Origin of the sequence: Promicromonospora sp. NPDC023805 (assembly GCF_040639635.1) — a bacterium.
Classification (GTDB): Bacteria; Actinomycetota; Actinomycetes; order Actinomycetales; family Cellulomonadaceae; genus Promicromonospora.
Genome location: NZ_JBFAAH010000013.1, coordinates 57,672 through 115,342 on the forward strand (window position 1 = coordinate 57,672; position 57,671 = coordinate 115,342).

General features: G+C 72.1%; 46 protein-coding genes (2 of these 46 cut by a window edge). 26 read left to right on the forward strand and 20 right to left on the reverse strand.

Annotated elements, in window-relative coordinates; all coding sequences use genetic code 11:
* Nucleotides 1-306, forward strand: the end of a protein-coding gene (locus AB0F70_RS14360; RefSeq protein WP_357449050.1) for an ABC transporter permease. Its footprint begins 693 nt before the window's first position; 306 of the gene's 999 nt are visible here — the last part of the coding sequence; its start codon lies beyond the left edge, outside the window; its stop codon occupies nt 304-306.
* A complete protein-coding gene (locus AB0F70_RS14365; RefSeq protein WP_357449052.1) occupies nt 299-1,213 on the forward strand; it encodes an ABC transporter ATP-binding protein in 915 nt (304 codons plus the stop codon). Before AB0F70_RS14360 ends, AB0F70_RS14365 begins: the two co-directional genes overlap by 8 nt.
* A 98-nt stretch (nt 1,214-1,311) precedes the next feature.
* Here AB0F70_RS14365 and AB0F70_RS14370 read toward each other — a convergent pair whose 3' ends face one another.
* From AB0F70_RS14370 to AB0F70_RS14380, 3 genes are all read right to left on the reverse strand, one after another.
* A complete protein-coding gene (locus AB0F70_RS14370) occupies nt 1,312-2,292 on the reverse strand; it encodes a sulfotransferase family 2 domain-containing protein (protein ID WP_357449054.1) in 981 nt (326 codons plus the stop codon).
* A 109-nt stretch (nt 2,293-2,401) separates the two neighbouring features.
* Entirely contained in the window at nt 2,402-3,658 is a 1,257-nt protein-coding gene (cysC, locus tag AB0F70_RS14375; RefSeq protein ID WP_357449056.1) for an adenylyl-sulfate kinase, read from the reverse strand.
* Nucleotides 3,655-4,671, reverse strand: coding sequence for a sulfite exporter TauE/SafE family protein (locus tag AB0F70_RS14380; protein ID WP_357449058.1), 1,017 nt, complete (start codon nt 4,669-4,671; stop codon nt 3,655-3,657). The genes cysC and AB0F70_RS14380 overlap by 4 nt, the downstream gene beginning before the upstream one ends.
* Before the next feature lie 250 nt (nt 4,672-4,921).
* On the opposite strand from AB0F70_RS14380, the gene AB0F70_RS14385 reads away from it, so the two are divergent.
* From AB0F70_RS14385 to AB0F70_RS14405, 5 genes are all read left to right on the forward strand, one after another.
* On the forward strand, nt 4,922-5,797 hold the full coding sequence (locus tag AB0F70_RS14385) for a 3'(2'),5'-bisphosphate nucleotidase CysQ (RefSeq protein ID WP_357449060.1): 876 nt from the start codon (nt 4,922-4,924) through the stop codon (nt 5,795-5,797).
* Nucleotides 5,798-5,800: 3 nt separating this feature from the next.
* On the forward strand, nt 5,801-6,703 hold the full coding sequence (cysD, locus tag AB0F70_RS14390) for a sulfate adenylyltransferase subunit CysD (RefSeq protein WP_357449062.1): 903 nt from the start codon (nt 5,801-5,803) through the stop codon (nt 6,701-6,703).
* Nucleotides 6,703-8,022, forward strand: coding sequence for a sulfate adenylyltransferase subunit CysN (cysN, locus tag AB0F70_RS14395; protein WP_357449064.1), 1,320 nt, complete (start codon nt 6,703-6,705; stop codon nt 8,020-8,022). The genes cysD and cysN overlap by 1 nt, the downstream gene beginning before the upstream one ends.
* A 128-nt stretch (nt 8,023-8,150) precedes the next feature.
* Complete coding sequence (locus tag AB0F70_RS14400) at nt 8,151-10,238, forward strand: acyltransferase family protein (protein ID WP_357449066.1); 2,088 nt, start codon at nt 8,151-8,153, stop codon at nt 10,236-10,238.
* A gap of 70 nt (nt 10,239-10,308) precedes the next feature.
* Entirely contained in the window at nt 10,309-12,369 is a 2,061-nt protein-coding gene (locus tag AB0F70_RS14405; protein ID WP_357449068.1) for an acyltransferase family protein, read from the forward strand.
* A 93-nt stretch (nt 12,370-12,462) separates the two neighbouring features.
* Here AB0F70_RS14405 and AB0F70_RS14410 read toward each other — a convergent pair whose 3' ends face one another.
* Complete coding sequence (locus AB0F70_RS14410) at nt 12,463-15,048, reverse strand: glycosyltransferase (protein ID WP_357449070.1); 2,586 nt, start codon at nt 15,046-15,048, stop codon at nt 12,463-12,465.
* A 237-nt stretch (nt 15,049-15,285) separates the two neighbouring features.
* On the opposite strand from AB0F70_RS14410, the gene AB0F70_RS14415 reads away from it, so the two are divergent.
* On the forward strand, nt 15,286-17,424 hold the full coding sequence (locus AB0F70_RS14415; RefSeq protein WP_357449072.1) for an acyltransferase family protein: 2,139 nt from the start codon (nt 15,286-15,288) through the stop codon (nt 17,422-17,424).
* Nucleotides 17,425-17,470: 46 nt separating this feature from the next.
* Here AB0F70_RS14415 and AB0F70_RS14420 read toward each other — a convergent pair whose 3' ends face one another.
* Nucleotides 17,471-18,976 (reverse strand): S8 family serine peptidase, encoded by a 1,506-nt coding sequence (locus AB0F70_RS14420; protein ID WP_357449074.1) that lies wholly within the window; start codon nt 18,974-18,976, stop codon nt 17,471-17,473.
* Between the two features lie 279 nt (nt 18,977-19,255).
* Between AB0F70_RS14420 and AB0F70_RS14425 the strand changes: the two genes are divergently transcribed.
* From AB0F70_RS14425 to AB0F70_RS14440, 4 genes are all read left to right on the forward strand, one after another.
* Nucleotides 19,256-21,499, forward strand: a complete 2,244-nt coding sequence (locus AB0F70_RS14425) for an acyltransferase family protein (protein WP_357449076.1) — start codon at nt 19,256-19,258, stop codon at nt 21,497-21,499.
* Between the two features lie 238 nt (nt 21,500-21,737).
* Nucleotides 21,738-23,894 (forward strand): acyltransferase family protein, encoded by a 2,157-nt coding sequence (locus AB0F70_RS14430; RefSeq protein ID WP_357449078.1) that lies wholly within the window; start codon nt 21,738-21,740, stop codon nt 23,892-23,894.
* Nucleotides 23,895-23,977: 83 nt separating this feature from the next.
* Nucleotides 23,978-24,619 carry an FMN-binding negative transcriptional regulator gene (locus AB0F70_RS14435; protein WP_357449080.1) on the forward strand — a complete coding sequence of 214 codons (642 nt, stop codon included), beginning with the start codon at nt 23,978-23,980 and terminating at the stop codon, nt 24,617-24,619.
* A complete protein-coding gene (locus AB0F70_RS14440) occupies nt 24,616-26,130 on the forward strand; it encodes an amidohydrolase family protein (RefSeq protein WP_357449082.1) in 1,515 nt (504 codons plus the stop codon). Before AB0F70_RS14435 ends, AB0F70_RS14440 begins: the two co-directional genes overlap by 4 nt.
* 87 nt (nt 26,131-26,217) lie before the next feature.
* Here AB0F70_RS14440 and AB0F70_RS14445 read toward each other — a convergent pair whose 3' ends face one another.
* The 3 genes from AB0F70_RS14445 to AB0F70_RS14455 are packed head-to-tail and all read right to left on the reverse strand — an operon-like array spanning nt 26,218 to nt 28,782.
* The gene (locus AB0F70_RS14445; RefSeq protein ID WP_357449084.1) at nt 26,218-26,571 is read right to left on the reverse strand and encodes a DUF202 domain-containing protein; all 354 of its coding nucleotides are present in this window, start codon (nt 26,569-26,571) and stop codon (nt 26,218-26,220) included.
* The gene (locus tag AB0F70_RS14450) at nt 26,568-26,927 is read right to left on the reverse strand and encodes a DUF202 domain-containing protein (protein ID WP_357449086.1); all 360 of its coding nucleotides are present in this window, start codon (nt 26,925-26,927) and stop codon (nt 26,568-26,570) included. The genes AB0F70_RS14445 and AB0F70_RS14450 overlap by 4 nt, the downstream gene beginning before the upstream one ends.
* Before the next feature lie 28 nt (nt 26,928-26,955).
* Nucleotides 26,956-28,782 (reverse strand): gamma-glutamyltransferase, encoded by a 1,827-nt coding sequence (locus tag AB0F70_RS14455; protein WP_357449212.1) that lies wholly within the window; start codon nt 28,780-28,782, stop codon nt 26,956-26,958.
* A gap of 231 nt (nt 28,783-29,013) precedes the next feature.
* On the opposite strand from AB0F70_RS14455, the gene AB0F70_RS14460 reads away from it, so the two are divergent.
* Nucleotides 29,014-30,345 (forward strand): Nramp family divalent metal transporter, encoded by a 1,332-nt coding sequence (locus AB0F70_RS14460; RefSeq protein ID WP_357449088.1) that lies wholly within the window; start codon nt 29,014-29,016, stop codon nt 30,343-30,345.
* A gap of 101 nt (nt 30,346-30,446) precedes the next feature.
* Here AB0F70_RS14460 and AB0F70_RS14465 read toward each other — a convergent pair whose 3' ends face one another.
* Nucleotides 30,447-31,625, reverse strand: coding sequence for a glycosyltransferase (locus AB0F70_RS14465; protein WP_357449090.1), 1,179 nt, complete (start codon nt 31,623-31,625; stop codon nt 30,447-30,449).
* 353 nt (nt 31,626-31,978) lie between these two features.
* Between AB0F70_RS14465 and AB0F70_RS14470 the strand changes: the two genes are divergently transcribed.
* Together AB0F70_RS14470 and AB0F70_RS14475 are read left to right on the forward strand one after the other, a co-directional pair.
* Nucleotides 31,979-32,962 carry an alpha/beta hydrolase gene (locus tag AB0F70_RS14470; RefSeq protein ID WP_357449092.1) on the forward strand — a complete coding sequence of 328 codons (984 nt, stop codon included), beginning with the start codon at nt 31,979-31,981 and terminating at the stop codon, nt 32,960-32,962.
* A gap of 87 nt (nt 32,963-33,049) precedes the next feature.
* Nucleotides 33,050-34,222, forward strand: coding sequence for an acyltransferase (locus AB0F70_RS14475; RefSeq protein WP_357449094.1), 1,173 nt, complete (start codon nt 33,050-33,052; stop codon nt 34,220-34,222).
* 60 nt (nt 34,223-34,282) lie between these two features.
* Here AB0F70_RS14475 and AB0F70_RS14480 read toward each other — a convergent pair whose 3' ends face one another.
* Complete coding sequence (locus tag AB0F70_RS14480) at nt 34,283-35,110, reverse strand: RDD family protein (protein ID WP_357449096.1); 828 nt, start codon at nt 35,108-35,110, stop codon at nt 34,283-34,285.
* Nucleotides 35,111-35,198: 88 nt separating this feature from the next.
* Here AB0F70_RS14480 and AB0F70_RS14485 point away from each other — a divergent pair, with 88 nt between their 5' ends.
* The 6 genes from AB0F70_RS14485 to AB0F70_RS14510 all read left to right on the forward strand — a co-directional run bounded on the left by AB0F70_RS14485 (nt 35,199) and on the right by AB0F70_RS14510 (nt 41,917).
* The gene (locus AB0F70_RS14485; RefSeq protein ID WP_357449214.1) at nt 35,199-36,188 is read left to right on the forward strand and encodes a stage II sporulation protein M; all 990 of its coding nucleotides are present in this window, start codon (nt 35,199-35,201) and stop codon (nt 36,186-36,188) included.
* Nucleotides 36,189-36,319: 131 nt separating this feature from the next.
* Complete coding sequence (locus tag AB0F70_RS14490) at nt 36,320-37,552, forward strand: hypothetical protein (protein ID WP_357449098.1); 1,233 nt, start codon at nt 36,320-36,322, stop codon at nt 37,550-37,552.
* 1 nt (nt 37,553) lies between these two features.
* Nucleotides 37,554-38,177 carry a DUF4129 domain-containing protein gene (locus AB0F70_RS14495; protein ID WP_357449100.1) on the forward strand — a complete coding sequence of 208 codons (624 nt, stop codon included), beginning with the start codon at nt 37,554-37,556 and terminating at the stop codon, nt 38,175-38,177.
* Nucleotides 38,174-39,460 carry a DUF4350 domain-containing protein gene (locus AB0F70_RS14500; RefSeq protein ID WP_357449102.1) on the forward strand — a complete coding sequence of 429 codons (1,287 nt, stop codon included), beginning with the start codon at nt 38,174-38,176 and terminating at the stop codon, nt 39,458-39,460. The genes AB0F70_RS14495 and AB0F70_RS14500 overlap by 4 nt, the downstream gene beginning before the upstream one ends.
* A 152-nt stretch (nt 39,461-39,612) precedes the next feature.
* The gene (locus tag AB0F70_RS14505) at nt 39,613-40,554 is read left to right on the forward strand and encodes a MoxR family ATPase (RefSeq protein ID WP_357449216.1); all 942 of its coding nucleotides are present in this window, start codon (nt 39,613-39,615) and stop codon (nt 40,552-40,554) included.
* A 10-nt stretch (nt 40,555-40,564) separates the two neighbouring features.
* Nucleotides 40,565-41,917, forward strand: coding sequence for a DUF58 domain-containing protein (locus AB0F70_RS14510; RefSeq protein WP_357449104.1), 1,353 nt, complete (start codon nt 40,565-40,567; stop codon nt 41,915-41,917).
* 19 nt (nt 41,918-41,936) lie between these two features.
* On the opposite strand, the gene AB0F70_RS14515 is transcribed toward AB0F70_RS14510, so the two are convergent.
* From AB0F70_RS14515 to AB0F70_RS14530, 4 genes are all read right to left on the reverse strand, one after another.
* Nucleotides 41,937-43,163: a glycosyltransferase gene (locus tag AB0F70_RS14515; RefSeq protein WP_357449106.1), complete on the reverse strand. Its 1,227-nt coding sequence runs from the start codon at nt 43,161-43,163 to the stop codon at nt 41,937-41,939.
* Nucleotides 43,160-44,086: a hypothetical protein gene (locus AB0F70_RS14520; RefSeq protein WP_357449108.1), complete on the reverse strand. Its 927-nt coding sequence runs from the start codon at nt 44,084-44,086 to the stop codon at nt 43,160-43,162. The genes AB0F70_RS14515 and AB0F70_RS14520 overlap by 4 nt, the downstream gene beginning before the upstream one ends.
* 217 nt (nt 44,087-44,303) lie before the next feature.
* The gene (locus tag AB0F70_RS14525) at nt 44,304-44,990 is read right to left on the reverse strand and encodes a response regulator transcription factor (protein WP_357449110.1); all 687 of its coding nucleotides are present in this window, start codon (nt 44,988-44,990) and stop codon (nt 44,304-44,306) included.
* Complete coding sequence (locus tag AB0F70_RS14530; RefSeq protein WP_357449112.1) at nt 44,987-46,378, reverse strand: sensor domain-containing protein; 1,392 nt, start codon at nt 46,376-46,378, stop codon at nt 44,987-44,989. The genes AB0F70_RS14525 and AB0F70_RS14530 overlap by 4 nt, the downstream gene beginning before the upstream one ends.
* 195 nt (nt 46,379-46,573) lie before the next feature.
* Here AB0F70_RS14530 and mtrA point away from each other — a divergent pair, with 195 nt between their 5' ends.
* Genes mtrA through AB0F70_RS14545 form a run of 3 tightly spaced genes read left to right on the forward strand, consistent with a single transcriptional unit; the run spans nt 46,574 to nt 50,762 of the window.
* On the forward strand, nt 46,574-47,254 hold the full coding sequence (gene mtrA / locus AB0F70_RS14535; protein ID WP_116676714.1) for an MtrAB system response regulator MtrA: 681 nt from the start codon (nt 46,574-46,576) through the stop codon (nt 47,252-47,254).
* The gene (gene mtrB, locus AB0F70_RS14540) at nt 47,254-49,029 is read left to right on the forward strand and encodes an MtrAB system histidine kinase MtrB (protein ID WP_357449115.1); all 1,776 of its coding nucleotides are present in this window, start codon (nt 47,254-47,256) and stop codon (nt 49,027-49,029) included. The genes mtrA and mtrB overlap by 1 nt, the downstream gene beginning before the upstream one ends.
* The gene (locus AB0F70_RS14545; protein ID WP_357449117.1) at nt 49,029-50,762 is read left to right on the forward strand and encodes an LpqB family beta-propeller domain-containing protein; all 1,734 of its coding nucleotides are present in this window, start codon (nt 49,029-49,031) and stop codon (nt 50,760-50,762) included. The genes mtrB and AB0F70_RS14545 overlap by 1 nt, the downstream gene beginning before the upstream one ends.
* A 72-nt stretch (nt 50,763-50,834) precedes the next feature.
* Here AB0F70_RS14545 and raiA read toward each other — a convergent pair whose 3' ends face one another.
* Both raiA and AB0F70_RS14555 read right to left on the reverse strand, forming a co-directional pair.
* Nucleotides 50,835-51,509, reverse strand: coding sequence for a ribosome-associated translation inhibitor RaiA (gene raiA, locus AB0F70_RS14550; protein WP_357449119.1), 675 nt, complete (start codon nt 51,507-51,509; stop codon nt 50,835-50,837).
* Nucleotides 51,510-51,742: 233 nt separating this feature from the next.
* A complete protein-coding gene (locus AB0F70_RS14555) occupies nt 51,743-52,522 on the reverse strand; it encodes a ComF family protein (RefSeq protein ID WP_357449121.1) in 780 nt (259 codons plus the stop codon).
* A 168-nt stretch (nt 52,523-52,690) separates the two neighbouring features.
* On the opposite strand from AB0F70_RS14555, the gene AB0F70_RS14560 reads away from it, so the two are divergent.
* Nucleotides 52,691-53,953, forward strand: a complete 1,263-nt coding sequence (locus tag AB0F70_RS14560; protein ID WP_357449123.1) for a crosslink repair DNA glycosylase YcaQ family protein — start codon at nt 52,691-52,693, stop codon at nt 53,951-53,953.
* Nucleotides 53,954-53,978: 25 nt separating this feature from the next.
* Nucleotides 53,979-55,721 (forward strand): cation:proton antiporter family protein, encoded by a 1,743-nt coding sequence (locus AB0F70_RS14565; protein WP_357449125.1) that lies wholly within the window; start codon nt 53,979-53,981, stop codon nt 55,719-55,721.
* A gap of 28 nt (nt 55,722-55,749) precedes the next feature.
* Here AB0F70_RS14565 and mnhG read toward each other — a convergent pair whose 3' ends face one another.
* The 4 genes in view from mnhG to AB0F70_RS14585 are tightly spaced (each overlapping or abutting the next) and all read right to left on the reverse strand, a layout consistent with a single transcriptional unit that may run on beyond the window.
* A complete protein-coding gene (gene mnhG / locus AB0F70_RS14570; protein ID WP_357449127.1) occupies nt 55,750-56,097 on the reverse strand; it encodes a monovalent cation/H(+) antiporter subunit G in 348 nt (115 codons plus the stop codon).
* Nucleotides 56,094-56,453: an MrpF/PhaF family protein gene (locus tag AB0F70_RS14575; protein ID WP_357449129.1), complete on the reverse strand. Its 360-nt coding sequence runs from the start codon at nt 56,451-56,453 to the stop codon at nt 56,094-56,096. Before AB0F70_RS14575 ends, mnhG begins: the two co-directional genes overlap by 4 nt.
* Nucleotides 56,450-57,079 (reverse strand): Na+/H+ antiporter subunit E, encoded by a 630-nt coding sequence (locus tag AB0F70_RS14580; protein ID WP_357449131.1) that lies wholly within the window; start codon nt 57,077-57,079, stop codon nt 56,450-56,452. Before AB0F70_RS14580 ends, AB0F70_RS14575 begins: the two co-directional genes overlap by 4 nt.
* Nucleotides 57,076-57,671, reverse strand: the end of a protein-coding gene (locus AB0F70_RS14585; RefSeq protein WP_357449133.1) for a Na+/H+ antiporter subunit D. It continues 1,072 nt past the right edge of the window; 596 of the gene's 1,668 nt are visible here — the last part of the coding sequence; its start codon lies beyond the right edge, outside the window; it ends in the stop codon at nt 57,076-57,078. Before AB0F70_RS14585 ends, AB0F70_RS14580 begins: the two co-directional genes overlap by 4 nt.

Genomic DNA, 57,671 nt, shown 5'->3' on the forward strand with positions numbered 1-57,671 from the left:
CTCGACAACATCGTCAGCTTCGTCATGCGGCTGCTGATGTTCGGGTCGGGCGTGATCTTCCCGGTGAGCCACTACGTGGACAACCTGAATTTCGGCCCGGTGGGCACGGAGATCGTCGGGGACGTCCTGACCTACCAGCCCGTGGCCGTATACCTGTACCTGATGCGCTCGGTGGTGACCAACGAGTCGACGATGCCGCCCGACAACGGGCTCATGTGGGCCGTCGGCGGCGCCTGGGCAGTGCTGTTCTTCGTGGTCGGGTTCATCGTCTTCTGGCGCGGAGAGGAGAAGTACGGACGTGACTGAGGCAGACGCACACCTGGATTTCGACCTGGAGCTCGAGCCGGAGGACCTGGACGGCGAGGCGCCCACGACCAAGATCGGTGACCCGTGCCTGGTCGTCGACGACCTGCACGTGGCCTACCGCGTGTTCGGCGGGCGCGGCGTGGCCTCGTCCTCCACTGGCGGGACGGTCGTGGAGGTGGAGCGGAAGAAGCCGAGCCTGCTGCGCCGGCTGATCCGGTCCGGCCGCAACCACGTGGGTGCGGTGAGCGAGGTGCACGCGGTGCGCGGCATCTCCTTCAGCGTCAACCACGGCGAGTCGATAGGCATCGTGGGGATCAACGGTTCCGGCAAGAGCACGCTGCTGCGCGCCGTCGCCGGGCTGATGCCGCCCAAGTCGGGCCACGTCTACGTGTCGGGCGAGCCGTCCCTGCTCGGCGTCAACGCGGCGCTGATGCCGGACCTGACCGGCGAGCGCAACATCATGATCGGTGGCCTCGCCCTCGGCCTGACGCCCAAGCAGGTCGACGAGCGGTTCGACGAGATCGTCGAGTTCGCGGACATCGGCGACTTCGTCTACATGCCGATGCGGACGTACTCCTCCGGCATGGGGGCGCGCCTGCGGTTCGCCATCTCGTCGTCGGCCTCGCCCGACATCCTCATGATCGACGAGGCGCTGGCTACCGGTGACGCCACGTTCAAGGCGAAGTCCAAGGCCCGCATCGAGAAGGTCCGCGAGAACGCCGGCACGGTGTTCCTCGTGAGCCACTCGATCTCGACGATCGAGGCCCTGTGCACCCGCACGCTGTGGGTGCACCAGGGACAGCTCGTCATGGACGGGCCGACGCACGAGGTGGCCGAGGCGTACAAGGACTTCGTGCGCGCGCTGCGCCCGCCGCCCAAGCGCCGGCCGGCCGCCAAGCCCGCCTGACGTCCGGCGTCACAGACGAGTGGCCTGGTCCGTCCCCCGGGGGACGGACCAGGCCACTCGTCTGTCCGGACGTCCCGGGCCGGACGCCCGACGGGGAGTCAGCGTCGGAGCAGCTTGCTCAGCAGGCTGACCTTGGGCATCGCGACCTCGATGACCTGGACGTTGTCGCCCACGGGACCGGGGTTGGTGTTCGGCGCGACCAGGACCACGGTGGGCGGGCCGCCGGCCAGCTTGGGCAGCAGCGTGGACGCCGACGGCCCGCGGGACACGAACCCGGCGGCAGGGCCGAACGGCAGGTACCAGGCACCCGCCTCGTTGACGGCGGCGGCGCGGTGGCTGTTGTGGCCGGTGGTGTCGAGCACGACGGCGCCCTCGGGCACGGCGGTGACGTCCAGCGAGTCGCTCGAGGCGTCGGACATCGGCAGCGGCTTGGGCTCGATCTCCGTCGAGTACCCGAGGACCCCGAAGTCCTGGGCGTACTTCGCGGCCACCGCCTCCTGGGCCTTGGGGGTGTAGTACGACTGCCACGACTTGTCGCGCTCGCTGGCGCGCCGCGCGGCCAGGGGCGCGAGCGCGAGCTGCGGGGCACGAGCCTCGGCGATCGCGCGCAGCGCCTTCCAGTCGTGGACGATGCTCTCGAACCGGAGGATCAGGTCCGGCAGGAACGTGCCGTCGGCGTCGATGAGCCGGTCGACCTGCGTGGCGACGTGCGGGTCCGTCCGCTCGTCGCCGAGCTTCGCGGCGACGAGCGCGCACGACTCGAAGTCCTGGCCCTTCTTGAAGCCGAGCCGGCCGAGGCTGCCGTACCAGCCCTTGCCCACGATCTTGTCCGCGTAGAAGGACACGAACCGGTCGTACGGGTTCCGAGCCAGAGCAAAGGTGAGGTAGTCGGCGTACTTGCCGCGCAGGTCCTCCGGGCCGGCCTCGACATAGGGCACAGCCTCACTGTGTGGGTTGTGCCAGCCCCGGTCCCCGACATACGAGGTGAGCAGGGCGGCCTTGACCGCGGTGTTCGCGACCTTGGCCGTTGCGACATAGGCGATCCGGGCGTCGTCCCAGACTGTGATCTTCCATTCCACGCACTGCACTGTAGCCGGTCGGTTTTCGCCATTCCCGGCCGGATCGGGCGGGAATTCACCCTGCTCCGGCCGCTGACCGGCCCGGTCGTGGGCCCGGTCGTGCGGCCCGTCAGCGGTGCGGCAGCGCGGCCATCGCGGCACGGAGCGTGGCGACGGCGTCGGCCACGGAGACCACCGAGGCGTCGATGACGAGGTCGGCGTCGACGGGCTCCTCGTAGGGTGACGAGATGCCCGTGAACTCGGGGATCTCGCCCGCGCGGGCCTTGGCGTACAGGCCCTTGCGGTCGCGTGCCTCGCACACCTCGAGCGGCGTGCTGATATGCACGAGCACGAACTGCGCGCCCGCCTCCTCGGCCAGTGCCCGCACCCTTGCCCGGCCGGCGGCGAACGGTGCGATGGGCGCGGCGACGGCGATGCCGCCGTGCTTGGCCACGAGGGCCGCCACGTAGCCGATGCGTTCGACGTTGGTCTCGCGCGACTCACGGTCGAAGCCGAGGCCCTTCGACAGGTGGTGCCGCACCTCGTCGCCGTCGAGCAGCGTGGTCACCAGGCCGTCGTCGTTCAGCTCGGCGGCCAGGGCGCGCGCCACCGTCGACTTGCCGGAACCGGACAGGCCGGTGAAGAACAGGACGGCGCCCCGGGCGTTGGCACCGCTCGCGGCCCGGTCCACCTCTACCGCCGACGTCGGCGGGTACAGGGCCCGGACCGCTTCCTCCCGCACCCGGGGCAGCGCGGCGACACGCTCCGCCGTGGCCACCGAACGGTGGGCGGCGAGCGTCTCGGCGCGTGCGGCGCCATAGGCGGTGGCCACCTCTTCGAGGGTCGTCCCGGCGGGCCCGGACCACGGCACGACGACGGTGGTGACCTGTGCCTCGACCTGCTCGGACAGGAGGTCGGCGAGGCCGAGCGCCGCTCGCACCAGCCCGGGCGCGCCCACGGCGCCGGGCTCCGGCGTGCGGCGGGCGACGGGTACTAGGACCAGCACGGCGCGGGGCCGGCCGGCGGACACGAGCGCCACGGCGGCGTCGAGCTCGTCGCGGGTGGGCACCTCGGTGACGACCAGCCCGAGGCTGCCGGTGCCGGCCTCGAGGGCCGCCCGTACGTCGCGTGCCGGACGGCGGACCGCCGCGTCCCACTGCGGGCCGATCGCCGTGGCTACCGGCTTGAGCGGCTCTAGCACGTCGGGCTCGCCCGGTCGCGTGGTGAGGCGGGCCAGCGGGGTGTTCTCGGCGTCGGTCAGGACCGCATCGGCCGGGACGCCCGGCAGCGCGGCGGCGAGTACCGGCACGGGGATCGCGCCTCCGAGGGCCAGCTCGAGGTGGTCCAGCTCGTCGTCGGACAGGACACGGGCGGCGGGGTCGGTCATCTGCGGGGGCTCGTCTCTGCTGAGTCTTCTGCTGGGTCGTCTGCGGGGCTGCCTGCTGGATCGTCCACTGGATCGTCCGCCGGGCCCTCGGCAGGGGTCGAGTCTGCTACGGACTCGGCCTGCACCGCACCGAAGCGCCGCTTGACCCAGAACCACACGAGGTTGCCGAGGACCAGCGCGGCCCCCGCTGCGCCCAGCACCACCGGGAGGCTGGCGCCGAGCAGCTTGAGCCCCGACGCGAGCAGCAGGATCGCCAGCGCGCGGCGGATGATGCCGCCCGGCGCGCGCGAGGACACGTGGGCGCCGAACCATGCGCCGGGGATGGCGCCGATGAGCAGGGACGTCGTCAGGCCGAGCGAGAAGTCGCCGTAGAGGAGGTGGCCGAGCGACGCCGCTGCGACGAGCGGCACCGCCTGGACCAGGTCGGTGCCGACCAGCTGGGACGCCTTGAGCGCCGGGTAGAGCAGCAGGAGCACGACGATGACTATCGAGCCGGCGCCGACCGACGTCATGCCGACCAGGAGCCCGGCCACGGCGCCGAGGATCGCTGTCGGGACGGGCCGCACCACGAGCTCGCGCGGCGCGGACGGCCGGGTGGGACCCTCGCCGAGCGCCGACCTGGTCCGGACCATCTGCAGCACCGCACGGACCACGAGGCCGCAGGACGCGATGAGCAGGGCTATCCCGAGCACCATCTTGAGCGCGGTGTCCAGGGAGTCGCCGAACGGCAGCGACTGGATCAGGAGGGCGCCCGAGAACGCCGCAGGCACCGAGCCCACGCACAGCCACAGGACGAGCTTGAGGTTCACCGTCCCGCGGCGCATGTGCACTATCGCGCCCGCCGGCTTCATGAAGAGGCTGGCGACCACGTCGCTCGACACCGCAACCAGGGGGTCGACGCGGAACACGAAGATGAGCATCGGCGTCATGAGCGCGCCGCCGCCCATCCCGGTCAGGCCCACGACAAAACCGACCGCGAGGCCGCCCAGGATCAGGGGGATGTCGATGGTCATCGAGGCTGCTCCGCTGGCCGGTCCGCAGGCCATGCCAGGAGTCCTCTTATTCCGACCAGAACCATCGGGATGGTAGGCATTAACGCTCCCTGAGGTGGTTAGAGGTGGGACAGGGTGCGCTGGCACTGGATCGCATGCCGGAATGGTAGCCTCGGCGCGTCCGCCGGACCTTCACCCACGGCACCTTGGCCCTTGTCGAGGGCCGCGCAGGACGGCCGGATCCCGGAGAAGACGTCCACCCTGGAGACCGATGAACGCCCCGTTCCCAACGCTCCCTCAGGCGTCGCTCGATGACGACGCCCTTGCCAACGCACTCGCCTCGGGAGCGGCGGAGGTGCTCCTCGCGCTCCGCGCCGAGGTCGACGCCGCCGGTGGCTCCTTCGTGGCCAAGGAGTTCAAGGATGCGGGTGACGCCGCGGCCCAGGCATGGCTCGCGGCCGCGCTGACCGCCGCCCGCCCCGCCGACGCAGTCCTCTCGGAGGAGGCCAAGGACGATGCGTCTCGCACCCGTGCAGATCGTGTGTGGATCATCGACCCGCTCGACGGCACCAGGGAGTTCGCCGAACGGCACGCCGACGGGCCCCGAGCCGGGCAGTGGCGCGACGACTTCGCCGTCCACATCGCGCTCTGGGAGCGCGGGGCGGGCCTGACCGTCGGAGCGGTGGCCCTGCCCGCGCGCGAGCAGGTCCTGGCCACCGCGGACGCCGTCGGGCCGGAGGACGACGGCAGGGTTGTCCTGACCGGCGGCCGCCCCTTGCGGATCGCCGCGAGCCGCAGTCGCCCGCCCGCTTTTGTGGCCGCCCTGGCCGAGCGCGACGACGTCGAGCTCGTACCGATGGGCTCGGCGGGCGTCAAGATGATGGCCGTCGCCGACGGTACAGTTGACGCTTATGTCCACGGGGGCGGGCAGTACGAGTGGGACTCCGCGGCGCCCGTGGCCGTGGCACGGTCGCGAGGGCTCGTCTGCACCCGTCTCGACGGATCCGAGCTCGAGTACAACCGGGAGAGCCCGTGGCTCCCTGACCTGTTCGTATGCCCCCCGGCCCTGGCTCAGCACCTGCGTGAGCTGCTCGACACCGTCGGTGTCGCGTCCGTGGTCGGGGCAGATAGCAAGGAAGGTGCTTGAGGAGTGAAGAGTCACGTCCTGAGCCAGCTGCGCAGCCTGGAAGCCGAGAGCATCCACATCATGCGCGAGGTGGTAGCCGAGATGGAACGGCCGTGTCTGCTGTTCTCCGGCGGCAAGGACTCCATCGTCATGCTGCACCTGGCCGTCAAGGCATTCGCGCCGGCGCGCGTCCCGTTCCCGATCATGCACGTCGACACCGGGCTGAACTTCCAGACCGTGCTCGACTGCCGCGACCGGTGGGTGGACCGTACCGGTGTGCAGCTCGTCATCGCCTCCGTCCAGGAGGGGATCGACCGCGGGCTCGTGCAGGAGGAGCCCAACGGCTCCCGCAACCGGATCCAGACGCCGGTACTGCTGGAGGCCGCGGAGAAGCACGGTTTCGACGCCCTGTTCGGCGGCGGCCGGCGTGACGAGGAGAAGGCTCGCGCCAAGGAGCGCGTCTTCTCCTTCCGCGACGACTTCGGCCAGTGGGACCCGAAGAACCAGCGCCCCGAGATCTGGAACCTGTACAACGGCCGCGTCCACCAGGGCGAGTCGATCCGGGTGTTCCCGCTGTCCAACTGGACCGAGCTGGACATCTGGGCGTACATCGAGGCCGAGAACATGGACCTGCCCGACCTCTACCTCGCCAAGGAGCGCGAGGTCGTCGAGCGGAGCGGCATGCTCTACGAGGTCAACGACTTCACCCCGCTCAAGGACGGCGAGACCCCTCGGGTCCTGTCCACGCGCTACCGCACCGTCGGTGACGCGAACCTCACGGCGTGCGTCGAGTCCACCGCGACCACGCTGCGCGACGTCGTCGAGGAGGTCGCGGCGGTGCGTCTCACCGAGCGCGGCGCCACGCGCGGCGACGACAAGGTCAGCGAAGCCGCGATGGAAGACCGCAAGAAGGAAGGCTACTTCTGATGACGACGACTCTCCCTGAGGCCGGTTCGGCTCCCGAGGCGCACGAGGTCGTCAGCGGCGACCTCCTGCGGTTCGCGACGGCCGGCTCGGTGGACGACGGCAAGTCCACGCTGATCGGCCGGCTGCTGTTCGACAGCAAGTCGATCTTCGCCGACCAGCTCGAGTCGGTGGAGCAGGTCAGCAAGGACCGCGGCAACGACTACGCGGACCTGTCTCTCCTGACGGACGGCCTGCGTGCCGAGCGTGAGCAGGGCATCACCATCGACGTCGCGTACCGCTACTTCGCGACGCCCAAGCGCAAGTTCATCATCGCGGACACGCCTGGCCACACCCAGTACACGCGGAACATGGTCACCGGCGCCTCCACGGCGGACGTGGCGCTCATCCTGATCGACGCGCGCAAGGGCGTCGTCGAGCAGTCGCGCAGGCACACGTTCCTCGCCACGCTGCTTGGCGTGCCGCACGTGGTCGTCTGCGTGAACAAGATGGACCTCGTCGACTACGACGAGCAGGTCTTCGAGCGGATCCGTGCGGAGTTCACCGAGTTCGCCTCGCGGCTGCGTGTGCCCGACCTGACCTTCATCCCGGTGTCCGCCCTCGCGGGCGACAACGTGGTGACGCGGTCCGAGAACATGCAGTGGTTCGACGGCTCGCCCCTGCTCAGCCACCTCGAGCGGCTCCACGTCGCGTCCGACCGCAACCTGGTCGACGTGCGGTTCCCGGTCCAGTACGTCATCCGGCCGCAGCAGAACGACGCGCGCGACTACCGCGGCTACGCGGGCACCGTCGCGTCCGGCGTCATGAAGCCCGGCGACCGGGTGCTGGCGCTGCCGGCCGGCCTGGAGACGACGATCGAGTCCATCGACACGGCCGACGGCCCGGTCGCCGAGGCGTACCCGCCGATGTCGGTGACCGTGCGCCTGACGGACGAGATCGACATCTCGCGCGGCGACATGATCTGCCGCCCGAACAACGTCCCGACGGTCTCGCAGGACATCGACGCCCAGATCTGCTGGATGGACGAGGCCGCGTCGCTGGTGCAGGGCAAGAAGTACGCGATCAAGCACACGACGCGGTGGGCGCGGGCGATGGTCAAGAAGATCAACTACCGCGTCGACGTGAACACGCTGCACCGCGACGAGGAAGCGACGGAGATCAAGCTGAACGAGATGGCGCGGATCACGCTGCGCGTGACCAAGCCGCTCTTCGTCGACCCGTACCAGCAGAACCGGCAGACCGGTGCCTTCATCCTGGTGGACGAAGCCACCAACAAGACGGTCGCCGCGGGCATGATCGGCGGGCCGACGCGCTCGTACTGACGAGCGGCAGTACGGGGGATTTCGGACAGGCGCGATGCCGGTACGATCAGCGCGCGGAACCAGAAGGCCGCTGATCCGACATCGCGCCCTGTCCCGTCCTTCCCCTTGCTGACTCTTCCCGAGGAACGATGATCGACACCCGTACTCTGCCTCCTCCCGAGCAGGTCAAGGCGGCCGCTCCGGCCGGTCCGGTTCATCTCTCGGAGATCCACGGCCTGCGCGGTATGGCCCTCGTGCTCGTGGTCCTGTTCCACCTGTTCGGCAACGGCAGGGTGTCGGGCGGCGTGGACGTGTTCCTCGTGGTCTCGGGCTTCCTCGTGACGGGTTCGCTCGTACGCCGTGCCGAACGCGGCAAGCTGCGGCTGGGCGCGCAGTACGCACGGAGCGCCTGGCGGATCATGCCGTCGGCGCTCGTGGTGCTCGCGACGGTCGCCGTCGCCACCTGGTACCTGCTGCCGAAGTCCCGCTGGCTCGACATCTGGGAGCAGGTGCTGGCCTCCGGGCTGTACGTCGAGAACTGGAACCTGATCACCAACCAGCTCGCGTACGGAGCGGCAGGCCCGGCGGCGAGCCCGCTGCAGCACTTCTGGTCGCTCTCGGTACAGGGCCAGTTCCTTCTCGCCTGGCCGATCGTCGTGCTGCTGCTCGGCGGCCTCGCCTACCTCGTGGGCCGCGCGACGCGGACCCCGTCGCTGGTCCGGATCACGATCCTCGTGGTGGCCCTCGCGATGACCGGGGCGTCGTTCGCCTACGCCGTCCACCTGGTCGCGATCGACCAGCAGGTCGCCTACTTCCACTCGCTCTCCCGTGTCTGGGAGCTCGGCGTCGGTGCCGTGCTCGCCCTGGTCGCGCCGGTGCTGCGCCTGCCGCGAGTCGTGCAGGCCCTCGCGGGATGGGGCGGCCTCGCGCTCGTCGTCTCCTCGGGGTTCCTGTTCGACGGCGCCACCCTGTACCCGGGCGTGTGGACCTGGTGGCCCGTCGCCGGTGCGGCACTGGTGATCCTCGGCGCCGGGACGACGTCGGCCCTCGGCCCGCGCCGCACGCTCGAGTGGGGTCCGCTGCGCTTCCTCGCGGACATCTCCTACGAGCTGTACCTCTGGCACTGGCCGATCCTCATCTTCTTCCTGGCGGTCTGGGAGCCGGTGGCGTTCGGCGTCCGCGAAGCAGCGATGGTCCTCGCCGCCTCGCTCCTCCTCGCCTGGGTCACACGCATGATCGTCGCCCGGCCCACCGCGCGCCTCGTCCCGTCGGGCCTGTCGCGCTGGCGGGCGTTCGGGGCCATCGTGACGGCCGTCGCGGTGACGGCGGCCGTGCTGGTCCCGACGTCGAGGGCCATCGACTCCATGGAGCGCGAGCAGGCGGAGCAGCTGCGCGCCTCGTCCGAGCTGTCCCCCGAGCACCCGGGGGCCGCCGTCCTGACCGGTGGTTCGCGGGCGGGCGACGCCGTCCCCGACGTGCCGTTCCGCCCGACCACCGACGTCGCGGCGCTGGACCGCGGCAAGGGGTTCGACGACGGCTGCTTCCAGGAGATCGGGCCGCTGGACCTCGATGCGATCACCTGCACCATCCACGAGCCGGCCGACCCGACCCAGACCGTCCTGATCGTCGGCGGCTCGCACGAGGTGCAGTGGGAGCCGGCGCTCAAGGTCATGGCCGAGGTCTACGACTGGAAGCTCGTGCAGATCGGCAAGGCCGCGTGCCGGCTCACCCTGGAGGACGGCAGCGCCGAGTGCCAGGCCTGGAGCCGCGACGCGCTCGACGCGGCGCTCGCGGTGCAGGCGGACATGGCGCTGGTCGTGACGACGGACGTCCGGTTCGGCAAGCCGGAGCGTGTGTTGCCGGGACAGGTCGACATGTGGCAGCGTCTGTCGGACGCCGGTACGACGGTGGTCGGTGTCCGCGACAACCCGCGGTTCCCCCACGACCCGGTCACGTGCGTCGAGGAGGAAGGGCCCGACAGTGCGTCGTGCCCGGCGCCTCGGGCCGAGATGTACAACCCCGCCTCGCCCGTGCAGGGCTACCCCGGTATCCCGTCGTCGATGGTCCAGCTCGACCTGACCGACGCGATCTGCGGCCCGGTGGTGTGCGAACCGGTGGTCGGCAACGTCCTGGTGTACATGGACGACGACCACGTGAATGCCAGCTATGTCAGGACGATGGTCCCCGTGATCGAGAAGATGCTGCGTGCGCAGGCCGCCTGGCTCTTCCGAGGATGAGGACACGGCCTACCAGACCGGACGGGTAGGATCGACGCCGTCTCGCGATCGACAGGGGAGGACCCTCAGAGTGGCTCGGACCGACGAACGCCGGGGATACATGCGCGCCGATATCCAGGCCCTGAGGACCGTGGCCGTGCTCTCGGTCGTCCTCTTCCACCTCTGGCCGACCCGGCTCAGCGGCGGTTATGTGGGAGTCGACGTCTTCTTCGTGATCTCCGGCTTCCTCATCACCGCGCACATGCTCCGTGACGCGGAGCTCGGGCGGTTCAGCGTCACGAGGTTCTGGGCGAAGCGGATAGTGCGGCTGCTCCCGGCCTCGCTGCTGGTGCTCGCCCTGACCGGGGTCGCCGTCTGGTTCCTCGCGCCCCTGCAGTACTGGGACCAGTGGTTCCGGGAGATCGCGGCCTCTACCGTGTACGTGCAGAACTGGGTGCTCGCGTCGGACGCCGTCGACTACATGGCCGCCGAGAACGTCGCGTCCCCCGTGCAGCACTACTGGTCGCTGTCCACCGAGGAGCAGTTCTACATCGTCTGGCCGCTGCTGATCGCTGGCGCGATCCTGCTCGGCAAGGCAGTGCGGACCTCGTGGCAGCGCCTGGCGGGTATCACCCTCGGCCTCGTCGTCGTCGCGTCGTTCGTCGCCAGCGTCGTGTGGACCGCCGGCGACCAGGCCTACGCGTACTTCATCACGCCGACGCGGGCATGGGAGTTCGGCGCGGGAGCGCTGCTCGTCTTCGCCCCGGCACTTACCCGCTTCCGGACGGCTCTGACCTGGGTCGGCCTCGGCCTGATCCTCGTGGCGGTCCTGACCTTCGAGGCAGCGACCCCGTTCCCCGGCTACTGGGCGGCCATCCCGGTGGTCGGTACGGCGCTGGTCATCTGGGCGCAGGCGCAGGACCGCTTCACCGTGGGCATCGCCAAGCTGCGGCCCGTCCAGTTCGTCGGCGACGTCTCGTACGCGATCTACCTATGGCACTGGCCGCTCATCGTGCTCCTGCCGTTCGTGACGGGCGCGGACCTGCGGACGCTGGACAAGATCGCGATCCTCGCCGTGTCGGTGCTGCTCGCCTGGGGCACGCGTGTCTGGGTCGAGCGGCCGATGATCGAGCGCGGCCGCCTGTTCCGGCCGCGCGTGTCGTTCGTGACCGCGGCGGCCGCGAGCGTGCTCATCGTGGTGCTCGCGATGTCCGGCGGTACGACGGCGGAGCGGCGGATCGAGGCCCAGCTGTCCGCGGCGGTGGACGCGCTGAGCACCGACGCCGAGTGCTTCGGCGCGGCGGCACAGGCACCGGGCGCCTCCTGCGAGGACTCCGAGCTGGAGGGGACCGCGGTGCCGGAGCCGGCAGCGGCCGCCCAGGACACCCCAGGGCCGTACACCGGGCCGGACAAGTGCCCCATCACCATCCGCGGCAGCGGGACGCCCCAGCCCTGCCTGGTCGGAGACCGGGACGGCTCGATGCGTGTCGCGCTGGTGGGTGACTCGCACGCGGTCCAGTACGCGTCCACCTTCACGCGCATGGCGGAGGCGAACGGCTGGGCCCTGGACATCATCTTCAAGCCGGGCTGCCCGTTCTCCGACGCCATGCGCGTGCAGGACGAGAACCTCACGCAGGGCTGCGTCACGTGGCAGGACAACGTGGAGAAGCACCTCGCCGAGCAGGACTACGACCTGGTGGCCACGTCGCAGATGAACGGCGTGGACTGGCCCGCGAAGGACGGCGTCGACCCCGAGCAGTACGCGGTGGACGGGCTCGTGAGCCTCTGGCAGCGGATCACCGCGTCCGGTACGCCCCTCGTCGTCCTGGCCGACAACCCGAAGCCCATGGAGACGGTCATCGAGTGCCTGACCGAGGCGGGGGCCGAGGGCGCGGCGGACTGCGCCACGCCCCGCTCCGAGGCCACCGGCTACTTCGACCCGCAGGCCGAGGCGGCCAAGAAGTTCGCGGACGACAAGGACTTCGCCTACGTCGACCTCACGGACTTCTACTGCGGCGACCAGGAGTGCCTGCCGGTGATCGGCGGCGCCACCGTCTACCGCGACTCGAACCACATCACCAACACGTTCGCCTCGACGCTCGCCCCGTTCGTCATGAAGGACATCCAGCCCCTGCTGAACGGCAAGCGCTGACGGCTGCGGGAACGACCGTGCGGGAACGACTGAAGGGCGGGTGCGCAGTGCGCACCCGCCCTTCAGCCGTCCGGCGTCAGGTCCCCGAAGGGATCAGCCGCGCCGCTCCGCCACGTAGGCGACGCCGTCGTCCCACCGGTCGCGGTGCCGGATGTAGTGGTCCCGCTTCCAGGGCTTCACCTTGCCCGCCCAGTGGATGATCTTCGGGTCCACGAACTCCTGCCCGGGCTGGGTGTTCCACCCGGCGTCGAGGTGGTGGTAGGTGGAACCCGCGTAGCACCACAGGACCTCCTGGTCGTCGAGCCCGAAGTGCTCGACGAACGGGACGAACTCCTGCGAGAAGCTGTCCTTGCGCATCGCCGCGAGGTTCAGCACGAGGATGCCCGCGTTGAAGCTGCGGAAGCCCTCGGGGTGCCTGCGGTGCATCGCCCGGTAGAACAGGTGGGCGAGCTCGGGCTCGTTCCGGAGGCGCACACCGAGGTTCAGGTTGCCGACGCCCCGGCGCTCGTCACCGGTGCTGTAGGTGCGGGCCGCGAGCGGCGCGTCCTGCAGGTCGGTGTCGAACAGCTCTGCGATGTCGACCACCGGGATGGCGTCCAGGTCGTGGTACAGGATGCGGTCCATGTCCGGCAGCAGCTCGGGCAGCAGCAGGCGGTCCATGGTGGACACCGTGATGTGGCCCTTGAGGCCGGCGATGGGGCCGTAGTCGACGTCGTCCAGCGCGATCCACTCGAAGGTAACCTCGGGGAACAGCGCGGAGAGGCGGTCGTGGTCCTCGCTCGAGTGGTCGCGGGTCATCGCGACGACGTGGAGCGGACGGGTCGAGTGCTGGACCATGGCACCGACGACGACCTCCATCTCCTTCTTGAGGTTGCCGTCGAGCGCCACCGCGATGTTGACCGGCTCGCCCTGGCGTGGCTGCGTGGCCTCGCGGAGCACCCGCGTCTCGCGAGCGGCCGAGCAGACCTCGTCGATGTCGAACGAGAGCGGCAGGCGCTCCTGGGGCTTCGCGAACTCGGCGCGGGCCTCGGCGACGAGCGGGGCAGTCACGCGGGCCCACTCGGCGTAGACCTCTTCCGTCGGCGCGCCCGAGAACATCAGGGACAGCACCGGGGGCAGGATCTCCCGGACCTTCTCCCGGATCGCGTTCCGGCCGTCGTCGTCGACGTCGAGCAGGCCCTTGAAGCGCACGTCGGCCTTCACCTTGGGGTGGACCGTCACGTTCGCCCCGATGGACCAGGCCGGGAGGTAGCAGTGCAGGCGCGAGGTGTGCACCTCGGAGTAGTCCCGGCGGTAGCTGTCGAGAAGATCGAGCGCCTCGCGCAGCGCCTGGGGCGCCGGGGTCCACTTGACCTCGTCGCGCTCCTGCTTGTACGTCTTCGCGCCCTCGGGAGCCGTGGTGTCGACGTACAGGGCCGGAGCGTTCGGCCCGGCCTTCGGGGCGTCGGGGAACACCGCGTTGACGGTGGTGGTGATGCAGCCGGAGAAGAAGGCGGGGATGCCGCGGCTGAGCAGGAGGTGCGTGGTGTACCAGTCGCGACAGCCCACGGGGCCGTTGGCCTTGAGGTGCTCGATGGTCTCCGGCGTCAGCATGTCCGCGCGGTTCACGTGGAACGAGATGAACAGCGGGTTGATGTTCGAGTTGAACGGCAGGCCGTAGGTGAGCCCGAACGTCGGGTGGGCGTACCAGCCGAAGGTGAGGCCCCACGTGTTCTCGGGGACGGCGTCGTAGGCCGATGCGTCGCGGTTGACGAGCGTGAGGTGGACGTCGGCGGCGGGGCCGTCGAGCTTCAGCTCGGGCCGCACGCGCTCCTTGAGCTCGTCGACGAACGACACCAGCTCGGGGTCGCCGTGGAACCGCAGGCCGTCGTGGCGGACCACGTTGGCGAGGCTGGCGATCGTCTGGACGTAGTCGCCGACGTTCGACGAGGTGCCCGGCCAGTCCGGCTGCTTGTAGTCGATGACGGCGAACGAGACCCGCCCGGCCGGGACCTGCTCCGGCGTCCGCGGGTGGGACGCGCGCTCGACGAACGTGGACAGGTGGTCCGCGCGGCGCCGGAAGTGGTCGCTGAGGGTGGGCAGGGCGCCGAGGGTGTCGAGCGCCTTGCGCGACCTCTCGTAGTCGCCGAAGGCGAAGAAGGACTCGGCCATGGACACGAGGTGACCGGGCTCGGTGACTACGCCGTCATCGATCCAGGAGGCCGCCTCGTCGCGGCCACGGGTGTCCTTGGCGATCAGGTGCGCGCGGAGGTACTCCGCGGGCGCCAGCCGGGCCACCCACTCCAGGGGGGCCTCACGGAAGAGGTCGCGGGCGAAGCCCGGCTGCGTGTTGCTCATGGCGACGATGCCGGCGCCCAGGGCGCCCACGGCACGCGTCTCGGGGTTGTCGTAGAGAGCCTGGCAGACCGACCGGGCGGGAAGGTCGCGCTTCTTGCTGAGCTCGGCGCGCACCATACCGACCACGGCGCGGGGGAAGTCCTCACCGCGCTGGATCCGGCGCATGAGCTCTGCGTCGGCCCGCAGCGGATCCAGGTCCGGACCAGGGCTCTTGGCGGCGGGCGTGCTCGCGGCCTTCGCCGCGCGGGCGGCCGGCGGCGGGGTCGCACCGGCAAGCCGAAGCGCGACGCGCGCACTCTTCTTCAGGGCGCGGTTCCTGAGATTCAGGAGGTAGGTGCTCATCGGGTCAGGGTTTCCTTGTGATGTCGGAACTGCAGCGTGTGCAGTGGACGCACGCTCGCCGGGGCGAGGTGGCAGGACTGAGGCAACCCTGATGCTACCGTCGCGGGCGAGGGGCGACAGACACATTCGCACCCGCCCGGACCAGCCGCGCCGGGACGATGTCGAGTAGAGACCGCCCTCGACGATATGGCATTGTGGGGCGCGTTTTTCAACCACTGGACGAACGTAGGCGCCTTGATGACGGCCATGATCTCGACGAACGCCCAGCCGGGGACCGCACCTTCCGACGCTGCGGCGCGTAACTCCGCACGCCCGGACGCCGGACGCGTCTTCCGCCCGGAGGTGCAGGCGCTGCGCGCCCTGGCGGTGCTGCTCGTCCTCGTCTACCACATCGACCCGTCGGTCCTGCCCGGCGGGTACGTCGGCGTGGACGTCTTCTTCGTGATCTCCGGCTTCCTGATCACCGGGCACCTGTGGCGCGAGGCGACGACCACCGGGCGGGTGAGCCTGCGCAAGTTCTGGGCGGCCCGGGCCCGGCGCATCCTGCCCGCCTCGCTGGTGGCGACGGTGACCACCATCCTCCTGGCGCTGGTCCTGCTGCCCCTCGAGCTGATCGACAGCTGGTGGCGCCAGGCGCTGGCGTCCGTGCTGTACGTGGAGAACTGGGCGCTGGCCGTCGACGCCGTCGACTACCAGGCGGCGAACAACCAGCCGACGGCGTTCCAGCACTTCTGGTCACTCGGCGTCGAGGAGCAGTTCTACCTGTTCTGGCCGCTGCTGGTCGTGCTCGCCGTCGTGCTGTGGCGGCGGACGGGCGCACGGCGAGGTGCCGCAGGCGAGCCGGCCGGCCCCGCGGGGCTCCGCGTCGCACTGCTGGTCCTGTTCGGCAGCGTCACGGTCGCCTCGCTCGTGTGGGGCGTGCTGGAGGTGCGCGCGGGGAACCCGACCGCCTACTACTCGACCCTGACCCGCGTGTGGGAGCTGGGCGCCGGCGGCATCGCGGCCCTGCTCGTGCGCGACGGCGCCCGGCCCGGCCCGGTGCGCAACGCGCTGGCGGTAGCCGGCCTGGCCGGGATCGTCGTGGTGGCCTGCCTGTACGACGACGCCACGCCGTTCCCCGGGTTGTACGCGGTGGTGCCGGTGCTGGCGACGCTCGCCGTCATCGTGGCGGGCCGTACGTCCGGGCCGGGGTCGCTGCGCACCATCACCGAGTCGTGGGCCGTGCAGCGGATCGGCGACGTGTCCTACTCGCTGTACCTCTGGCACTTCCCCGTGGTGGTGTTCTTCGCCGTGCACACCGGCCGGAGCCCTCGGACGCCGGAGGTGCTGGCCATGGTCGCCCTCTCGTTCGCGCTGGCGATCGCGAGCTACGTGCTGGTCGAGCAGCCGGTGCGGAGGGCGCGGTACTTCCGGCACGACGGGCGCATGCTGATCGCCGCGCTGCTGGCCATGGCGCTCGTCGCCGGGACGGCCCTCCTGCTCCCCGCCCGCGCGAACGCCATCATGCGGCCGTGGGACGACCTCGCCGCCACGGTGGCCGCGGAGGCGGACGCGCGGCTCGCGGCGGGTCAGCCGGGTGACCTTTCCCCGTTCGTCGACGGGCGGGTGGCCATCCATCCGAACCCGCAGCGCATCGCCGACGACAAGTTCCCCGGTACCGAGGAGTGCCTGGTCAACGGGCTCGAGCGCGAGACGCCGGCGTGCGAGTACGGCGAGACGCAGGACCCGGCCGCCACGGTCGCCCTGGTCGGGGACTCGCACGCCGCGCAGTTCACGGAGCCGCTGCTGGAGATCGCCGCGGAGCGCGACTGGCGGGTGGTCACCTATCTGCACGGTTCCTGCCCGTACAGCATCGACCGCAGGACGTCGGACGATCCCGCACTGGTCGAGGGCTGCGCAGCGGGCAACGCGCAGACCAGGCAGGCGCTGCGCGAGCTCCAGCCCGACCTGGTCCTGACGTCGTTCCTGGAGCGGACCGCCATGGAGCCACGGGGCGACGAGAAGGTCCCCGGAGCGACGGGCCTCGCCGAGACGTGGCGCGAGCTGTCCGACGACGGGGCCCAGGTCGTGGTGCTGCGCGACACGCCGCTGCCGAAGGCCGACGCGGTGCGGTGCGTGACGGAGAACTACTCCGACCCGCGGGTGTGCGACCAGACCCGCGAGGAGGCGATCGGCGGCCGGCAGAAGGTGCCGGCGGCGACCGCGCTGGCGCCGGGGACCGAGGTCGTCGACTTCTACGACCTGTTCTGCACCGAGTCCAGGTGCCCCGCGGTGATCGGCAACGTCATGGTCTACATGGATCAGAACCACGTCAGCCGTACCTACATGCACGTGGTGACCGACCGGCTCCGGCAGGCGCTGCCCGCCAACCCGTGAGCCGCCGCCCCCGCTCGATCAGCGGGGGCGGCGGTCACCGCACCGGCTACTTCTTGCGGGTCACGGCGTCCAGGGCGTCGGTGATGCCGTCACCGTAGAAGCTGTTCTCGTCCAGGGTCCCCACGCAGGCGGGCCCGGCCGTCGTGGTGGTGCACTCGTGATCGTCGGCCTGGGTGCGGACGGCCGCCTCCAGCTTCGCCGGGCTCCAGCGCGGGTGCGCCGACTTCATGAGCGCGAGCACGCCCGCGACGTGCGGCGCCGCCATCGACGTGCCGCTCTTCAGGTCCCAGGTGCCGTCGAGCTCCGTGGACAGGATCGCGCTGCCGGGGGCGGAGACGTCGATCTTGCCGAGGCCGCGGTTCGAGAACGAGCTCAGGGCCGTGGTCTGGGTCAGGGACGAGACCGTCACGACGCCGTCCAGCTCCGCCGGGATGTCCTCGCAGCCGGAGTTGATCACCCGGTTCACGGCAGCCGAGTCGTTGGGGCTCGACGCGTCGGTGGTGTTGGTGGCCAGGTCCGTGGTCGCGTTGCCCGCCGCGGCGGCATGCACCACGCCACGCTTCGTCGAGAAGTCCACCGCGCGGCGCACGGCCTCCTTCGCGGCAGCCTGGTCGGGCTGGTCCTCGCACCAGTACATGAACGGGTCGACGTAGTACGAGTTGTTCGTGACGTCCATGCGCGTCATGCCCGCCCAGACGAAGCCGCAGATCGCGTACTCGGGGTAGATGTACCCGTCGTCGTTGACGACCTTGACCGAGGCCATCTTGACGCCCGGCGCGACGCCGACGATGCCGACGCCGTTCTGTGCCGCGGCGATGGTGCCGGCGACGTGCGTGCCGTGGTCCGAGGTGGTCGGCAGCCAGCCCGTGGCCGACATGTCCGGCCTACCGCCGTCCGTGCAGTTCACGGACCGGCCCGTGTCGACCTGGCTGGCCAGGTCCGGGTGCGACGCGTCGATCCCGGAGTCCAGCACACCGACGACGACGTCGGACGAGCCGGGGTTGATCTCGAGGGCCTGGTCGGCCTTGATCATCTCCATGTCCCACTGGGTCGCCTCGCCCGGGTCGGGGACGGCGGTGGTGCCGGCCGGCTCGTCGACGGTCCAGCCGGTGGTGTCCTTCTTGGCCTTGCCGACCACGGTCTTGCTCTTCTGCGTGCCCGCGGCGGACTCGGTGCCGGGGGTGCCCTCGGTGGGGGAGACGGTGCGCGTGGCACCGACGGACTCGACGACGCCGAACCGGTCGGCAGTGACGACGTCCTCGCGGAACGAGCCGTTCGCCGAGTGCGCGACGAGCACGCCGATCTGCGGCCAGGCCTGGACGACCACGCCGTCGGCCCGCTGGATGGCCTTGGTGGCGAGGACTGCTGCACGGGCGTTGGTGTGCTCCGTGTTGACGACGTAGGAGAACAGGGCGCCGTCGGGAGTCACGATCGGGACGGGCGTGGACTCCGGCTCGTCGGCCGCGAACCCGGCGGCGCTGCCGAGTGCGGAGAAGGCGAGCGTTGCGACGGCAACGAGAGCCGTTGCCCTGTATGGGCGGGATGTGCGCATGTCACTCCATTGGGTCTGAGATGGGTCAGAGATCCAAGGCCCCGGTCAGGGCCCACGGGCAAGATACGCCCCTCTGTGGCGCGCGCCACCCTGCCGGCCCTCTTTTGGGAGCGGGTGATGTTTGCCGACTTTCGGTGAGAGGGGGTGGCCGGACGTGCAATGTTGATGGGGCAAAGTCACTGGCTCGTTCGGGCATGAAGGCTTGGACGGGCGGTGTGCCGCGCTCCGCGTGAGCTGTGGCTTCGACGCACCAGAACCCCCTCGAGTAAGCAGGAAACGATGTCTGCCGCGGTTTCATCGCGGGCCGGACTTCCGGACAGTGAGCGGCGTTCGCCGGGCAAGGCTGCCCCTCGCCCCTCCGGGAGCAACCCGCCCGGCTGGGTGCCCGAGCTGCACGGGCTGCGAGGCCTCGCGCTCGCGCTCGTGGTGCTGTTCCACCTGTTCGGGCAGGGGCGGGTGTCGGGCGGCGTCGACGTGTTCCTGGTGGTGTCGGGGTTCCTGGCGACGGGTGCGCTGCTGCGGCGCGCCGAGCGCGGCGCCCTGAACCCGTTCGCGTACTGGGGCCGGACGTTCTGGCGGCTGGCCGTGCCCGCGCTGCTGACGCTCGCCGCGACGGCCGCGCTGATGTTCTGGCTGATGCCCCGTCCGGCGTGGGAGCAGACGGGCCGGGAGATCTTCGCGGCGGCGACGTACTGGGTGAACTGGGAGATGATCGCCGGCCAGCTCGCCTACGGTGCGGCGGGCCCGCAGACCAGCCCCGTGCAGCACTTCTGGTCCTTGTCGGTGCAGGGGCAGTTCTTCCTCGTCTGGCCGCTCGTGGTGCTCGCGGTGACCGCCCTGGTCGGAGGTGGTGGACGCCGTCGCTGGTTCAGCCCGCGCCGGGCGCTGACCGTCGTGACCGCGCTGGCGACGGCGGCGTCGTTCTGGTTCGCGGTAGGGCTGGCCGCGCAGGACCAGGTGACCGCGTACTTCCACTCCGGGGCGCGGTTCTGGGAGCTGGGCCTCGGCGCGCTGGCCGCCCTCGTCCTGCCGTGGGTGCGCGTGCCCGGGTGGCTGCGTCCGGTGCTGGCCTGGCTCGGTCTCGCGATGGTGGTCGCGTGCGGGTTCCTGATCGACGGCGGTTCCGAGTTCCCGGGGCCGTGGGCGCTGTGGCCCGTCGGCGCGACGCTGCTGGTCGTGTTCGGGTCCTCCGGCGCCGCGTCGGGCAGCCCGCCCGGAGCCGCGGTGGCGCGCGATCGGGGCCCGCGCCGTCTGCTCGAGACGAGGTTCTTGCGCTGGGTCGCCGACCGTTCGTACGCCCTGTACCTGTGGCACTGGCCGCTGCTCATCTCCTACCTGCTCCTGCGGGACCGGGACACCGTCGGACCTGCCGGGGGAGCGGTGGTGCTCGCCGCTTCCGTGGCGGCGGCCTGGCTCACCGACCGGACCGTGGCCCGTGGTGCGCAGGCGTTCCGCGGCCGGGTGGGCGACGTGTGGTCGCTCCTGGCGACTGTGCTGGTGATCTCGCTCGTCGCGGTCCCGGTCGGCCTGTGGGTGCGGGACGCCGAGCACTACCGCGCACAGGTGCTGACCGAGCAGGTGCTGGTGGTGCCCGCCCAGCCCTCCATCCGGTACCCGGGGGCCGCCGTGCTGACCGAGGGCGTCGAGGTGGATCCGGCAGTGCCGCGTCCCGACGTCATCGTCGCCAGGCAGGACTGGTCCGAGGCGCAGCGCACGCCGGGCTGCGTGCAGGTGCACGGCAGGGTGCTGCCGGACGGGACGGAGGTGATCGCCTGCTCGCTCCACGAGCCGGACTCGCCCGCGCTGCCCGACCTGCTGGGTGCGCCGGACCCGCCGGACGTGCGGCGTCTGCCCGGGGCGTCGGGCTCGCCGGGCGGGCGCGTTCGCACGGTGGCCCTGGTGGGCGACTCGCACACCCTGCAGTGGTCCACGGCGTTCCGGATGCTCGCCGATCAGGAGGGCTGGCGCCTGGTCCTGTTCGCGAAGCAGGGCTGCCGGATGCAGGATCCCGGGCTGGAGGTCAGTGGCGCCCGGTCGTGCCGGGTGTGGAACGAGGGCCTCGGCGGCGAGCTGGCCGAGCTCCGGCCGGACGTCGTGGTCACGGTGGGCACCTACACCGCGACCCGAGCGGGCGAGCCGGAGAAGGTGGCCGAGCCGGAGGTCTCCGCATGGCGGAAGCTCGACGCGCACGGGATCCCGGTGATCGCGCTGCGCGACAACATGCGGTTCGGGACCTCACCGGTCGGCTGTGTGGCGCAGCACGGTGCTGCCGACCCGCGCTGCGGCCGGGACCGTGCCGAGATTCTCGGCGCGAACCCGCTGGACACCTATCCGGGCGTTCCGGCCTCGACGACGGTGATCGACCTGAACGACGCCCTGTGCACCCCCGTCCGCTGCGAGGCGGTGGTGGGCAACGTGCTGGTCTACCGCGACGACGACCACGTCTCGGCGACCTACCTCCGGACGGTCGCCCCCTACCTCGACGAGCGCCTGCGGGCGGAGGCACCGTGGCTCTACCGATGACTCGTACCCACCGGGATTCCACCCGGAATTCCACCTGGAATCCCACCTGGAATCCCACCTGGAATCCCACCCGGCATCGATGCCTGCGGCTGCCCGATCTGGGTTCGTGTGCGACCTTGGGTGGGCGCAAAATCTCTGCGGTTTCGAGACCCGGACAACCCGGACAGTTGACCCCATTCGTTCCGGGTCGGCTTGTACTATCAATCGCACTATATCCATCGAGTAAGTAGGAATTGTGATGTCTGTCGCCGTTTCGCAGCGACCCGGCCTGCCGGACGGCGAGCGGCGCGCTGAGCGCACAACTCCACCGCGACCGCGTCGGACCAGCACACCCGCCGGCTGGGTGCCCGAGCTGCACGGGCTGCGGGGCCTCGCGCTCGCACTCGTCGTGCTGTTCCACCTGTTCGGCAACGGGCGGGTCTCGGGCGGCGTCGACGTCTTCCTGGTGGTGTCAGGATTTCTCGCGACCGGAGCGCTGCTCCGGCGCGCCGAGCGCGGCGCCCTGAACCCGTTCGCCTACTGGGGCCGGACGTTCTGGCGGCTGGCCGTGCCCGCGCTGCTGACCCTCGCCGCGACGGCCGCACTCATGGTCTGGCTCATGCCGCGCCCGGCGTGGGAGCAGACCGGCCGGGAGATCTTCGCCTCGGCGACGTACTGGGTGAACTGGGAGATGATCGCCGGCCAGCTCGCCTACGGGGCCGCCGGCCCGCAGACCAGCCCGGTGCAGCACTTCTGGTCGCTGTCCGTGCAGGGGCAGTTCTTCCTTCTCTGGCCGCTGGTGGTCCTCGCTGTCACGGCAGCGGTAGGTAGCCGCGCCCGACGCCCGTGGCGTAGCCCGCGTGCGGTGCTCGCCGTCGTGACCGCCGTCGCGACCGTCGCGTCGTTCTGGTTCGCGGCGAGTCTTGCCGCGCAGGACCAGGCCACCGCCTACTTCCACTCGGGAGCGCGGTTCTGGGAGCTGGGCCTCGGCGCGTTGGCCGCCCTCGTGCTGCCGTGGGTGCGCGTGCCCGCGCGCGTCCGCCCGGCTCTCGCGTGGCTAGGCCTCGCGATGGTCGTCGCCTGCGGGTTCCTGATCGACGGCGGATCCGAGTTCCCGGGTCCCTGGGCCCTGTGGCCCGTCGGCGCGACGCTGCTGGTCGTGTTCGGGTCCTCCGGGGCGGCGCCGGACGCCGGGGCGGCGCCGGGCGCCGGGGTCACGGCGTCGGCCGGGCGCGGGCCGCGCCGTCTGCTCGAGACCAGGGCCCTGCGCTGGATCGCCGACCGCTCCTATGCCCTGTACCTGTGGCACTGGCCGCTGCTCATCTCCTACCTGCTCCTGCGGGACCGGGACGCCGTCGGGCCGGCCGGGGGAGCGGTGGTGCTCACCGCGGCCGTGGCCCTGGCCTGGCTCACCGACCGGACCGTCGTCCGCGGCGCGCAGGCATTCAGTGCTCGAGTGGGGGACGTGTGGGCGCTCGTGGCGGCGGGGGTGGCCATCTCGCTCGTCGCGGTCCCGGTCGGTCTGTGGGTGCGCGACGTCGAGCACGACCGCGCGCAGGCTCTTGCCGAGCTGGCGCAGCCCTCGGCCCTCAGCCCGGGCGCCGCCGTGCTGACCCACGGTGTCGACGTCGGCCCGGCCGGGCTCCGGCCCGACCCGCTCGTCGCAGCGGACGACCGGTCCGAGGCGGAGCTCACTCCGGGCTGCGTCCAGGGGCACGGCCGGGTGCTGCCCTCCGGGACGGAGGTGATCGCCTGCGCGCTGCACGAGCCGGAGGCGCCGACGCGCACGGTGGCCCTGGTCGGCGACTCGCACACCCTGCAGTGGACGACGGCGTTCGAGGTGGTCGCCGAGCGCGAGGGCTGGCGGCTGATGCTCTACGCGAAGCAGGGCTGCCGCATGCAGGACCCGGACCTGGAGGTCAGCGGCTTCCCGTCGTGCCGTCCCTGGAACGAAGGTCTCGCGGGTGAGCTGGCCGAGCTCCGGCCGGACGCCGTGGTCACGGTCGGCACCTACACCGGGACCCATGCGGGCGAGCGCGAGAACGTGGCGGAGCCCCAGGTCTCCGCCTGGCGGAAGCTCGACGCCCAGGGGATCCGCGTCATCGCGCTGCGCGACAACATGCGGTTCGAGACCTCGCCCGTCGGCTGCGCCGCGGAGCACGGGGCTGACCCGCGCTGCGGCCGGGACCGTGCCGAGATCCTCGGCGCCAACCCGCTGGAGACCTATCCGGGTGTCCCGGCCTCCACCTCGGTGATCGACCTGAACGACGCCCTCTGCACCGCCGACCGCTGCGAGGAGGTGGTGGGCAACGTGCTGGTCTACCGGGACGACGACCACATCTCCGCGACCTACGTCCGGACGGTCACGCCCTACCTGGACGAACAGCTGCGGACGAAGGCACCCTGGCTCTACTGACCCTCTACTGACCTCCTACTGGCCCTCTGCTGGCCAGGTCTCGAGCGCGCGGCGAAGGTCGTACACAGTGGTTCGATGAGACTGTGATCCACACGAGCGACTACGAGATCGAGGACGAGGCCCGCGTGCGCGACCTGGTCCGTGACCACGGCTGGGCCACGCTCGTCTCGGTGGCCGACGACGGCGCGCCCGTCGCCTCCCACGTGCCGGTCCTGCTGGAGGACACGCCGCAGGGGGAGCCGATGAGCCTGCTCAGCCACGTCGGCCGACCCGACGAGGTGCTGCACGGGCTCGACAGCGGCCGCGAGTCGCTGCTCATCGTCCAGGGACCGCACGGCTATGTGTCTCCCGGCTGGTATGACCTGACCCCGGCCGTGCCGACGTGGAACTACGTGACGGTCCACCTGCGGTGCGCCGTCGAGCTGCTCGGGCCCGACGAGTCGTACGCGATCCTCTCCGACACCGTCGACAGGTACGAGTCGGTGCTGCCCGACCCGGTCCGGCTGCCCCGCGTCGAGGAGTACGCGCGGCGCATCGCCAAGGGAGCCGCGGGGTTCCGCCTGCGGGTCACCGGATGGCAGGGCAAGGCCAAGCTGAGCCAGGACAAGCCGCGCGCCGTCGCTGAACGCGTGGTGGCGGCGCTGGAGTCGGACCCCCACTACGCGCAGCCCGCGCTCGCGGCGGAGATGCGCGCCGAGCTCGACCGCAGGCGGGACCAGTCATGAGCGGCACGGACGCGCTGCTGCTGGCCGACGCCCGCCTGGTCGGCCGCACCGACGGCGTCGACCTGCTGCTGCGCGACGGGCGCGTGGCCGACGTCGCCCCGGCGGGCACGCTCGATGCCGGGCCGGCGGAGCGGATCGAGCTGGCCGGGCGCACGGTCCTGCCCGGTCTCTGGGACAAGCACGTCCACCTCACGCAGTGGGCGCTGGTGCGGCGACGGCTCGACCTGTCGGGCGTCGGCTCCGCGGCCGAGGCGGCGGCGCTCGTGCGCGCCCGCCTCGGGGAGGGGGCGCTCGAGCCCGGCGCCGCGCTGGTCGGCTACGGGTTCCGGGACGGCCTGTGGCCGGACGTCCCGACCGCCGCGCTGCTCGACGCGGTGGCGGGCGACGTACCGGTCGTCCTCGTGTCCGGCGACCTGCACTGCGCGTGGCTCAGCACCGCCGGCCTGCGGTACGTCGGCGTCGACACGCATCCCACCGGCGTGCTGCGGGAGAGCGAGTGGCTGCCGCTGGCCTCCGCCGTCGACCGGGTGGCGGACGAGCTCGCCGACACCTGGGTGGCCGACGCCGCCGCTGCTGCCGCAGCCCGGGGTGTGGTCGGCGTCGTCGACCTGGAGATCACCGACAACCGCGCTGCCTGGCACCGCCGGTTCGCGGGCGGCTTCGACGCGCTGCGCGTCCGGGCGGGCGTCTGGACACCCTGGCTGGACGACGTCCTCGCCGCGGGCCTGCGCACCGGCGACGTGCTGCCCGGCACGGGCGGCCTGCTGGAGCAGGGGCCGTACAAGGTGGTCATGGACGGCTCGCTCAACACCCGCACCGCCTACTGCCACGACGCCTACCCCGGCATGACGGGGCCCGAGGCGCGCGGGATCCTGTCCGTGCCGCCCGAGGAGCTGGTCCCGCTCATGAAGCGCGCCCACTACGGCGGGCTGCGGTGCGCGATCCACGCGATCGGCGACCACGCCAACGCCCTCGCGCTGGACGCGTTCGCGGCAACCGGCGCTCGCGGCTCGGTCGAGCACGCCCAGCTCCTCGACGACACCGATCTGGCCCGGTTCGCCGAGCTCGGCGTGATCGCATCCGTCCAGCCCGAGCACGCCATGGACGACCGCGACGTCGCGGACCGGCACTGGGCCGGCCGCACGGGGCGGGCCTTCCCGTACGGCTCCCTGGCCGACGCCGGGGTGGTGCTCGTGCTGGGCTCGGACGCGCCGGTCGCCGCCCTCGACCCCTGGGTCGCGGTCGCGGCGGCTGTCAGCCGCGCCCGGGACGGGCGGGACCCGTGGCACCCCGAGCAGCGGATCGGGCTGCGGGCGGCGCTGGAGGCCTCGACGGACGGGCGCGGGCTGTACCCGGCGCCGGGCGGCCCGGCGGACCTGGTGGTCCTGGACCTGGATCCGCTGGCGGTCGAGGCCGACGACGGCGGGGCGGGGGCCGGGGCGGACGCCCTGCGGAAGATGCCGGTAGCGGGCACGCTGCTGGCGGGCCGCTGGACCCACCGAACGTTCTAGCCCGGACCGTCCACCCCTACACACCGCACGCGACACGCCGACGGTGGCGGGCAGTGTGTAGGGGTCGCTGCTGACCGGCGTCGGGGGTCAGCCGGACAGCGCGCCCCGGACCAGGTATCCCGCACAGGCGGCACCGAGGACCAGCGCGGCGGCCGTGGCGAGGGCGATGGGGGCGGCGCCGTGGTCGAGGGAACCGGTGGTGTGCAGTGCGGCGTTGGCCCGGCGGTAGCCGATCGCGGCGGCGACGTAGGCGGCGACCGCCAGGCCCGCGCCGATCACGCCCGCGAAGACCGCCAGGACGCCGGCGGCCTCCACCGTGAAGCGCATGGCGACGAGGCTGGCCACCCCGAACGCCAGGCACGTACGGCGCCAGGCGAGCAAGGTGCGCTCGGTCTGCAGGCCGGAGTCGTAGACGCCGTCCTCATCGGCCGCCCGGCTCATACGAAGAGCCCGATGGTCACCAGCGCTACCGCGACGACGATGCCCACGACGAGCAGCCCGCCGACCGCGAGGCCCGGGAGCGGCCGGCCCAGGCGCAGCGCCGACTCGGTGGCGGCCCAGCCGAGCCAGGCCTGCACCGCGGCGACCGTGCCCAGCACGAGGAAGACACCGGCAGCGGCCACGCGCCAGCCGGTCGCGGCGGGCAGGGAGAGCGCTTCGAGCGCGAACGCGCCCGCGTACAACCCGAGCGCCGTGCGCAGCCAGGCCAGGAACGTCCGCTCGTTGGCGAGGCTGAACCGGGGGTCGGGCTCGTCGCCGTCCCGGTAGACGCGCTGGGGAAACCTCTTGGTCGGCACCTGCCCACGGTAACGGCGCCTACGTCGCTCAGCGGCCCGCGGCGTATCCCTGCGCCCCTCGCGGGTTGGCGGCGGCCCCCAGCAGCCCGGTGGCCGGGTCGCGGGTCACGGCGGACAACCTGCCGAGCGCCCAGTCGCCGGCCCGGGTCACCACGTGCCCGCGGCGCTCCAGCCCCGCGATGACGTCGTCGCCGAGCCGGTCCTCCACCACCGCGCCGCCCGGCGTCCAGGTACGGGGCCAGAACGAGCCGGGGAACGACGTCGTGTGCAGGGCCGGTGCGTCGATCGCCTGCTGCGGCGTGTACCCGCCGACGAGCACCCGCAGGAGGAACAGCAGCTGCCACTGGTCCTGCTGGTCGCCGCCCGGGGAGCCGAGCGCGATCAGCGGCTCGCCGTCGCGCAGCACGAGCGTGGGGGTCAGCGTGGTGCGCGGCCGTCGTCCGGGCACCAGGGCTGACGGCGACGCCTCGTCCAGCCAGGTCATCTGCAGCCGGGTGCCCAGGCAGAAGCCGAGACCGGGCACCGTGGGGGAGGACTGCAGCCAGCCGCCCGACGGCGTCGCGGAGACCATGTTGCCCCAGCGGTCCACGACGTCGATGTGGCAGGTGTCGCCGCGGGTGGCGCCGGTGTGCTCGGGGGAGTCCGGTGAATCGACAGGCGCGACCGCCGGCGCCGCGACCGGGACAGTGGGCTCGCCGACACCCGCCGCCGCACCGCCCGTCGGCGCGCCCGGCAGCGAGCCGGCCGGGGCGGTGGCCGCGTACTCGGTACGCAGGACAGGCATCGGCGGCGTCGGGCGGCCCGGCACGTCGCCGGGCCGCACCTCGTGGCTCGCGACGTCGCTCACGAGCGCCCGGCGTCGGGCCGCGTACTTCTCGCTGAGCAGGTACGCCAACGGCACGTCGTCCGCGGCGGGGTCGCCGTACCAGACGTCGCGGTCCGCCATCGCGAGCTTCTGGGCCTCGAGGATCGTGTGGGCGCCGAGCTCCGTGGACGGGTCGAGCGCGGCGTCGTCGAACCCCTCGAGGATCTTGAGCGCCGCCAGCATGGCCGGGCCCTGTCCCCAGGCACCGGTCTTGGCGACCGTGTACCCGCGGAACGTCGCGGTGCACGCATCCTCGTAGGAGGCCTCGAAGCCGGAGATGTCGGCGGCGGTGATGACACCCGCGTGGTCGCCGCCGTCGGCGTGCCGGTGCGGGGTGCCGACGAATGCCTCGACGGCCGCGCCCACGTGCTCGCGCCAGGCCACCCGGGCGAGGTCGATGGCCTCCGCGCGGCTCGCCGCGCCGGAGCCCGCCGCGACTACCGCTTCCAGCAGGTCGGCGTACTCCGGGTTGGTCACGAGCGCGCCGGGGACGGGGGCCGCGCCGTCGGGCAGCCAGCGGGCGGCCGAGGTGGGCCAGTGGTCCCGGAACAGGTCGCTGACCATGGAGATGGTGGAGCTGACCCGGCCGAGCACTGGGTGGCCGTCGCGGGCGTACCCGATGGCGTGGGCGAGGACGTCGCCGAGGTCCCAGGTGCCGTGGTCGCGCAGGAGCAGCAGCCACGCGTCGACGGCGCCCGGCACCGCCGCCGCCAGGGCCCCCGAACCCGGCACGAGGTCGAGCCCCTCGGCCCGGTAGTGCTCGATGGTGGCGCCCGCCGGGGCAGGGCCCTGGCCCATCAGCACGCGCGGGGCCGACGGCGCGTCGGCGGTGACGAAGACACCCGTCATGTCGCCACCCGGCCCGTTGAGGTGCGGCTCCACGACGTGCAGCACGAACGCACCGGCGACCGCCGCGTCGAACGCGTTGCCGCCCCGTTCGAGCACCGCCTGGGCGCTCGCGGTGGCGATCCAGTGGGTCGAGCCGACCATCCCGAACGTGCCCTGGAGGTCGGGCCGGGTTGCCTGGGCGGCGGGCGGCGAGAAGCGAGCCGGGTCGGACGGCAGCGGGACGGACGGCGCGGAGGTCATGGCAGGGACGATTGCATACGATCGCCGCCCGGACAACGCGCGTGCCTGCGAGGCCCGGCGGTCCCTCCGAAACGTCCGCCACTGGGCGGGGCACCTCTGTCCGGCGGGTGAAACCCTGGGTACAGTCTCGCCATGGAAAAGGACAATGAGGTCGCTTCACAGGGGATGCTCGAGGACCCGCCGTCGTCGGGCGAGCAGGCCGGGGGCGGGTACGACGGATCCCTCGAAAAGCCGCGCTGGAAGATCATCGGGCCGGGCCTCGTCGTCGCGGCCACCGGCATCGGCGCCGGCGACCTCGTCGCCACGATGGTCGCGGGCAGCAACTACGGCTATGCGCTGCTGTGGGCGGTCATCCTCGGCGTCGTCGTGAAGATCGCCCTGGTCGAGGGCGCCGGGCGCTGGACGCTCGCGACCGGCCGCACCATCTTCGACGGCTGGAAGGGGCTCGGCCTGTGGGCCGTCGTCTACTTCGGCATCTACGTGGTGATCTGGGGCTTCAGCTACGGTGCCGCCGCGATGTCCGGCGTCGGCCTCGCGCTGAACGGACTGTTCCCGGCTGTCGACGTGCGCTACTGGGCGATGCTCTCCGGCGTCGCAGGCCTGCTGCTCGTCTGGTTCGGCAAGTACAAGCCGTTCGAGAACGTGATGGCGGTCCTCATCGGTGTCATGTTCGTGACCGTCGTGGGCTCGGCGGCGATGACGACGCCCAACCTCGGCGAGATCGCGGCAGGCCTCGTGCCGATCATCCCCGAGGGCGCGGTCCTGAACACGCTGGGCCTCGCGGGCGGCGTCGGCGGCACCATCACCCTGGCCGCCTACGGCTACTGGCTCACCGAGAAGGGCTGGAGCACACCCCGCTGGATGCGCGTGATGCGGCTCGACAACGCGTGGGCCTACGTCATGTCGGGCATCTTCGTGGTGTCCATGCTCATCGTGGGCTCGGAGCTGCTGTACTCCGCCGGCATGGCCGTGGCCGACGGCGAGGAGGGGCTCATCGACCTCGCCGACGTGCTCTCGCAGCGGTACGGGTCGTTCATGGCACCGCTGTTCCTCGTCGGGTTCTTCGCCGCCACGTTCTCGTCGGTGCTCGGCGTCTGGCACGGGGTGTCGCTGATGTTCGCGGACTTCGTCGCCACCATGCGCAACCTGCCCAGCGACGACCCCCGTCGCGGCGCCGGCGGCACGTACTACCGGATCTACATCCTGTGGCTGACGTTCCCGCCGATGGCGCTGCTGTTCCTCGACAAGCCGATCCTGCTCGTCGTGCTCTACGGCGCGCTGGGCTCGCTGTTCATGCCGTTCCTGGCGCTGACGCTGCTGATCCTGATGAACTCGAAGGCGGTGCCGCTCCAGTGGCGCAACCGCTGGTGGGTCAACGTGATCCTCGCCCTGGTGGCCGTGATGTTCCTGGTCCTCGGCGGCAACGAGCTCATCAAGGTGATCGCGCCGGTCTTCGGCGGCTGACGCCGCGCCGGGACCGAGCGTGGCGGGATCTCGCGAGACGTGTCAGACCCTCAGGTCGCTCCGGTGACCTGAGGGTCCGACACGTCGGGGCGGCGATGGCCTCAGGCCGCCACCGTCCGCATGCTCTGGACCTTCTCGTAGATCATCTCGAACGCGTCGAGGGTCCCGTCCTCGGCGTGCGCCACGACCAGCTCCCGGCTGGCCGCGCCCATGCGGTGCCGCAGGTCGGCGTCGGTCAGCAGGTCGCCCAGCCGGTTCGCCAGCTCGCGCACGTCGCCCGGCGTGTAGAGCCAGCCGTTGACCCCCGGGCGCACCAGGTGCGGCAGCGCCATCGCGTCGGCGGCCACCACGGGCAGCCCCGACGACATCGCCTCCAGCGTGACCAGGCTCTGCAGCTCGGCGATGCTCGGTATGCAGAAGATGTCGGCCCCTGCGTACGTGGCCACCAGCTCGTCGTCGGGCACGAAGCCGCGGAAGGTGACCCGGTGCGAGACCCCGAGGTCGTTGGCGAGCGCCGCCAGCGCGGCCGCCTGCCCTCCCTTGCCGACGATCTCCACCCGGCCGGGGGTGCCTTCGGGCAGCATCGCGACGGCGCGGATCAGCTCGTCGACCCGCTTCTCGGCGTCGAGCCGCCCGACGAAGAGGATCTTGGGCTCCGCCGTCGCGGCCCGCGGAGGTGCGGCGAAGTGCGCGGAGTCGATGCCGTTGGACACGGAGATCGCTTCGGTCAGGCCGGCGCGCGCGACCAGCAGGTCGACCGCGCGGGGGGTGGGCGCGGTCACGATCTGCGCCTTGCGGTACACGCGGCCGGCGTCGCGCCCGGCCCAAGCGGCGAACGTCTCGGTGAGCGACCCGGGGATCGGCAGGTAGGCGAGGACGTTCTCCGGCATGAGGTGGTTGGTAGCCACCAGCGGGTAGCCGCGCCGGGTGGTGGCGGAGACCATGCCGCGACCCACGAGGAAGTGCCCCTGGGTGTGCACGACGTCGGGCTGGATCTCGTCCAGCAGCCTGCCGACCGCCGCAGCCGCGTGCCACGGGGTCACCAGGCGGAGCGACTCGTGCGCCGGGTACCGGAAAGAGCGCAGGCCGTGGACGGTGACGCCGTCGAACGTCTCGACCACGGGGCGGCCTACGGGCGACGGTGCGACCACGTGCACCTCGTGCCCGCGACCGCTCAGGCCGTGCGCGAGCCGGTGGGCGAACCGCGCCGCGCCGTTGATGTCCGGTGGGTAGGTCTCCGCGCCGATCAGGATCGTGCGGCGGGTGTCGGGCAGGTTCACTGAGCTGTACCTCTCGATGGTCCGGTAAGTCTCGAAGTGGTCGTGCGCGCCGCGTGGCCCGTGTCGGAACTGGGGGTCCGCCGAGCTCGGTGACGCAGGAACAGGACGCGGTCGCCGGGGGGGCGACGGGCGGTGGACGTCCGTGCCCACACGCTCCCTCAGGACGGCGGTACCGGCGAGCGGTACGGTGCCGGACCCGTCGAGGGCGACCGCTGTGGCTTGCATGGCTCAACCGTGGCGCAAGAAGGGTATTCACCGCCACCGGGTTTCCCCCCGGAAACAAGATGGGGGTTTACCCCCATCTTTCGTGAACGTGTACCCCGGATGTCGTCGCCATGCTTAAGGTCAGCGCGATGAGCAACTACACGCCTTCTCAGCACCCGGCGCCGCTGCCGCACACGAACCAGCGGAGGCCGGCGGACGAGGTGCCCTACGCGGCCCTCGTCGCAGGTACGCCCGTGCGCGACGAGGACCGTGAGGTCGGCGGCGTCCGGGCCCACGTCAGGGTGTACGGCGACCCTGCGGCACCCCAGCGGCTGGTCTTCCTGCACGGGTTCCGGGGCGATCACCACGGCCTGGAACTGATAGTGGCGCACCTCCTGCGGCAGCGCCCTGACCTGCAGGTTGTAGTGCCTGACCTGCCCGGATTCGGTGCTTCGGCACCGCTGGGGGAGGGGCGGCACGACGTAGCGGGCTATGCGGCCTGGACCGCCGAGCTGCTCGCCGCCGTCGCGCCGGAAGGTGATGCGGTGCTCGCCGGGCACTCCTTCGGGTCGATCGTCGCGGCCGCCACGCTGGCCGGCGACGACGCGCCCCGCGTGCGCGGGCTCGTGCTGGTCAACCCGATCGCCACGGCGGCGCTCGATGGACCGCGACGCGCGCTGAGCGCCGTGACGGTCGGTGTGCACCGGCTGGCCGCCGCGCTGCCGGAGGCCGTCGGAACCGGGCTGCTCCGTCACCCGATGTTCACCCGCGTAGCCAGTGTGGCGATGGTCACTACCGACGACCGGGTGCTGCGGCGCTGGATCCACGCCGAGCACGACAGGTACTTCTCCGGGTTCGCCGACCGGCGCACGCTGCTCGAGGCCTTCCACGCCTCGGTGGGGACCGACGTCGCCGGCTATGCCCCTGCCATCGGTGTGCCGACGCTCCTGATCGCGTCCGAGAACGACGACGTCGCCCCGCTGCCCTCGCAGCGCGTGCTGGAGCTGACGTTCCCGCGCGCCCGGCTCGCCGTCGTCCCGCGGGTGGGGCACCTGGCCCACTACGAGGCGCCCGACGTCGTCGCGGACCGGACCGCCGAGTTCCTCGCCACGCTGGAGGCCGCGCCGCGCTGACCGCGCTCGGGGTAGGGATGAGAGCTGAGCGACAGTTTGATAAGGTGAAATTGACCGTTATCTTTCTGTGACCTAAGGTCTGCGGCGATGACGACGAGCAGCCAGCCAGCCACCGTGTCAGAAGCAACCCCCGTAACCCCGAGCGACGAGCGCCGGAGATCTTCCGGCCGGCTCGTGGGGATGGACGGCCTGCGCTTCGGGGCGGCGGCAGCGGTGCTGCTCTACCACTTCACGGCGACGTCGACCGTGACCGGGTACTGGGGCGTCGACCCGGCTGACGCGTTCCCGTTGCTCAACGAGGTCACGCGGTACGGCTGGCTCGCGGTCGAGCTGTTCTTCATGATCTCCGGGTTCGTGATCCTGCTCAGCGCCGACGGCCGCGGCATCGCCGGCTTCGTCGCCTCTCGCGTGGGCAGGCTCTTCCCGGCCTACTGGGCCTGCATAGTGCTGACGGTGTGCCTGCAGCAGGTGTGGTCAGGCGGACGCCAGACCTCGCTGACCGAGACGTTGGTCAACCTCACGATGGTGCAGGACCTGTTCGCGGTACCGGGCGTCCAGGTCGTGTTCTGGACCCTGCTGGTGGAGCTCAAGTTCTACCTGCTCGTGTTCGTGCTGCTGGCGTTCGGTCCGCTCACCCGTAACCGGGTGCTCGCGCTCGCCACGCTCTGGCCGCTGGTGGGCTGGGCCGCGCAGGATCTCGGCATCCACTGGCTCGCCGACCTGCTGGTGTCGAACTACGCCCCGTACTTCGCCGTAGGCATGCTGCTGTTCCTCGTGTACCGCGACGGCTTCGACCCGGTCACCACCGTGCTGCTCGCCGGAGGAGTCGCCCTGTCCGTGCTGCGCGTCCTCGAGGCCGCCGGCCGGGCGTCCGACCTGCAGGGGGTGCCGGTGAACCCCGTGATCAGCGTGCTGCTCATGCTGGCGAGCGTCGCGGCCGTCTGGGCGACGACGCTCCCGGGCAGGACGGTCCCGCCCCCGCGGCTGGCGGCGGTGCTCGGAACCGTCGGCGGCCTGACCTACCCCGTCTACCTGGTGCACACGCAGTTCGGGTACGCGGTGATCGACGCGCTGGCCCACGAGACCACCCGCACCGTCGCGCTCCTCGCCGCGGGTGCGCTGAGCCTCGGCCTGGCGGTCGCTATCCACTACGGCGTCGAGCGGCCGACGTCGGCCCGGCTGCGCCGGGCGGTGCAGACCGGGCTGCTCCGCGCCGGAGACGCGGTGCGCTCGCGGTTCTCGATGCTGTCGGACGCTTAGGCCGGCCGCCTCACCTGATCCCGCTCGTCCGGCTGCGGAGTCCGACGAGGGAACAGCGGTTCAGCGCGGCGGGTCCGGCACGGCGAACGGCAGGCGGTGCAGCAGCTCCGACTGCTCCTCTGCCCGCTTGCGCTCCCGCTGCCCGGCGACGAGCTCGCGCTCACGGCGTTCGGCGAGGACCGCGTGCAGGAACGCCTCCGGGTGGGTGCCGGGCGGCGGCCCGGGCGCCACGTAGCGCTCGATCTGCCCGGCGAGGTCGTCGCCGAGCCGGGCCCGCGACTCGGGTGCGAGGCGGGAGGCACGGCCCAGGAGCTGACGGGCGGCCAGGGCGAGCCCGTCGGGCAGCCGGCGCATGTCTGCCGTGCTCGCCCACGCGGCCAGGGACTGGGGCATCACTATCGGGGCCGACGGCTGCTTGCCGCCCCGCACCCGCACCGCGTACGTGCCGGCGGCGATGTCGCCGAGGCGCTTGCCCTTCGCGTTGGCCAGCGAGGCGATGGCGGCAATACCGCCGAACGTGAGCCACAGCTCGATCACCCCGACCAGGGCGCGCACCAGCGCGTGCCGGAACCGGACCGGACCGCCGTCGTCGCGCACCACGCGGATGCCGCACGCGAGCTTGCCGAGCGACCGGCCGCGCGACAGCGTCTCGACGGTGACGGGTATGGCCACCATGATCGCGACGTTCGCGAGGATGTAGACCACCATCGCGATGTCCTCGTTCAGCACGGCGTTCTGGAAGAACCACATGCCGCCGACGACCAGCGCGATCACGAGGACCGCGACGATCACCAGGAAGTCGAGCATGCCGCCCATCGCACGCGTGATGAACGACGCGGGGCGCGCGTCCAGCACCACGCCCTCGCCGATGACTATGCCGTCCTGCACGGTTCCTCCGGTCGGGTCGCAGGGCCTGGGTGTGGGTCCTGGCAGCGGTCACGCCGTCACTCTTCTTCCTGTGCGGCAGACTACCGTCGTGGACATCGACGCCTTCACCGCCGTGCACGCCGCTCAGTGGGACCGCCTCAAGGAGCTCTCGTCCCGTCGTCGTCTGGACGGCGCCGAGTCCGACGAGCTGGTGCGCCTGTACCAGTCGGTGGCCACGCATCTCTCGACGGTCCGGTCGGCGGCGCCCGACCCGGCGCTGGTCACGCGGCTGTCTGACGTGCTGAACCGGGCAAGGACCCGCATCGCCGGGACCCACGAGCCGGCCTGGCGCGAGGTCGTGCACTTCGCGATGGTGTCGCTACCCGCCGCGTTCTACCGGATCCGCTGGTGGTCGCACACCGTGACGGCGGCGTGCCTGCTCGTCGCGATAGTCGCAGGCGTCTACATCGCCTCGGACGCCGACGCGATGAACACGATGATGACGCCGGCCCAGCAGGACGACTACGTGAACAACGCGTTCGCTTCCTACTACGAGCCGGGCATCGGGTTCGCCGCCGTGGTGGGGACCAACAACGCGTGGATCGCCGCGCAGGCCATCGGCGGCGGGATCACCGGGTTCTTCCCCCTGATGGTGCTCTGGCAGAACGCGGTCCAGATCGGCGCCACCGGCGGCATGATGGCCGCCCACGGCGAGCTCGACCTGTTCCTCACGCTCATCGCTCCGCACGGCCTGCTGGAGCTGACCTGCATATTCGTCGCGGGAGCCGCAGGTCTGCGGCTGTTCTGGACCCTGGTGGACCCCGGCCACCGCAGGCGGTCCGTCGCCATGGCCGCCGAGGGGCGTGCCCTGATCACCATGGTCATCGGGCTCGCGGCGGCGCTCGGCGTCTCCGCACTCGTGGAGGGTTTCGTCACCGGATCGGCGATGTACTGGTGGCTCAAGATAGTGATCGGCGCGATAGTGCTCGCGGGGTTCTGGACCTACGTGTACGTCCTGGGCCGCCGCGCCGTCCGCGCCGGGGCCACCGGCGACCTCGCCGAGCACGAGGCGGGCGCCACCGTCGTCACCGCCGGCTGACGGTGGTCACGGCTGGGTGACAGTTGCGCGACGCCTGGCCGTACCGACCGAATTCGGGACCCGTTGTCAGGGACGCGTACTAGGGTTGCCGCGCAGGCACGACTTGAGACGACACCCGGGAGCACGCCCCCATGACGACGCCCGAGAGCGCACCCGACCAGCCGGCGCAGCCGACGCCCCCGCAGCCCGGCGCTTCCCAGCCCGCCGGCTGGGGCGAGCCGCCGCGGTACGGGCAGTACGCGCCCGGGTACGACCCGGCCGCGCCCCCTGCACCTGCCCAGCCGCAGTACGGGACACCGCAGTACGGCACACCACAGGATGGGACGTCCCAGGGCGGGCAGGCGGCGCAGTACGGCCAGAGCCAGTACGGGCAGCACTCCCCGTACTCCGCGCAGATCCCCGGCTACCACCCGCCGGCGGAAAAGCCCGGCATCGTGCCCCTGCGCCCGCTCAGCCTCGGCGAGCTGTACGACGGCGCGTTCGGCGCCGTCCGGCACAACCCGGGCGTGACGCTGGGCCTGACGGCGGTCATCGTCGTCGCGGCCGTCGCGGTCGGTACGCTGATCAGCATCCCGCTCACCACGCTCTTCACCGATCTGTTCGGCAGCGTGTTCGCCGAGGTCGGGAGCGACCCCGCGTTCGAGGACCTCGGCTTCACGCAGGAGATCCTCGGCGTGACCTACGGTTCTGCGATCGGGACGGGCCTGCTGCTCGGGCTCGCCACCCCGCTCGCCATGGGCGTCATGGCCATCTCGGTCAGCGACTCCGTCATCGGACGCAAGATCTCCGTGTCCGACGCGTGGGCCCGTACCGTCAAGCGCGCGTGGTTCCTGATCGGGTTCTCCCTCCTGAGCATGCTCGTGGTGCTCGTCGCCTATGCCCTGGCCGCAGGCATCGTCGTCGGCCTCTTTCTCATCGACCCGACGGTCGGCGTGATCGGCATCTTCCTCGTGCTCGCGGCGCTCCTCGTGGGTGCCGTGTGGGTGTTCACCCGCGTCATCCTGATCCCGCCGGCGCTCGCGGTGGAGGGCGGCGGATTCTGGGAGACGTGCCGGCGCGCGTGGAAGCTGACCCGGGGCACGTTCTGGCGGGTGCTCGGCATCTACCTGCTGACCTCGCTCATCCTCGGCATCATCGGCCAGGTGGTCGCGGTGCCGGTCAGCCTCCTCCTGAGCCTGTCCATGGTGATGCAGAGCGGCGCAGGCCTGGCGATCAGCTACGGCGTCACCTACGTCATCACCGGCGGGATGAGCGTGCTGTTCCTCGGCGGTGTCATCGCCCTGCTCTACATCGACACCCGGATGCGACGCGAAGGACTGGACGTGCAGCTGCAGGCCGCGGCCGCAGCCGCGGCGGACAAGTGACATGAGGGCCGATCTGCCCGTCGTCCCGGACCGGGACACCGCACGTGAGTGGCTCAGCAGCGAGCTGCAGCGGCCCGAGTACGCCGAGCGTGAGTCGCTGTTGCAGCGGCTGATCAACTGGGTGCTGGAGTGGTTCCAGAGCATCGAGTGGCCGGCCGCGGCGCTGGCCGGCCCAGCGCTGGGCATCGTCGTCGCGGTGGTCGCGGCGGTGGTGCTCCTGATCGCCTGGCTCGTCGCCGGTCCGGTGCAGCTCGGGCGCAACCGCGCGCGTTCGGCCGAGGTGCTCGACACCGACGACGCGCGCACGGCCGCGCAGATGCGTGCGGCGGCCGACGCGGCGGCGTCGTCGGGCGACTGGCGGACGGCGTCCGTCGAGCGCTTCCGTGCAGTCGTCCGCTCCATGGAGGAACGAGTGATCATCGAGCCGCGACCCGGCCGCACGGCCCAGGAGGCCGCGGCCGACGCAGGCCTGCGCCTGCCGGCCAAGGCCGCCGGCCTGCACGCGGGCGCCGACCTGTTCGACGGCGTCGAGTACGGCGACCGGGTCGCCACGGCGGCGGACGACGCCGACCTGCGTGCGCTCGACGCCGCGGTCACCGCCGCTCGCCCAGAGGTCGCCGCATGACGTCGCTGCCGCCCGACCTCGCGCCCGCACCGCCCACCCCGCCAGCGGCGGTGTCCGGCGCGCAGGCAGGCCCGACGAACGATGCCCCGGTGATCATCGGCGACGACACGACCGGACGGTCCCGCGCCGCGAGCAGGTGGCGCCGGATGCGCTGGCCGCTGACGGTCCTCTTCGTGGTCGCCCTGCTCGTCGCGTTCCTCGCGGTGGTACGCCCGGCGACGTCGGCCGCCCCGTACGCCCCGGACAACCCGGAGGACGACGGCGGCATGGCAGTGGCCGAGGTGCTGAAGGACCAGGGCGTGCGGGTCACCCACGTGACCACGGTGGCGGACGCCGTCGCGGCCGCAGGCCCGGACAGCACCCTCCTGATCGCGCCGAACCCCTCGTTCTTCGCCGACGACCAGATCTCCGCGCTGAACCGCACGGGCGCCGACCTCGTGGTGCTCGATCCGGACTTCTCCATGGTCGGGGCGATCAGCCGGAACAAGCTCGAGTCCACGTACGGCGAGGTGGGCGATCCGGTTGCCCCCCAGTGCGACGACCCGACCGCGCGGGCGGCGGGCGAGCTCGCGCTGCGGCCCGGCCTGACCGAGACGTCCACCGGTGCCGACGGTCTGCGCCCCACCCTGTGCTGGCCCGACGGCCTGGGCGCCTATGTCTACGCGCGTCTGGAGTTCCCGGACCGGTCGGTGACAGTGGTCTCTGATCCCGCGGTGCTCCGCAACGGCGCGGTCCTGGACGAGGGCAACGCGGCGCTCGCCCTGCGGATGCTCGGCGAGCACGAGGACCTGGTGTGGCTGGTGCCGAACCCGAGAGACATGAGCACCGGTGACGACGAGCCAACGCCCGCCGAGCTCGGCCAGGTCAACGCGCTGATGCCCCCGGGCTCCGCGCCCGTCGCCCTGGTCGCCGTGCTCGCGGCCGTGCTGCTCGCGCTGTGGCGCGTGCGACGCATGGGGCCGCTGGTCGTCGAGGACCTGCCCGTGCTCGTGCGGTCGGCCGAGGCCACCCGTGGCCGCGCCCGGCTGTACCGGGCGGCCCGTGCCCGCGGGCACGCCGCAGCGGGCCTGCGCGCTTCGGCCGCCGACCGGGTCGCCACACGCCTCGGCCTCGCCCGATCGTCCGATGCCAATACCGTGGTCGACGCCGTAGTGGCCGCGACCAACCGCCCGTCGCAGCAGGTAGCAGACCTGCTCTACGGCCCACCCCCCGCTGACGACGCCGCGCTCGCCGAGCTCGCGCGCCGACTCGACATCCTGGAGAGCGAGGTCCACCGACCGTGACCGAACCAGCCTTCCCCCACCAGAGCGCAACTCAGCCCACGCATCAGACCGCTGAGCAGGCTCCGCAGCCGAGTGCCCAGCAGGCCCCGGCAGCACCCGCCGCGCCCGCTGCCCCCCAGACCGCTACCCCGCCCACCGCTCCGTCCCAGGAGCTGCGCTCCGCCCTGGCGGCGGTCCGTACGGAGGTGGGCAAGGCGGTCGTCGGGCAGGACGCGGCGGTGACGAGCCTGCTCATCGCTCTCCTGTGCCAGGGGCACGTGCTCCTGGAGGGCGTGCCGGGTGTCGCCAAGACGCTCCTGGTCCGCACCCTGGCTGCGTCCCTGAAGCTGAACACCAAGCGCATCCAGTTCACCCCGGACCTGATGCCTGGCGACGTGACGGGCTCGCTCGTGTACGACGCGCGCACGGCCGAGTTCTCGTTCCGCGAGGGCCCGGTGTTCACCAACCTGGTGCTGGCGGACGAGATCAACCGCACGCCCCCCAAGACCCAGGCGTCTCTGCTGGAGGCGATGGAGGAGCGGCAGGTGTCGGTGGACGGCACGGCGCGTCCGCTGCCCGACCCGTTCATGGTGATCGCCACCCAGAACCCCGTCGAGTACGAGGGCACCTACTCGCTGCCCGAGGCCCAGCTCGACCGGTTCCTGCTCAAGCTCGTGCTGCCCCTGCCCGAACGTGAGCAGGAGGTGGAGGTCCTCGCCCGGCACGCGGCCGGCTTCGACCCGCGCAACCTCGCAGCGGCCGGCGTCACCCCGGTCGCCGACGCCGCCGTCTTGGAGCGAGCGCGTGCCGAGGTGGCCGGCGTCCAGGTGTCGCGTGAGGTGCTCGGCTACGCGGTGGACGTCTGCCGTGCCACCCGCTTCTCGCCCTCGCTCTCGCTCGGCGTCTCGCCGCGTGGCGCCACGGCGCTGCTGCGCACGGCGCGGGCGTGGGCCTGGCTGTCGGGCCGCTCCTTCGTGACCCCCGACGACATCAAGGCGCTCGCCCACCCGACGCTGCGGCACCGTGTGCAGCTGCGCGCGGAGGCCGAGCTCGAGGGTGTCACCGCCGAGGGCGTGCTGGACACGGTGCTGGCCTCCGTGCCCGTGCCGCGCTGAGGCCGCGCGCATGGTCGTGACGTGGCGGGCCGCCGCCCTGATGGGGCTCGGCATGATTCCGGTGCTGCTCCTCCCGGCGAACGGGACGGTGCTCGTATGGGCGACGGTGGTGGTCCTGGCCTGCGTCGTCGACGCAGTGCTGGCCGCCTCGCCGCGACGGGTGGCGGTGCAGCGGCGGGTGCCGGGTTCGGTCCGGCTGCGCTCCGAGGCCACCAGCGAGCTGGTGGTCCGCAACGCCTCCGGACGGCGGCTGCGCGCGGTGGTCCGGGATGCGTGGGGGCCGTCGGCCGGCGCGGGCGAGGGTAGGGGGAACACCGAGCGGGTACGTCCGGCGTCGGGCGGATCGGGTCGCCACCACGTGGACCTGCCGGACGGCGAGGCCGCCCGCCTGCCCACGACTCTCGTGCCGACCCGCCGCGGTGATCGCACGGCCGGCGGCGTGACGATCCGCAGCCTCGGCCCGCTCGGTCTGGCCGGCCGCCAGGTGACCCTGCCCGTACCGGGCCGCCTGCGGGTGCTGCCGGAGTTCGCGAGCCGCAAGCACCTGCCGTCCCGCCTGGCGCGGCTGCGGGAGATGGACGGTCGCGCGGCGGTGCAGATCCGCGGCGAGGGCACCGAGTTCGACTCGCTGCGGGAGTACGTGGTGGGTGACGACGTCCGCTCGATCGACTGGCGCGCCACCGCCCGGCGCCGCGAGGTGGTGGTGCGCACGTGGCGTCCCGAGCGGGACCGGCGCGTGCTGATCGTGCTGGACACGGGCCGCACGTCCGCCGCCCGGGTGGGTGCTGCCGACTCCACCGGCGCACCCCGGCTGGACGCCAGCATCGAGGCGGCGCTGCTGCTCGCGGCGCTGGCCGGCCATGCGGGCGACCGCGTGGAGCTCGTGGCGTTCGACCGCACGGTGCGCTCCCGCGTGGTGGGCGCTGCCGGTCCCCGGCTCATGCCCGCGATGGCGGAGTCGCTGGCCACCGTCGAACCGGTGCTCCTGGAGACCGACTGGCCGGGCGTGGTGACGCAGGTGCGCACGCGCATGACGCAGCGCGCGCTGGTCGTGCTGCTGACGACCCTGGACCCGGCGGCGGTGGAGAACGGCCTGCTGCCGGTGGTCGACCAGCTCGCGCGCGACCACACGGTGGTCGTCGCTTCCGTCGCCGACGAGGAGGTGGCCGGGCTGCGCGCCGGCCGCGACACGGTCGCCGAGGTGTACGACGCCGCGGCCGCCGCGCGCGGGGACCTGGAGCGCACCGCGGTGACGACGATGCTGCGCCGCTACGGGGCCGACGTCGTCGAGGCGTTGCCGGACGACCTGGCCCCGCGCCTGGCGGACGAGTACCTGGCGCTCAAGGCGGCGGGACGGCTCTGACGGCGGTGCGCGGGTCTACCTAGACGGTGGCGGTGAGCTGGGCCCTCTTGCCCAGGACTTCCGCGTAGACCGCCAGCAGGCGCTCGCTCTGCGCCGACTGGAGCAGCCCGGTCGAGAACGAGAGCGGAACCCGTGGGCCGTCCTGCGAACGGACGGCCCGCGCGGCGGAGCCGAGGGCCTGGGCCAGCGAGTCCGGCTCGGGGCCCTCGGCGCACCAGACCCACGGCGCGGCGTCGCCCCCCAGCTCGTCGGCGATCGCGCGGTCGCACACCACTACCGGGACGCCGAGGGCGAGGGCTTCGTAGACCGTCATGCCTTGCGTCTCGAACCCGCGGGATGTCTGAACCAGCAGGTCCGCCGATGCGATGGCGCGGAGCGCCTCGGTGTGGTCGACGGCGCCGTGCAGCCGGACCCGGTCGGCCAGCCCGAGCGCCTGCACCCGACGTCGCGCGCGGTCGAACAGCGTGCCGGTGCCGTACAGGTCCGCCTCGACGCGCTGGTCCGTGGCCGCGATCGCCTCGATGAGCTCCAGCGGGCGCTTCTCCGCGCTGAACCGCCCGAGCCATACGAGGCTGACCTGGTCGTCCTGCCGCGGGCCGCGGCCGGGGGAGGCCGCGACGTCGTCGTCATGCACCCCGGTAGGGATGACGGCGGTGACGGGCAGCCCCGCCTCCCGGAGCCGTGCGGCGAAGTGGCCGCTGGGCGCCACGACGGCGTCGGCGCCGGAGGCGAGCGCGCGCAGGTAGTCGTATCCGCCGCCGTGGCCGGACCGCCGGGCGCGGTCCCCGGTCACCTGGCGCTGCCATGCGGCGACGGCGCGGAGGCCGAGCCCGGCCGCCGGTCCGGCGACCGCCCGGAACGAGGCGTCGACGTTGGTGTGCGTCGTCAGCACGAGCGGGAGCCGGTGCCGTGCCGCGTACCGCTTGCCGAGCCAGGCGCCCCAGAAGTCGCCCTGCAGGTGCACGACGTCGACAGGTCCGCGGGCGTCGAGCGCGCGGTCCACCCTGGCGTCCAGCCTGCTCGAGGGCAGGACCGCGGAGTACTGGCCCTGCGCGACGGTCAGGGCGGGCAGGGCGACGACGCCGGGGTCCGCGCTGCCGCCCGCCGGGTCCTGCGGGGCGACGATCGTGACGGTGTGCCCGGCGCGTTCCAGGAAGGTGCGCTGGAGGAGGACCGACGCCTGGGCACCACCGAGCGTGCGGGGGTGCTGGTCGGTGAAGAAGCAGATGTGCAGGCCGTCCGTCACGGCCGGCTCGCCTGGGCGAGGAGGGCCTCGACCGGTGTGACGCGGGTGGTCGCGTCGGGGTGGTGCTTGGCCAGGGTGATGACACCGGCGACGGCCGCGGCGGTCGCGGCGCCCATCACGAGCCAGAGGCCGAGCGGGGTGTGTGCGCCCTCCCCGAGGAGCACCGCGCCGAGCAGCACCGCCACGATGGGGTCGACAACGGTCAGGGAGGCGACGACGACCGCGGGGGCGCCTGCCGCGTAGGCCTGCTGGACGAGCCAGCCGCCACCCACGGTGACACAGAGGATCACGCCGCCGGCGAGGAGCGTCCCGGTGTCGAGCAGGTCGGCCTCGCCGGAGGTCACGCTCAGCGAGACGGCTCGGACCAGGGCGGAGACGAGGCCGAAGGCGGTGGCCGCAGCGGTGGCGTAGGCGACGCAGCGCAGCCAGCCGCGGGCGGCCAGCCCGGCGAAGGTCAGCAGCACCACCAGGGCGGCGACGACCAGGCAGGCCACCACTACCGCCGAGCCCTTTGGCGGGTGGCTCGTCACGGAGCCGGCGGAGACGATCACGAACGAGACGACGCCGATCACGGCGAGGGCTGCTCCGAGCACCACCCCTCGGGGCGGCCGGAGCCGCACACGCGCGGCCGTGAGCAGCACGGCGATGGGCACGGCCAGCACACCGACGGGCTGGACCACACGGAGGGGCGCGAGCAGCAGGGCGATCGCGTGCAGGAGGACCGCGAGACCGCCGAGCGCTATGCCCGCCTGCCAGCGTCGTTGCTTGACGACGCTGAGCAGGCCGCTCATCGTCAGGTGTCCGTCCGCCTGCTTGTCCGACACCGCGTGGTGCTGCAGCGTGGCGCTGGCGGCGAAGAGCATGGCGTCGATGAGGGCCAGACCGACGGCGACGCCCGTGACGAGCGTGACGGTGTCGTTCACGCTCCGCTCCAGGTGCGGGTTTCCTGGTTCATGGCCGATGAGCCTATGGGCTCGATACGGGCGTCCGGCTTCGCACTGGTGAACGTGGGGTGTCGATCCGGGCTCAACGCGGTCATGGGAAAACTATGGCGGACCCCGGCCGGGCACGATATCGGGTGAACCCCCGAGGCCACCCCCAGATAGCCCGACCCCGACGGGGGGTATACCCCCACCGTCGTCATACCCCGAGGTGCCGGAGCACCGCCAGGACGCGGCGGTGGTCCGCCGCGTCCTGGGGCAGGTCCAGCTTCGTGAAGATCGCCGCCACGTTCTTCTCGACGGCGCCGTACGACAGGTGCAGCAGCTCTGCGATCGCCCCGTTGGACCGGCCCTGTGCCATGAGGCCCAGCACCTCGCGCTCGCGGGCCGACAGTCGTTCCAGGTCGTCGTCCTGCCGGGCCGAACCCATGAGCTGCGAGACGACCTCGGGGTCCAGCACCGTGGCACCGCCGGCCACGCGCGCGAGGGCGTCGACGAAGTCGCGCACGTCGGCCACCCGGTCCTTGAGCAGGTAGCCGACGCCGCGCGCGTCGCCGGCCAGCAGCCGGCTCGCGTACCGCGTCTCGACGTACTGCGAGAACAGCAGCACCGGTAGGCCGGGGTGCCGGGTCCGCAGACCCAGCACCGCGCGCAGGCCCTCGTCGGTGAAGCTGGGTGGCATGCGGATGTCCGCGACCACGACGTCGGGCAGCTCCGCCTCGCGTGCGAGGCGCGCGACCTCACGTTCCAGCGCCGCGCCGTCCCCGACGGCGGTCACGGCGTGGCCGCGGCGCGTCAGCAGGGCGGCGAGCCCGTCCCGGAGGATCGCCGAGTCCTCCGCGAGGAGCACACGCAGGCTCGGCGCCGGGGAGGTCGGCCCGGTCATGCACGGCCCGACGGGCTCGTGGTCGGCAGGATCACGGTCACCACCGTAGGCCCACCGATCGGGCTGGACAGGTCGAACGTGCCGTCGACGGAGCGCACCCGCTCGGCGAGGCCCGCCAGTCCGGAACGCAGGCCGGAGCCGTCGGGCTGCACGACGGCCGCGCCGCCGCGGCCGTCGTCCCGCACGCGGATCCGGACGGAGCCTGCCGTGTCGCCGAGCGGCTCGACCAGGACGTACACCCCGGTGGCGCGGGCGTGCTTGGCGGCGTTCGTCACGAGCTCGGCGACGCTGAAGTAGGCGATCGACTCCAGCGCCGGGACCAGGCGGCCGTCCGCCTCCACCGCTGGGTCGACGTCGACGTTGACCGGCAGCGCCGAACGCGCCGCGAGCGTCTCGAGCGCGACCGTGAGGCCGCTGTCGAGCGCTGGCGGGTGGATGCCCCGCGCCAGCTCGCGCAGCTCGACGAGCGCCTCCTTGGTGGAGGAGTGCGCGGTGTCGACCAGCTCGGCGGCCTGCTCGACGTCGCCGCCGTCGGCCAGGTGCTCGCGTGCCTCGCCGAGCTGCATGGCGACGGCGACCAGGCGGGCCTGCGTGCCGTCGTGCAGGTCCCGCTCGATGCTGCGCAGCCGGGCGTCGGCGTCGTCGACCGTTCCGGTGCGGGACCGCTCGAGCTCGGCGACGCGCAGGCTCGCGCGGGTCGGGCTGAGCAGGCCATGTGTCAGGGCCCGGAAGAGCATCGTGAACATGCGGGTGATCCACGGCCAGCACAGGACGAAGAGGAGGCCGACCAGCGCGGCCAGCGCGAGGCGCGGGGGCGTGTCCAGGAAGTACGACGGGCCGAACTGCGCGCCGCGGTGCAGCTCGCCGTCGGAACCGAGCTGCATCGGGAGGAACTGGTACCAGAACCAGTAGGTCAGGCCGCCCAGCCCGGTCGCGAGGAACGTGATGCTCACGACGAACGACAGGATCGAGAGGGGGAACGCGACGAACATGAAGAGCAGGGCGCGCCAGCCGGCGGCGTCGCCGAGCATGGACCCGATGGTCCGCCAGAAGCCGCGCGGCCGGACGTACGCTGTGGGCGCCACGACGTCGACGTCGAGCAGCTCGCGCGCCAGGCCGCGGTAGGCCGCACCCCAGCCGCGCGCGCCGAGGACCACGGCACCGGCCACGAACAGCCCGACCACGGTGACGGCGATGCTCGCCGTGAAGCTCACGGCGAAGATCGTGTAGGTGAACGCGAACGGTGCGAGCAGGAGCACCAGCGCGAGGTAGCCCTGCTCGCGCCAGGTGCGGCCCGCGAGGGGAGCGGTGAGGAAGTTCGGGGCCGGACGAGAGGCCCGCCCGGTCACGGAGCCGGCTGCGGGCCGGTCGACGGTCATGGTTGTCATGGTGCCAGGTTCGCCCCTGGCCAGGGCCTCGCGACATGGTGCCCGCCGCCAGGTTCGACGGGGGATGTCCCCCTCGGAAGGGTCGTGCCGGCCGGAGCCCGGCGGGGTGCTCCGGGCGGGTGAACCTGCGGGGGACGAGGCCGGGTACCGGTGTGAAGGCCCGGTTTGCTGGACCAGCCTGGCACACTGGAGGACATGAAGGTACGAGTTCTCGTCGTCGACGACGACACAGCACTGGCGGAGATGATCGGCATCGTCCTCAAGGGCGAGGGGATCGATGCCGTGTTCTGTGCCGACGGCGACTCCGCGCTGGGGATGTTCCGCACCCATCAGCCGGACCTCGTGCTGCTCGATCTCATGCTGCCCGGCAAGGACGGTGTGCAGGTCTGCCGCGAGATCCGGGCCGAGTCGGGCGTGCCGATCATCATGCTGACGGCCAAGTCCGACACGCTCGACGTAGTGGTGGGCCTGGAGTCCGGCGCCGACGACTACGTCTCGAAGCCGTTCAAGCCCAAGGAGCTCGTCGCCCGGATCAAGGCCCGCATGCGCCGCAGCGAGGACCCCGGTCCGGAGCGCCTGGCGGTGGGTGACGTGGAGATCGACGTCACCGGCCACACGGTGATGCGCGACGGCGAGCGCATAGCGCTCACCCCGCTGGAGTTCGACCTGCTCGTGGCGCTGGCCCGCAAGCCGTGGCAGGTGTTCACGCGTGAGGTGCTCCTCGAGCGCGTCTGGGGCTACCGCCACAGTGCCGACACGCGTCTGGTCAATGTCCACGTCCAGCGCCTGCGCTCCAAGATCGAACGTGACCCGGAGAACCCGGAGATCGTCCTGACGGTGCGCGGCGTCGGTTACAAGGCGGGCGCGACACGCTGATGCCGCACGGCCTGGTCACGCGGCTGCGCCGGGCGGTGCACCGGGCCCGGGTGGTCACGGTCCGGTCCACCCGGCGCGCGGTCGCGCAGTGGCGCTCCTCCATGCAGCTGCGGGTGGTCACCACCGCGCTGGCCATCGGCCTCGCGGCGATCGTCGTGCTCGGGCTGTACCTGTCGACGTCGGTCCGGGACGGCATCTACGAGCAGCGGCTCGCCGCGATCGACCGGGAGGCCGCCCGGCTGACCGAGCAGGTGTCGAAGAGCTTCTCGGACACGGCGACGACGTCGGACGGCGAGCTGCAGATCCTCCTGAAGGACTCCATCGCGACGCTCGCCGCCACGGGCGGCTCCACGGCGGAGGAGTACTTCCTGCTCCACGAGATGGGCACCACCGTCCGGGTGAGCGACATCGTCACGCGGTCCGACCTCACCGACGTGATCATCACCGACGAGGTGCGCGAGGCGAATCTCGCCTCCGACGGCGACCAGGTGCTGCAGGCGGTGGGCATCCCGTCGCGGGTCGCCAACGGCATGGCCAGCCCGGGCGTCATAGTGGGCTCGACGGTCCAGGCCGCTCCTGGCGCCAAGTACGAGATCTACTACCTCTACTCGCTGGAGCCGGAGCAGGAGACGCTGTCGTTCGTGCACCGCGTGCTGCTGGCCGGCGGGTTCGGGATGCTGGCGCTGCTCGGAGTCGTGACCTGGACGATGGCCCGGCAGACGGTCACCCCGGTGACCCGCGCCGCGACCGTGGCGGAGCGCCTTGCGGAGGGGCACCTCTCCGAACGGATGCCGGGCGCGCGGGGCACCGACGAGATGGCGAGCCTCGCGCGCTCGTTCAACGAGATGGCCGAGAGCCTCCAGGACCAGATCCGGCGCATGGAGGAGCTATCGGCCATGCAGCGCCGGTTCGTCTCCGACGTGTCGCACGAGCTGCGCACCCCGCTCACGACCATCCGGATGGCGAGCGAGATCATCCACGAGTCCAGGCATCAGATGGACGAGGACGCCGCCCGCTCCGCCGAGCTGCTCCTCGGCCAGATCGACCGGTTCGAGTCGCTGCTGGCCGACCTGCTGGAGATCAGCCGGTTCGACGCCGGTGCCGCGGTCCTCGACGCCGAGCGCCGCGACCTGCGCGACGTGGTCATGTCGGTCGTCGAGCAGGCCGCCCCGCTCGCGAGGACCAAGGACGTGCGGGTCTCGGTACGGCTGCCCGACGCCTCCGCTGCGGCCGACTTCGACCCCCGCCGGATCGAGCGCATCCTGCGCAACCTCGTGGTCAACGCGATCGAGCACGCCGAGGAGCGGCCGGTCGAGGTGACCGTCGCCGAGGACGACCGCACGGTCGCCGTGGTGGTGCGCGACTACGGCGTCGGCATGACCAAGCAGGAGGTCGAGCACGTCTTCGACCGCTTCTGGCGGGCCGACCCGGCGCGCGCCCGCACCACCGGCGGCTCCGGCCTCGGGCTGGCGATAGCGCTCGAGGACGCGCACCTGCACGCGGGGCGCCTCGACGCGTGGGGTCGTCCGGGACAGGGCGCGAGCTTCCGGCTGACGCTGCCCCGGAGCGCCGGCGTGCAGATCGCCGAGCCGCCGGTGACCATGGCGCCCGCCTCGCACGAGCCCGGGCTCCGGACCGGCCAGATCCCGGTGGTCAACCCGGCCGCCGGCCCCACGCCGACGGCGATCCCGGACCTGTCCGACCCCGGGGACGACGGCGCCGAACGGCTCGCCGCCCCGGAACGGCCCGCAGGCAACGACGTGGAGGTGCACTGATGCGTAGGACGACCCGCGTAGTCGTGGCCGCCGCCGTCGCGCTCGCCGGTGTCCTCGGGCTCGGGGCCTGCGCCCAGATCCCGATGTCCGGCCCGGTACGGGTGAGTACCGCCGACCAGGACCCGCAGGCCGACCTGGCGCTGCTCCCGCAGGGCCCGACGCCCGGCGCCGAACCGAACCTGATAGTGCAGGGCTTCCTCGGCGCGGCCGTCGCCGCACCGACGTCGCCGAAGGAGTACCAGACCGCCCGGGAGTTCCTCACCGAGGACGCCGCGGGAACATGGGACCCCTACGCGTCGGTGCGAGTGGTCCGCGAGCCGCCCATGCCGGATCCGTTCGAGACCGGCATCGACATCGAGGGCGTCGAGACCCTGGAGGTCGTCGTACGCGCGACCACCATCGCGACCCTCGACACCGCCGGCGCGTACACCGAGGTGGCGGACCCCCGGAAGGTCGGCTACCAGTTCACCCTCACCAAGGTCGGCGAGGAGTGGCGCATCTCGGGGCTGGACAACGGCGTGCTCGTGCCGGCCAACCTGTTCGCCAACCAGTTCCGGGCGACCCGGCTGTACTTCTCCGCCGAGGGCGAGGACGCCAAGAACCTCGTCCCGGACCTGCGCTGGTTCCCGCGGAACTCCTGGCGGCCGGACGCCGTCGAGAAACTCCTCTCCGGGCCACCCGAGTGGCTGCAGGGCGCCACCCGGTCCCTGTTTCCCGAGGGCACCCAGCTCGTGTCGCCGACGATCCAGGAGGCGGACGGCGACGAGCCGGTCGCCGTCCGCTTCAGCGAGGAGATCAGCAGCGCCACCGCCGCCCAGCGCGCGTTGATCGCCGCACAGATCTCGGCGACCCTCTCCGAGGGAGCGGGCCGCACGGTGCCCGTCGACCTGTTCAACGGCACCAGCCGCCTCGCGGTCGACGCGGCCGACGTGAAGCTGCCCGCCACGAAGGTCCAGCCGATGTTCCTGAAGGACGACCAGCTGTACCGCATCGACGACGGTCGGCCCGTCGAGTACGACCTGCCCGTGGACCTGTCGACGATCGATCCCACGGCGCTGGCAGTGAGCCCTGCGACCAAACCGATAGTGGTGCGGGACGGCACCGACCGGATAGTGACCGTCTCGGTCGACGGCGGGGACAGCTCCGACAGGGTCATCGAAGGGCCGGACCTCGCCGCCCCGTCGGTCGACAAGTTCGGCAACACCTGGACCAGCGGCGGGACGAACGACCTGCGGGTGCTGCCTGCGTCGGGCGCAGAGGTCACCGTGGACGCCGAGTGGCTCGACGGTCGCAAGGTCGTGAGCGTGTCCGTGTCGCCCGAGGGTTCCCGCATAGCGGTCGTGAGCCATGCGCCGTCGGGCACACAGGTGCAGGTGGCGGGCATCGTGCGGAACGAGAACGAGGTACCGGTCGGCCTCGCGCCGCCGCTCACGGTCGCGGGGCCGGTGGACGGCGTCGAGGAGGCCCGCTGGTCCGGGCTCACCACGCTGTCGCTCCTGACGCGGGACGGCGACGGCGTGTCCGGCGTCTGGACCGCCGGGGTCGGCGGGCAGCCAGGTGCCGGGGGCCAGTCACGACAGCTGCCGGGCCTGACGGACGTGCGACAGCTGGCGGCCGGGGTGACGGACCAGGGACTGCTGGTCGTCACCAAGGACGGGGACCTCGAGCACGAGGAGACCGGCGTCTGGCAGCCGCTGATCGAGGACGTGGACCTGGTGGCCTACCCAGGCTGACGGTTCGGCGTCCTCGACCAGCGGCCCTCAGGACCAGCGGCCTCCTGGACCAGCGCCTTCAGCGACGAACGGTCACGCCAGGTCGGTGACCGGTGCCGCGCCGCACGGGTTGTCGAGCTGGATCACACCGAACGACCAGCCCTTGCGCTTGTAGAGCACCGAGGGGCGCGACGTCTCCTTGTCGATGAACAGGTAGAAGTCGTGGCCCACCATCTCCATCTCGTAGACGGCGTCGTCGAGGGTCATCGGGTCCGCGTGGTGGAGCTTCTGCCGGATCACCACCGGTGAGTCGCCGATCGTGGTCTCCACCGAGTCGCCGGGCGCGGACAGCGCTGCCGGGGTGGAGATCTGCGGCTCGGACGCGTTGGCGGACGCGTTGCCCTCCTCGGTCAGGATCTCGTCGAGGGGCCGGACGTCCACGGGTGCGAGCACCTTGTTGTTCCGGTGGTCCTTGCGGCGGTCGCGGTCGCGGCGCAGTCGCTCGTTGAGCTTGTCGATGGCGAGGTCCAGGGCGCCGAAGCGGTCGTCCGCTGCGGCCTCCGCGCGGATCACCGGACCCTTCGCACGCAGCGTGAGCTCCACTCGCTCACGGTTCTCGGAGAGCCGCGGGTTGTTCTCGTGCGTGACTTCCACATCCACCCGACGCACGTAGGGGGACAGCAGCTCGACCTTCGCGAGCTTCTCCGCTACGTGCTGGCGGAACCGGTCCGCCACGTCCGTGTGCCTGCCGACAACGACAATTTCCATGTGCGTATCTCCGCTCCGGGAACTCTGGGCCACGCCGTCCCTTGCCGGCGGCGCGCGCCCGTCTCTACTCGTCATGGCACCCCCTGCTACCGGTGCCGGGCGCGAACCACCTCCCGTCGCGTATGCCCCGTCAACCTCGGCGGGACTCCGATCCAGCGTGGAACGTTCAGGCTAACTCCGTCCCCTGGGTAACGACAGCCCCAACGGTCAGTGAACAAGAAGACAGAGATCTGTCAGACTTTCAGGTTCTGCCCAGTCTTCCCGCAGGCGTCCGAGCGCGGGAGGCGCGCCTGGCTCGCCTCCTGCGCCGGGGGCGGCGTCGCTGCCAGCACCGTTGCGCCAAGGACGTCGTGTCCGGCGTGCTCGAGCGCCCGCTCGACGGCGGCCAGGGTGGCCCCTGTGGTGAGGACGTCGTCCACAAGAATGCATACGGAACTTTCTCCGAGCGCCTTTGCTCCGCGTCTCGTCATGCGGACGGAACCCGCGAGGTTGCGTCCGCGCGCCCGTGCGCCGAGACCCACCTGGTCCCGCCCGGCGCCCCTGCGAGCGAGGGCGGGGACCAGACGGGCGCGGACCCCGGCGTCGTGCAGGCCGCGGGTGACCGCACGCGCCAGGACCGTCACGGGCTCGCGGCTCCGTGCCCTGCGCGCCGCCCCGGTCGAGGGCACGGGGACGACGGCGACCGGCGCACCGCCGAGCGCGGCGGCGAGCACCGGGCCGACGCGGTCGGCGGCACGCCGTAGCGCCGGCGCGAGGAGCCGGTCGAGGTCGGCCCGCCCGCGATCCTTCCAGTGCACGACGACGTCCCGCACCGGTCCGGTGTACGGCGTGAGCGCCCACACGGGTACCGGCTGGACCCCGTCGAGCCGGTCCAGCCGGGGTGCCCCACGCTCGGCGCGGACCGGCGGGCCGGCGAGGAGCGCCGCGCACCTGGCGCACCACCGCACGTCGAGCTCGCCGCACGGGCAGGCGACGGGCAGCAGCAGGCGGACGAGCTCACGGACAGGTTGCACCCGCCCACCCTCCCCGACAGCCCCGCCCCCTGCTGGTTATCCACACCCCCGACCCACCCCACCGTTGAGTGCTGGGTATTTGTGCCGTAGGAGCGTCGTGATGCGCAGATACCCAGCACTCAACGGGCCGGGAGGGGGAGTGTCAGTGAGGGCGGGCACGATGGTCCTGTGCAACCGATCTCGTTGTCTCTCGACCAGGCTCGCCGGGTGGCCGTCGTGGCTCAGGGCCTGAACCGCCCGCGCGCCGCCGGACCGCGCACCATGCGGCACGTGCAGGGGGTGATCGACCGGCTGGGCCTGCTCCAGATCGACTCGGTGAACGTCCTCGCGCGGGCGCACCTGCTGCCGCTGTTCTCGCGGCTCGGCTCGTACGACACCGGCCTGCTGGACCGGGCCACCGCGTCGGGCAGGTATGCCCGGCGAACGGGCAGGGCGGCCACCGCCGACCGCCGGCTCGTGGAGAGCTGGGCGCACGTGGCCGCCTACGTGCCGCCGAGCACGTGGCCGTTGCTGGCCTTCCGCCGCAGATGGTTCGCCGAGGAGTACGACTGGCGCGAGCTGGACGGCGTACGCCTCCCGGACGCCCCGCAGGTCACCGAGATCCGCAACCTGGTAGCGGCCGAGGGGCCGCTCTCGGCGTCCCAGATCCACGACCGGTTCGTGTCCGAGGGGCGGTCGGTGCGCCGCAAGCGCGGCACGTGGTGGGACTGGAGCACCGAGAAACGTGTGGTGGAGCACCTGTTCTTCACGGGCGAGGTGGTCTCGGCCGGGCGCAACGCGCAGTTCGAGCGGCTGTACGACCTGCCGGAGCGCGTGCTGCCGGCCACTGCCCTGGGGGAGGTGCCGGAGCTCGAGGCCAAGCGGGCGCTGCTGGAGCTCGGGGCGCGGGCGCACGGTATCGGGGTGGCGCGCTGCATCAAGGACTACTACCGGCTGAAGGGGCCCGTGGCGGACCGCGCCCTGGCCGATCTCGTGGAGGAGGGGGTGCTGCTGCCCGCTCGCGTGGCGGGCGGCTCCGAGCAGTGGTTCCTGCACCGCGACGCCGTCCGGCCACGACAGGCCACCGGGCAGGCGCTCCTCGCGCCGTTCGACCCGCTGGTGTGGGAGCGCAAGCGGCTGGAGCGCCTCTTCGGGATGCGGTACCGGATCGGCATCTACACCCCTGCCGCCCAGCGCGTCGACGGGTACTACGTGCTGCCCTTCCTCGAGGACTCGCAGCTCACGGCCCGGGTCGACCTCAAGGCGGATCGAGCCGCCGGGGTGCTGCGGGTGCAGTCCGCGCACGCCGAACCGACGCTGACCGCGGACACCCCGACGCGGCTTGCGGCGGAGCTCCACGAGATGGCGGGGTGGCTCGGGCTGGCGAGCGTATCCGTGCAGGCCAAGGGCACTCTTTCACCCGCTCTGCAGGCTGCGGTGGCCGCTGCCTGAAACATACGCCAACTAAACTCGGCACATGGGAACCGCTGCCATCTTCCTGCTCGTCACGGTCGCGGCCGGGCTCGGGGCGGTCCTGCTCCGGCTGCCGCCGCTCGTGGGGTTCCTGGTGGCCGGGTTCGGGCTGCACGCGATCGGTCTTGCCGAGCCGGGCTACCTCGGGACCGTCGCCGACCTGGGCGTGACGCTGCTGCTCTTCGGTATCGGGCTCAAGCTCGACGTCAAGACGCTGCTGCGCAAGGACGTGTGGTTCACCACGATGGCGCACCTGGTGGTGAGCATCGCGATCGCGGTCGGGTTCCTCGGCCTGCTGGGGGCTGTCGGGTTCACGATGCTGGCCGGCGAGGGCCTCGGAGTCCTCGCGCTGCTGGGGCTCGCCCTCTCGTTCTCCTCCACGGTGTTCGTGGTCAAGGTGCTCGACGGCCGCTCCGACCAGTCCGCCCTCTACGGCCGGATCGCGATCGGTGTGCTCGTCATGCAGGACCTGATCGCCGTCATCTTCCTCTCCGTGTCGTCGGAGCACCCGCCCAGCCCGTGGGCGTTCGGCCTCGTGCTGCTGATCCCGGGTGCCTGGGTGCTGCGCAAGGTGTGGTCGAGGGTGGGCCACGGCGAGCTCCAGGCCCTGTTCGGCGTGGCGGTGGCGCTCGGCCCCGGCTACGCGCTGTTCGACGCCGTCGGGCTCAAGGGCGACCTCGGGGCGCTCGTCATGGGCATGCTCCTGGCGGGCCACCCGGCGGCCACCGAGCTCTCGCGCAACCTGTTCACGCTCAAGGAGCTCCTGCTCGTCGGCTTCTTCGTGTCCATCGGCTTCTCCGGCGAGCTCACCTGGCAGGCAGCGGCGATCGGGCTGCTCATGCTGCTCATGCTCCCGCTGCAGGGCATCGTGACAGCGGTGCTGCTGCGCCTGATGCGACTGCGCAAACGTACGGCGATCCTGTCGGGCCTGGTGCTGGCCAACTATTCCGAGTTCGGCCTGATCGTGGTCGCCGTCGGCTCGCAGACCGGGCTGCTGCACGACGACTGGCTGGTGGTCCTTGCCGTCGCCGTCGCGGGCAGCTTCGTGCTCTCCTCGGCGGTCAACACCCGCGGCAACGAGTACGCGATGGCGCTCGCCAAGCGCTTCCCGTCCAAGCCCAACGAGTGGCTGCACCGGGAGGAGCGGCTCATCGACGTGTCGGGTGCGGAAGCGCTGGTGCTCGGGATGGGGCGCGTCGGCCGCGGCGCCGTCCGGCAGCTGCGCGAGGACTACGGCATGAACGTCGTGGGCGTGGAGCACGACCCGGCGCGCGTCGCGTCCCTGCGCACCCAGGGCTTCACCGTCGTGCAGGCCGACGCCACGGACATCGAGTTCTGGGGCCGGGTGCGCAGCGCCGGCGCCGTCCGGCTGGCGATCCTCGCCATGCCGTTCCACGCTGCCAACCTCATCGCCCTGTCCCAGCTGCGCGCGAGCGGCTTCGAGGGCACCGTCGCCGCCGTCGCGCGGTACGACGACGACGTCGCCGAGCTCGAACGGCACGGCGCCGACGCGGTGTTCCACCTGTACGGCACCGCCGGGCTGGCGCTGGCCGACGAGGCCGCCGAGGCCGCGTTCGGCTACGTCGCGGCCGAGCGGATGCGCGACCTGCAGGCGGCACACCGTGGGGACACCGAACCGGTGCCTGCGCCCGCCACTGGGCCGGCGACCGGACCGACCACCGGACAGACCACCGGGCCGGAAGCCGAACCCGTCAGCGAGCCGGCCGCCGGCGCGGGCACCGGCTGACCGGTCGCCCGAGCCTCAGCGCCGGGCCTCAGCGTCCGGCGTCCGGCCCCCTGGTACCGCCGTCGTCCGCCTTCAGGAGCTCCGGGTCGACCTTGCCGGTGCGCAGGCCCGCGCTGCCGACCATGTGCGCGGCCACCGGCGAGGTCATCAGCTGGAAGACCGCGACCAGCACGAGCATGGTCACCGAGCCGCGGTCCTGCAGCCGGAGTGCGACCCCGGTCAGGAGCAGGAGCATGCCGAGCACCTGTGGCTTGGCGACCACGTGCAGCCGCGCGAGCAGGTTGTCGAACCGCACGACACCGACGCCCGCCGAGAACGAGAAGAAGGCGCCGAGCAGCAGACAGATCGCGGCGGCGATATCGGTCACCACGCTCATGATGCCTCCTGGCCCGGCGCGTCCTGGCCCGGAGCATCCTTGCCTCCCGGCGGGTCCGTGGCCTCCGGCCCCGTGCCGTCCGGCCGCCGGCCCTTGGGCGGCTCGACGGCGGCGAAGCGGGCGACGGTCACGGACCCGATGAAGCCCACCATCGACAGCACCACGAGGATCGGCACCGACTCGGTGCGGCGGGACAGCGCGGCCTCGACCGCTATCGCGCCCACGAGCGCCGTGGTCAGCACGTCGAACGCCACCGAGCGGTCCAGCATCGACGGACCGCGCTCCATCCGGACCACGGCGAGCAGGGCGCCCGCGGCGAGCAGCGCCGTGGCGACGATCCCGACGACGAGCATCATGGCTGTCCCTCCTTGCCCGGTGTGGGTACGGGGTGGCCGGGCGCGTCGGCCAATCCGAGCCGGATCAGCTCCGCACGCGTCGCGAAGGCACGCAGCAGGCGCTCCTCGAGGGCTCGCATCGACTCCTGGACACCTTCGGGACCACCCGAACCGGCGAGGTCGAGCACGTGCAGCCGCAGGATCCCGTCGGACCGGTCGAGGTCGACCACCACCGTGCCCGGCACCATCGACGACAGGCCGGCGGTGGTCGCGATGAACAGGTCCGACGTCGAGCGCAGCGGGACCGTCACCAGCCCGCCCCGAGGTGGTGGGCTCGGCCGGACCGCGGTCCACGCCACCTGGAACGACGCGAGCACGAGGTCGCCGACGAACCGGCCGACGAGGCGGGCCAGCGGCCCGGGCCGCAGCGTCCCGGCCGTACCGACGGACGGCAGCGGGAACGCGAGCGCCACCAGCGCGCCGAGCGCCACGCCGGACAGCACGTTCGCCCAGGACAGGTCGCCCCAGAGGAGCACCCAGATCACGGCGCCCACCACCATCGTCGGCCAGAGCGCGGCGAGCCGTCGGGCCCGCCGGCGCCACGGCCGCTCGGACTGCCGCTCGGCGTCGGTCTCGGTACTCGTCATGGCGGTCCTTCCTCCCCGTCGTCGGTCACCTCGTTGGACGTGCCGGTGCCGCGTGGTGCTCCGTCGGGGAACACCGCCTCGACGTAAGAGCGCGCGTCGAGGGCCATGTAGGCCGCCCGCGCCGCGTAGTCGTACAGCGGCCCCGCCGCGACGGTGAGGCTCACGCTCACGGCCACGAGCGCCGCCGTCGGGCCGACCATGCCCCAGGGCAGGGGAGACGGGTCGGGCAGCTTCCGGTCGTCGGGACAGGGCTGCCAGAACGCCTTGTTCCAGGCCCGGACCACCGCGTACAGGGTCAGCAGCGACGTGACCACCGAACCGACCACGAGGGCCCAGGCAAGCCCTGAGCCGTTCAGCACGCCGGCCTCGAGGAGGCCCACCTTGCCCAGGAACCCGGACAGCGGCGGGATGCCCGCGAGGTTCATCGCGGGCACGAAGAACAGGATCGCCAGGCCGGGGGCCAGGGTTGCCAGACCGCCCAGGCGGTCGAGCGACGTCGTCCCGCTGTGCCGCTCGATGAGCCCGACCACCAGGAAGAGCGCCGTCTGCACGGTGATGTGGTGGACCACGTAGAAGATGGCCGCCGCGGTGC

Coding starts and splice junctions, on each gene's coding strand:
- AB0F70_RS14490 (WP_357449098.1), top strand. CDS start 36,320: ATGACGACGCCCGAGAGCGCACCCGACCAGCCGGCGCAGCCGACGCCC.
- AB0F70_RS14530 (WP_357449112.1), bottom strand. CDS start 46,378: ATGACAACCATGACCGTCGACCGGCCCGCAGCCGGCTCCGTGACCGGG.
- AB0F70_RS14460 (WP_357449088.1), top strand. CDS start 29,014: ATGGAAAAGGACAATGAGGTCGCTTCACAGGGGATGCTCGAGGACCCG.
- AB0F70_RS14475 (WP_357449094.1), top strand. CDS start 33,050: ATGACGACGAGCAGCCAGCCAGCCACCGTGTCAGAAGCAACCCCCGTA.
- AB0F70_RS14575 (WP_357449129.1), bottom strand. CDS start 56,453: ATGATGCTCGTCGTCGGGATCGTCGCCACGGCGCTGCTCGCCGCGGGC.
- AB0F70_RS14580 (WP_357449131.1), bottom strand. CDS start 57,079: ATGACGAGTACCGAGACCGACGCCGAGCGGCAGTCCGAGCGGCCGTGG.
- AB0F70_RS14510 (WP_357449104.1), top strand. CDS start 40,565: ATGGTCGTGACGTGGCGGGCCGCCGCCCTGATGGGGCTCGGCATGATT.
- AB0F70_RS14380 (WP_357449058.1), bottom strand. CDS start 4,671: ATGACCATCGACATCCCCCTGATCCTGGGCGGCCTCGCGGTCGGTTTT.
- AB0F70_RS14445 (WP_357449084.1), bottom strand. CDS start 26,571: ATGAGCCGGGCGGCCGATGAGGACGGCGTCTACGACTCCGGCCTGCAG.
- raiA (WP_357449119.1), bottom strand. CDS start 51,509: ATGGAAATTGTCGTTGTCGGCAGGCACACGGACGTGGCGGACCGGTTC.
- AB0F70_RS14440 (WP_357449082.1), top strand. CDS start 24,616: ATGAGCGGCACGGACGCGCTGCTGCTGGCCGACGCCCGCCTGGTCGGC.
- AB0F70_RS14565 (WP_357449125.1), top strand. CDS start 53,979: ATGGGAACCGCTGCCATCTTCCTGCTCGTCACGGTCGCGGCCGGGCTC.
- AB0F70_RS14430 (WP_357449078.1), top strand. CDS start 21,738: ATGTCTGTCGCCGTTTCGCAGCGACCCGGCCTGCCGGACGGCGAGCGG.
- AB0F70_RS14470 (WP_357449092.1), top strand. CDS start 31,979: ATGAGCAACTACACGCCTTCTCAGCACCCGGCGCCGCTGCCGCACACG.
- AB0F70_RS14525 (WP_357449110.1), bottom strand. CDS start 44,990: ATGACCGGGCCGACCTCCCCGGCGCCGAGCCTGCGTGTGCTCCTCGCG.
- AB0F70_RS14545 (WP_357449117.1), top strand. CDS start 49,029: ATGCGTAGGACGACCCGCGTAGTCGTGGCCGCCGCCGTCGCGCTCGCC.
- AB0F70_RS14410 (WP_357449070.1), bottom strand. CDS start 15,048: ATGAGCACCTACCTCCTGAATCTCAGGAACCGCGCCCTGAAGAAGAGT.
- AB0F70_RS14425 (WP_357449076.1), top strand. CDS start 19,256: ATGTCTGCCGCGGTTTCATCGCGGGCCGGACTTCCGGACAGTGAGCGG.
- AB0F70_RS14455 (WP_357449212.1), bottom strand. CDS start 28,782: ATGGTCGGCTCGACCCACTGGATCGCCACCGCGAGCGCCCAGGCGGTG.
- AB0F70_RS14415 (WP_357449072.1), top strand. CDS start 15,286: ATGACGGCCATGATCTCGACGAACGCCCAGCCGGGGACCGCACCTTCC.
- AB0F70_RS14385 (WP_357449060.1), top strand. CDS start 4,922: ATGAACGCCCCGTTCCCAACGCTCCCTCAGGCGTCGCTCGATGACGAC.
- AB0F70_RS14420 (WP_357449074.1), bottom strand. CDS start 18,976: ATGCGCACATCCCGCCCATACAGGGCAACGGCTCTCGTTGCCGTCGCA.
- mtrA (WP_116676714.1), top strand. CDS start 46,574: ATGAAGGTACGAGTTCTCGTCGTCGACGACGACACAGCACTGGCGGAG.
- mnhG (WP_357449127.1), bottom strand. CDS start 56,097: ATGAGCGTGGTGACCGATATCGCCGCCGCGATCTGTCTGCTGCTCGGC.
- AB0F70_RS14500 (WP_357449102.1), top strand. CDS start 38,174: ATGACGTCGCTGCCGCCCGACCTCGCGCCCGCACCGCCCACCCCGCCA.
- AB0F70_RS14495 (WP_357449100.1), top strand. CDS start 37,554: ATGAGGGCCGATCTGCCCGTCGTCCCGGACCGGGACACCGCACGTGAG.
- mtrB (WP_357449115.1), top strand. CDS start 47,254: ATGCCGCACGGCCTGGTCACGCGGCTGCGCCGGGCGGTGCACCGGGCC.
- cysN (WP_357449064.1), top strand. CDS start 6,703: ATGACGACGACTCTCCCTGAGGCCGGTTCGGCTCCCGAGGCGCACGAG.
- cysC (WP_357449056.1), bottom strand. CDS start 3,658: ATGACCGACCCCGCCGCCCGTGTCCTGTCCGACGACGAGCTGGACCAC.
- AB0F70_RS14400 (WP_357449066.1), top strand. CDS start 8,151: ATGATCGACACCCGTACTCTGCCTCCTCCCGAGCAGGTCAAGGCGGCC.